Origin of the sequence: Actinoallomurus rhizosphaericola, assembly GCF_024055675.1 — a bacterium.
GTDB lineage: Bacteria > Actinomycetota > Actinomycetes > Streptosporangiales > Streptosporangiaceae > Actinoallomurus > Actinoallomurus soli.
In genome coordinates, this window is sequence record NZ_JAMXMW010000012.1 from 1 (window position 1) to 57671 (window position 57671).

General features: G+C 69.1%; 51 protein-coding genes, 1 tRNA gene, 3 pseudogenes and 1 CRISPR repeat array (1 of these 56 running past the window's edge). Of the genes and pseudogenes, 28 read left to right on the forward strand and 27 right to left on the reverse strand.

The genetic code is table 11. The features are described 5' to 3' along the window. The first annotated feature begins 556 nt into the window (after positions 1-556). The 9 genes and pseudogenes from NE234_RS25150 to NE234_RS25190 all read left to right on the forward strand — a co-directional run bounded on the left by NE234_RS25150 (position 557) and on the right by NE234_RS25190 (position 11159). Positions 557-1300, forward strand: coding sequence for a CRISPR-associated endoribonuclease Cas6 (locus NE234_RS25150; RefSeq protein ID WP_252783105.1), 744 nt, complete (start codon positions 557-559; stop codon positions 1298-1300). Then, a complete protein-coding gene (locus NE234_RS25155) occupies positions 1297-2721 on the forward strand; it encodes a hypothetical protein (RefSeq protein WP_252783106.1) in 1425 nt (474 codons plus the stop codon). Before NE234_RS25150 ends, NE234_RS25155 begins: the two co-directional genes overlap by 4 nt. Continuing rightward, the gene (gene cas7i, locus NE234_RS25160) at positions 2718-3743 is read left to right on the forward strand and encodes a type I-B CRISPR-associated protein Cas7/Cst2/DevR (protein ID WP_252783107.1); all 1026 of its coding nucleotides are present in this window, start codon (positions 2718-2720) and stop codon (positions 3741-3743) included. Before NE234_RS25155 ends, cas7i begins: the two co-directional genes overlap by 4 nt. After that, complete coding sequence (cas5, locus tag NE234_RS25165) at positions 3740-4399, forward strand: CRISPR-associated protein Cas5 (protein ID WP_252783108.1); 660 nt, start codon at positions 3740-3742, stop codon at positions 4397-4399. The genes cas7i and cas5 overlap by 4 nt, the downstream gene beginning before the upstream one ends. Before the next feature lie 5 nt (positions 4400-4404). Continuing rightward, positions 4405-6828, forward strand: a complete 2424-nt coding sequence (gene cas3, locus NE234_RS25170; RefSeq protein ID WP_252783109.1) for a CRISPR-associated helicase Cas3' — start codon at positions 4405-4407, stop codon at positions 6826-6828. Then, a pseudogene (locus NE234_RS25175) lies at positions 6828-7160 on the forward strand (Dna2/Cas4 domain-containing protein); the annotation flags it as partial. The gene cas3 and the pseudogene NE234_RS25175, both read left to right, overlap by 1 nt. A gap of 75 nt (positions 7161-7235) precedes the next feature. Then, positions 7236-7599: a CRISPR direct-repeat array (repeat unit 30 nt; unit sequence GTCCTCATCGCCCCTGCGAGGGGTCGCAAC). Positions 7600-7739: 140 nt separating this feature from the next. Beyond that, positions 7740-8420, forward strand: a pseudogene (locus NE234_RS25180) (IS256 family transposase); the annotation flags it as partial. A gap of 2 nt (positions 8421-8422) precedes the next feature. Further along, positions 8423-9172: a hypothetical protein gene (locus NE234_RS25185; RefSeq protein ID WP_252783110.1), complete on the forward strand. Its 750-nt coding sequence runs from the start codon at positions 8423-8425 to the stop codon at positions 9170-9172. A gap of 622 nt (positions 9173-9794) precedes the next feature. Beyond that, positions 9795-11159, forward strand: a complete 1365-nt coding sequence (locus tag NE234_RS25190; protein ID WP_252783111.1) for a hypothetical protein — start codon at positions 9795-9797, stop codon at positions 11157-11159. Between the two features lie 931 nt (positions 11160-12090). Here the strand turns inward: NE234_RS25190 and NE234_RS25195 are convergent. Then, a tRNA-Lys gene (locus NE234_RS25195) sits at positions 12091-12163 on the reverse strand. A gap of 435 nt (positions 12164-12598) precedes the next feature. After that, a complete protein-coding gene (locus tag NE234_RS25200) occupies positions 12599-16087 on the reverse strand; it encodes an alpha-N-acetylglucosaminidase TIM-barrel domain-containing protein (RefSeq protein ID WP_252783112.1) in 3489 nt (1162 codons plus the stop codon). Positions 16088-16266: 179 nt separating this feature from the next. Between NE234_RS25200 and NE234_RS25205 the strand changes: the two genes are divergently transcribed. The 6 genes from NE234_RS25205 to NE234_RS46055 all read left to right on the forward strand — a co-directional run bounded on the left by NE234_RS25205 (position 16267) and on the right by NE234_RS46055 (position 22857). Then, the gene (locus NE234_RS25205; protein WP_252783113.1) at positions 16267-17454 is read left to right on the forward strand and encodes an ROK family transcriptional regulator; all 1188 of its coding nucleotides are present in this window, start codon (positions 16267-16269) and stop codon (positions 17452-17454) included. A 759-nt stretch (positions 17455-18213) separates the two neighbouring features. After that, on the forward strand, positions 18214-19158 hold the full coding sequence (locus tag NE234_RS25210; protein WP_252783114.1) for an MFS transporter: 945 nt from the start codon (positions 18214-18216) through the stop codon (positions 19156-19158). Positions 19159-19162: 4 nt separating this feature from the next. After that, a complete protein-coding gene (locus NE234_RS25215) occupies positions 19163-20962 on the forward strand; it encodes a DEAD/DEAH box helicase (RefSeq protein ID WP_252783115.1) in 1800 nt (599 codons plus the stop codon). Positions 20963-20964: 2 nt separating this feature from the next. After that, complete coding sequence (locus tag NE234_RS25220) at positions 20965-21525, forward strand: hypothetical protein (protein ID WP_252783116.1); 561 nt, start codon at positions 20965-20967, stop codon at positions 21523-21525. A gap of 276 nt (positions 21526-21801) precedes the next feature. Continuing rightward, a complete protein-coding gene (locus NE234_RS25225) occupies positions 21802-22233 on the forward strand; it encodes a hypothetical protein (RefSeq protein WP_252783117.1) in 432 nt (143 codons plus the stop codon). 96 nt (positions 22234-22329) lie between these two features. After that, the gene (locus NE234_RS46055) at positions 22330-22857 is read left to right on the forward strand and encodes an erythromycin esterase family protein (protein WP_406567073.1); all 528 of its coding nucleotides are present in this window, start codon (positions 22330-22332) and stop codon (positions 22855-22857) included. 69 nt (positions 22858-22926) lie between these two features. Here the strand turns inward: NE234_RS46055 and NE234_RS25230 are convergent, their stop codons facing one another. The 3 genes from NE234_RS25230 to NE234_RS25240 form a co-directional block, all read right to left on the reverse strand. Then, positions 22927-24282, reverse strand: coding sequence for an acyltransferase family protein (locus NE234_RS25230; RefSeq protein ID WP_252783118.1), 1356 nt, complete (start codon positions 24280-24282; stop codon positions 22927-22929). Continuing rightward, complete coding sequence (locus tag NE234_RS25235; RefSeq protein ID WP_256529346.1) at positions 24279-25037, reverse strand: hydantoinase B/oxoprolinase family protein; 759 nt, start codon at positions 25035-25037, stop codon at positions 24279-24281. The genes NE234_RS25230 and NE234_RS25235 overlap by 4 nt, the downstream gene beginning before the upstream one ends. 632 nt (positions 25038-25669) lie before the next feature. Beyond that, positions 25670-25828: a hypothetical protein gene (locus NE234_RS25240; protein WP_252783120.1), complete on the reverse strand. Its 159-nt coding sequence runs from the start codon at positions 25826-25828 to the stop codon at positions 25670-25672. A gap of 20 nt (positions 25829-25848) precedes the next feature. Between NE234_RS25240 and NE234_RS25245 the strand changes: the two genes are divergently transcribed. From NE234_RS25245 to NE234_RS45475, 3 genes are all read left to right on the forward strand, one after another. Next, positions 25849-26004, forward strand: coding sequence for a hypothetical protein (locus NE234_RS25245; RefSeq protein ID WP_252783121.1), 156 nt, complete (start codon positions 25849-25851; stop codon positions 26002-26004). Between the two features lie 78 nt (positions 26005-26082). Next, the gene (locus NE234_RS25250; protein ID WP_252783122.1) at positions 26083-26937 is read left to right on the forward strand and encodes an LLM class flavin-dependent oxidoreductase; all 855 of its coding nucleotides are present in this window, start codon (positions 26083-26085) and stop codon (positions 26935-26937) included. 49 nt (positions 26938-26986) lie between these two features. Next, complete coding sequence (locus NE234_RS45475) at positions 26987-28570, forward strand: GMC family oxidoreductase (protein WP_252783123.1); 1584 nt, start codon at positions 26987-26989, stop codon at positions 28568-28570. A 582-nt stretch (positions 28571-29152) separates the two neighbouring features. Here NE234_RS45475 and NE234_RS25260 read toward each other — a convergent pair. The 3 genes from NE234_RS25260 to fxsT all read right to left on the reverse strand — a co-directional run bounded on the left by NE234_RS25260 (position 29153) and on the right by fxsT (position 34329). Next, positions 29153-30403: an HEXXH motif domain-containing protein gene (locus tag NE234_RS25260; RefSeq protein ID WP_252783124.1), complete on the reverse strand. Its 1251-nt coding sequence runs from the start codon at positions 30401-30403 to the stop codon at positions 29153-29155. A gap of 110 nt (positions 30404-30513) precedes the next feature. Further along, positions 30514-31737: an FxsB family cyclophane-forming radical SAM/SPASM peptide maturase gene (locus NE234_RS25265; RefSeq protein WP_252783125.1), complete on the reverse strand. Its 1224-nt coding sequence runs from the start codon at positions 31735-31737 to the stop codon at positions 30514-30516. Positions 31738-31797: 60 nt separating this feature from the next. Beyond that, positions 31798-34329: an FxSxx-COOH system tetratricopeptide repeat protein gene (fxsT, locus tag NE234_RS25270; protein WP_252783126.1), complete on the reverse strand. Its 2532-nt coding sequence runs from the start codon at positions 34327-34329 to the stop codon at positions 31798-31800. Positions 34330-34661: 332 nt separating this feature from the next. Here fxsT and fxsA point away from each other — a divergent pair, with 332 nt between their 5' ends. Both fxsA and NE234_RS25280 read left to right on the forward strand, forming a co-directional pair. Continuing rightward, the gene (gene fxsA / locus NE234_RS25275) at positions 34662-34826 is read left to right on the forward strand and encodes an FxSxx-COOH cyclophane-containing RiPP peptide (RefSeq protein WP_252783127.1); all 165 of its coding nucleotides are present in this window, start codon (positions 34662-34664) and stop codon (positions 34824-34826) included. Positions 34827-34990: 164 nt separating this feature from the next. Next, positions 34991-36889, forward strand: a complete 1899-nt coding sequence (locus NE234_RS25280; protein WP_406567074.1) for a tetratricopeptide repeat protein — start codon at positions 34991-34993, stop codon at positions 36887-36889. Here the strand turns inward: NE234_RS25280 and NE234_RS25285 are convergent. The 4 genes from NE234_RS25285 to NE234_RS25300 form a co-directional block, all read right to left on the reverse strand. Continuing rightward, on the reverse strand, positions 36847-37467 hold the full coding sequence (locus NE234_RS25285; RefSeq protein ID WP_252783129.1) for a hypothetical protein: 621 nt from the start codon (positions 37465-37467) through the stop codon (positions 36847-36849). The two genes, NE234_RS25280 and NE234_RS25285, sit on opposite strands and share 43 nt — an antisense overlap. A gap of 326 nt (positions 37468-37793) precedes the next feature. Then, positions 37794-38480, reverse strand: a complete 687-nt coding sequence (locus tag NE234_RS25290) for a class I SAM-dependent methyltransferase (RefSeq protein WP_252783130.1) — start codon at positions 38478-38480, stop codon at positions 37794-37796. Positions 38481-38738: 258 nt separating this feature from the next. Further along, the gene (locus tag NE234_RS25295) at positions 38739-40001 is read right to left on the reverse strand and encodes an MFS transporter (protein WP_252783131.1); all 1263 of its coding nucleotides are present in this window, start codon (positions 39999-40001) and stop codon (positions 38739-38741) included. After that, a complete protein-coding gene (locus NE234_RS25300) occupies positions 39998-40981 on the reverse strand; it encodes an NAD(P)/FAD-dependent oxidoreductase (RefSeq protein ID WP_252783132.1) in 984 nt (327 codons plus the stop codon). The genes NE234_RS25295 and NE234_RS25300 overlap by 4 nt, the downstream gene beginning before the upstream one ends. Before the next feature lie 91 nt (positions 40982-41072). On the opposite strand from NE234_RS25300, the gene NE234_RS25305 reads away from it, so the two are divergent. Continuing rightward, positions 41073-41693 (forward strand): helix-turn-helix domain-containing protein, encoded by a 621-nt coding sequence (locus NE234_RS25305; RefSeq protein ID WP_252783133.1) that lies wholly within the window; start codon positions 41073-41075, stop codon positions 41691-41693. A gap of 32 nt (positions 41694-41725) precedes the next feature. Here NE234_RS25305 and NE234_RS25310 read toward each other — a convergent pair whose 3' ends face one another. From NE234_RS25310 to rpmB, 7 genes are read right to left on the reverse strand one after another with little or no spacing between them, the layout of a single operon-like run. Further along, a complete protein-coding gene (locus NE234_RS25310; RefSeq protein WP_252783134.1) occupies positions 41726-42106 on the reverse strand; it encodes a hypothetical protein in 381 nt (126 codons plus the stop codon). After that, on the reverse strand, positions 42103-43113 hold the full coding sequence (locus NE234_RS25315) for a WD40 repeat domain-containing protein (protein WP_252783135.1): 1011 nt from the start codon (positions 43111-43113) through the stop codon (positions 42103-42105). The genes NE234_RS25310 and NE234_RS25315 overlap by 4 nt, the downstream gene beginning before the upstream one ends. Then, on the reverse strand, positions 43110-44114 hold the full coding sequence (locus NE234_RS25320; RefSeq protein ID WP_252783136.1) for a CobW family GTP-binding protein: 1005 nt from the start codon (positions 44112-44114) through the stop codon (positions 43110-43112). Before NE234_RS25320 ends, NE234_RS25315 begins: the two co-directional genes overlap by 4 nt. Before the next feature lie 55 nt (positions 44115-44169). Then, a complete protein-coding gene (locus tag NE234_RS25325) occupies positions 44170-44421 on the reverse strand; it encodes a type B 50S ribosomal protein L31 (RefSeq protein ID WP_252783137.1) in 252 nt (83 codons plus the stop codon). A gap of 12 nt (positions 44422-44433) precedes the next feature. Further along, positions 44434-45558 (reverse strand): GTP-binding protein, encoded by a 1125-nt coding sequence (locus NE234_RS25330; RefSeq protein WP_252783138.1) that lies wholly within the window; start codon positions 45556-45558, stop codon positions 44434-44436. A 25-nt stretch (positions 45559-45583) separates the two neighbouring features. After that, positions 45584-45889 carry a 30S ribosomal protein S14 gene (rpsN, locus tag NE234_RS25335; protein ID WP_252783139.1) on the reverse strand — a complete coding sequence of 102 codons (306 nt, stop codon included), beginning with the start codon at positions 45887-45889 and terminating at the stop codon, positions 45584-45586. Further along, positions 45889-46125, reverse strand: a complete 237-nt coding sequence (rpmB, locus tag NE234_RS25340; RefSeq protein ID WP_252783140.1) for a 50S ribosomal protein L28 — start codon at positions 46123-46125, stop codon at positions 45889-45891. Before rpmB ends, rpsN begins: the two co-directional genes overlap by 1 nt. A gap of 185 nt (positions 46126-46310) precedes the next feature. On the opposite strand from rpmB, the gene rpmF reads away from it, so the two are divergent. Next, a complete protein-coding gene (rpmF, locus tag NE234_RS25345) occupies positions 46311-46493 on the forward strand; it encodes a 50S ribosomal protein L32 (protein ID WP_252783141.1) in 183 nt (60 codons plus the stop codon). A 64-nt stretch (positions 46494-46557) separates the two neighbouring features. Here the strand turns inward: rpmF and NE234_RS25350 are convergent, their stop codons facing one another. The 6 genes from NE234_RS25350 to NE234_RS25375 form a co-directional block, all read right to left on the reverse strand. Beyond that, positions 46558-46944 (reverse strand): SCO5389 family protein, encoded by a 387-nt coding sequence (locus NE234_RS25350; protein ID WP_252783142.1) that lies wholly within the window; start codon positions 46942-46944, stop codon positions 46558-46560. A gap of 73 nt (positions 46945-47017) precedes the next feature. After that, complete coding sequence (locus tag NE234_RS25355; RefSeq protein WP_252783143.1) at positions 47018-47842, reverse strand: metal ABC transporter permease; 825 nt, start codon at positions 47840-47842, stop codon at positions 47018-47020. Then, on the reverse strand, positions 47839-48714 hold the full coding sequence (locus NE234_RS25360) for a metal ABC transporter permease (RefSeq protein ID WP_252783144.1): 876 nt from the start codon (positions 48712-48714) through the stop codon (positions 47839-47841). The genes NE234_RS25355 and NE234_RS25360 overlap by 4 nt, the downstream gene beginning before the upstream one ends. Next, positions 48711-49580, reverse strand: a complete 870-nt coding sequence (locus NE234_RS25365) for a metal ABC transporter permease (protein WP_252783145.1) — start codon at positions 49578-49580, stop codon at positions 48711-48713. The genes NE234_RS25360 and NE234_RS25365 overlap by 4 nt, the downstream gene beginning before the upstream one ends. A gap of 2 nt (positions 49581-49582) precedes the next feature. Further along, complete coding sequence (locus tag NE234_RS25370) at positions 49583-50362, reverse strand: metal ABC transporter ATP-binding protein (RefSeq protein ID WP_252783146.1); 780 nt, start codon at positions 50360-50362, stop codon at positions 49583-49585. A 3-nt stretch (positions 50363-50365) separates the two neighbouring features. Continuing rightward, a complete protein-coding gene (locus NE234_RS25375; protein WP_252783147.1) occupies positions 50366-51316 on the reverse strand; it encodes a metal ABC transporter substrate-binding protein in 951 nt (316 codons plus the stop codon). Positions 51317-51415: 99 nt separating this feature from the next. Here NE234_RS25375 and NE234_RS25380 point away from each other — a divergent pair, with 99 nt between their 5' ends. From NE234_RS25380 to NE234_RS25400, 5 genes and pseudogenes are all read left to right on the forward strand, one after another. Beyond that, positions 51416-51895 (forward strand): Fur family transcriptional regulator, encoded by a 480-nt coding sequence (locus NE234_RS25380; RefSeq protein WP_252783148.1) that lies wholly within the window; start codon positions 51416-51418, stop codon positions 51893-51895. A gap of 19 nt (positions 51896-51914) precedes the next feature. Further along, positions 51915-52400 (forward strand): Fur family transcriptional regulator, encoded by a 486-nt coding sequence (locus NE234_RS25385; RefSeq protein WP_308206927.1) that lies wholly within the window; start codon positions 51915-51917, stop codon positions 52398-52400. Between the two features lie 148 nt (positions 52401-52548). After that, a pseudogene (locus NE234_RS25390) lies at positions 52549-53525 on the forward strand (ATP-binding protein). A 30-nt stretch (positions 53526-53555) separates the two neighbouring features. Further along, positions 53556-54599 (forward strand): permease, encoded by a 1044-nt coding sequence (locus tag NE234_RS25395; protein WP_252783149.1) that lies wholly within the window; start codon positions 53556-53558, stop codon positions 54597-54599. Continuing rightward, complete coding sequence (locus NE234_RS25400; RefSeq protein WP_252783150.1) at positions 54596-55318, forward strand: TIGR03943 family putative permease subunit; 723 nt, start codon at positions 54596-54598, stop codon at positions 55316-55318. Before NE234_RS25395 ends, NE234_RS25400 begins: the two co-directional genes overlap by 4 nt. 88 nt (positions 55319-55406) lie before the next feature. Here the strand turns inward: NE234_RS25400 and NE234_RS25405 are convergent, their stop codons facing one another. Further along, positions 55407-55682 (reverse strand): hypothetical protein, encoded by a 276-nt coding sequence (locus NE234_RS25405; RefSeq protein ID WP_252783151.1) that lies wholly within the window; start codon positions 55680-55682, stop codon positions 55407-55409. 90 nt (positions 55683-55772) lie between these two features. On the opposite strand from NE234_RS25405, the gene NE234_RS25410 reads away from it, so the two are divergent. After that, positions 55773-56801 carry an LLM class flavin-dependent oxidoreductase gene (locus NE234_RS25410; RefSeq protein WP_252783152.1) on the forward strand — a complete coding sequence of 343 codons (1029 nt, stop codon included), beginning with the start codon at positions 55773-55775 and terminating at the stop codon, positions 56799-56801. Between the two features lie 368 nt (positions 56802-57169). Here NE234_RS25410 and NE234_RS25415 read toward each other — a convergent pair whose 3' ends face one another. Further along, on the reverse strand, positions 57170-57671 hold the final stretch of the coding sequence (locus NE234_RS25415) for a caspase, EACC1-associated type (protein WP_308206928.1). The gene runs 1346 nt beyond the window's last position; 502 of the gene's 1848 nt are visible here — the last part of the coding sequence; its start codon lies beyond the right edge, outside the window; its stop codon occupies positions 57170-57172.

Here is a 57671-nt window from a genome sequence, read left to right on the forward strand (position 1 = left end):
CCGATGCAGCCTGCGGATCTCCGCCCAGTCCTCCACGCTCAGCACCCCTCTCCACTAGCCCCAAAGGGCTCGAGGTGGGTCCGTTTTCACGCGTCGCCACTGGTCCAGTTTTCAGGCGTCGTCGTCAGTGTGGCGCTGAGATTCGAGGCTCTATGGAGCTGTCAAGTATCGGGTTCTTCTGGGTCATCGGCAGGTTCGCGGCCGGTGTGCATGCCGTTTGTGCGGGACGGCGCCGGTGCGGTGCCCCTCTGAGGGTCGATGACTATGAGGCTTGGAATCTCCTCAAGGAGAAGACCGGTCTGTTGCTACCCCCTTGGTCTATGCCTTCGGTGCGTAGATCAGGGCGGATGACGGGGTCATCGTAGCGGCCCTTGACGGCAGGCCTGTGTTGGCAGCTGCGGTGGATGGATCGAGACCAGTTTTTTCCTTTTGCGAGACGTGACCTTGGCTCTGTGGTTACGGTGCCGGACGTCGCCCAGTACGTGGGAGTGACGGTGCCATGCGCCACTGACATTTCCGGTGGCTGGTGGGTGGTCGTCGTAGAAGGAGGGCCGGGGTGCGGATACGGGTGGCTGTGCATACCGAGGCGCGGGAGCTGGCCTGGGGGTCGGTTGTCCGTCCGGGGCGGGCGCTGGTGTATTCGCTGCTTGAGCGCGTAGCCCCGGAGCTTGGGGCCGAGCTTCATTCGCAGGGCTGGAAGCCCTACGGCATGGTTCCGTTCGGATATTCGGCGCCGGTGTTCGCTGAAAGCCGGCGGAGGCGGGGCGTCTATGCGGTGGGCGGCGCCGGGGTGTGGGAACTGGGGAGCCCGGTACCACAGCTGGTCGAGGCTTTCGGGACGGCGCTTTCCGGTATTCCGGTCCTGGCGTGGGGGGCCACGGCGTTCATCGTGGATGCGGTCGAGGTGGTGGAGCCGCCGTCGTTTTCCGCTGGCCGCGGGCGTTTTCGGACGAGCACGCCGATCGTGTTGAAGGGTTCGGGCAGGGATGAGGCCGGGGTGCGGCATACCCGTCAGGCGTGGTTGCTTCCGGGCGAGCCGGAGTGGGATGTGGCTTTTGAGTACAACCTGCGCCGTAAGGCCGAGACCCTCGGCCTTGACCAGGACGTCGCGCTGGAGAGAGTCACCTGGATTGGCCCGAAGCGCTCTTTCGCGGTCGCCGGACGGGCGGGTGCGGGAGGCCATAAACCGGGGGCGTGTGTCGAGGTGGAGATCAGCGGCGCTCCGGAGGTTCTGCAAGCCGTGTGGAGTTGGGGGCTGGGCCAGGCCAACAGCACCGGCTTCGGGTGGGTGATCGCATGACGGCCGACTCGGTCGACCTTCTCGAGCAGTCCCGTCTGGTGTTGACCGCGCACCCGCTGCAGCGGATCGGCGCATATGCGACTGCGGCGCTGGCCGGCGATACCGGTCCCGAAGAGTTGCCGGCTGAGGATTTCGAGCGCGCGGTGCAGTTGATGACGCGCCAAGCGATCAACGCGGCGTTGGTACGGGACAGCAAGGCCGCGCATGGGTTCTGGTTGAAGACGAGTTACTCGATCAACCCGAACTCTCCGATGAACCATCCGAGCAACGGCAAGAAGAGTGCGGACAGCATCCGGACGGCGATCGAACAGTGGCGCAGCCTGCCAGATCCGCGGACCTGGCCGGGCGTCGACTGCGTGCTGTGCGGGCGAGCGGCGGTCGGGTTCTTCGGAAAACTCGATGTTCCGTTGGCCGAGAGTGACGCCTACCGCAACAGCACGCCCCGCGGGCATGCGGGGCTGGCGTTGTGCCGGCCGTGTTTGGTGAGCTTCCACGCGCTCGCCTACGGCAGTCACCTGACCGGTGGTTCGTGCTATGCGCTGCACAGCTGGGATGGGCGTTTCATGCGCCGGACCGTGGAACGCCAGGTCGATCGCAACAAGATGATCGCGGAGACCGGCAAGGTCAGCGACAGCTATGCAGCGGCCCGTGAGGTGGTGGCGTTCAGGGCGCTGCGCCGGTACGGCGAGCGGCTGACGGCCGGTGTGGAGCTGCTGGTCTTCAACAACAACAATCGCGGCCAGTCGCTGGAGATCCACGCGTTGGACCAGCCGCTGGCCGAATGGCTGCGGCGGACACTCAGACCCGCGAACAGGCCGGGGTTCAAGGTTCTGGTCCAAGCTCACGCCTCCGCGCGGCTGCCCGGTGTGGTGGCCCTGGCCAGGAATGCCTTCACCGAGCCGTCGCGGATCGTTGGTGCCGTGGCAGCCCACCTGGGCCGGCTCGTCGCCCTTACCGATCGCGACCGTGAGCAGGTGTCCTCTGCGGTGGGCCTGCTCTATTCCTTCGTCACAGAGGTGATGCAGATGGACGCCAAGGACCTGGCCGAACTCCAGTCGACCGCGCGCAAGGTCGCCGGGCTGCTTTCGGTTGAGGAATCCGGCGGCAAGTTGAATGCCCTTCGCGCGTGCATGCGGGATCCCAGGAAACTGCGGGCCTGGCTGACCCGGCACGGGGTGCGGTGGGCGATGAACCGCCCGGACAAGGCCGATGGCCCGTTGGTCAGTGAGCGGGCTTTCGTCCTGTTGTTCGATCCGGCCCAGGACAACCCGGGCTGGTTCCACCGGGATGTGTTCTTGATCGGGGTGCTGGAGGAGCTGACCCGGCTCGGTTGGCGGTCCAAGACCGCCGAGGAGGACCTGCAAGAGCTCGACGACAGCACCGATAAGGAGTTCACCGAGAAGATGGAGGAAGAGCAGTGAGTTTCCTGGCCGGGAAGATCGTCCTGGACGTGGTCGCGGGCGCGCCCAACAACGGTGAGGGCGAAGACAACATCGGCAAGGTCAAAAAGCTGCGGGTAGGGCGCGAGGAGTTCCCCTACGTCTCGGCGCAAGCGGTGCGCCGGTGGTTGCGTGACTCGCTGCCCCATGACGAGCCCCGCTCCGGAGTGACCCGCTCGGGCACCGGAAAGAAGCAACAGGCCTACACCGAAGGCCGCCCCGACCGGTACCTCGATGATGACCTGTTCGGGTACATGGTCGCGGTCAAAAACGACAGCTACCAGCGGGACACCGTCCTGGCTACCGGCACCTTCGTGTCCTTGACCCCGCAACGCGCCACCGCCGATTACGGCACGATGAGCCGGGACTTCCCACTCGGGGAACACCCCGTGCTCCACCAGCATGAGCTCTACAGCGCGGTGCTGGCCGCCGACGTGCTGTTGGACCTGCCGCGGGTGGGGGTGTTCGAGACCGACGGCAGCGGACTTCGGGTGGCGCTCAGCCCGGCCGCCGCCGAGGAGGCCCAAGCCAACGGGGCCGAGCCTGTGACGCTGCGGGGAACCAGCGCACTTCGGCTCGCCCAAGCCGAACGCCGCCGGCGTGTCGCGGTGGTGCTGAACACTCTCGCCAAACTGCGGGGCGGAGCCAAGCAGGCCCTGCATTACGGAGACCGCACCCCCGCCTTCGTTCTCCTCGCGCCGATGAAGGGCGGCGTGAACCCCTTCACCCGGGTGGTCGGTGCCAGGGACGGCAAACCGGCCTTCCAGCCGAGCGTGCTGCGCGAAGAGCTCTCCGCCTGGGCCGACGAACTGGACGGGCAGGTCCTCCTGGGATGGGCGCCGGGATTCCTCGGCGACCAGCGGGACCATGCCGAACGTGAGCTCAAAGACCTGATCGAGGACGGCACGGTCAGCATCCAGCACCCCCGCGTCATGCTGACCGGACTCGCCGCACAGATCGAACAGGGTATCCATGACGACTGGTTCGAGGACCCGTCGGCGTGACCGGCACCATCGCGCTGGAAGCGACGTTCACCACGCCCGTCACGTCCTTCCGTAACCCGCTGTATGCCGGCGTGCAGGTCACACTGCCGTGTCCACCGCCGGCCACCGTCGGCGGTCTGCTCGCCGCCGCGGCCGGAGGCTGGGACCAGGTGGACACAGGGCTGCGGTTCGCGATGGCCTTCCACGCCGGGGGAAGGGGCGTGGACTACGAGACGTACCACCCCTTGGACGCTTCGGGGAAGAAAGCCTCACCCACCCCGCGCAACCGTGAGTTCCTGGCCGCGACCGTGCTGACGGTCTGGCTGCTGGACGATGTCGAGCAGTGGTGGCGGCGGTTGCGCCGCCCGGTGTGGCCGTTGCGGCTGGGCCGCAGCCAAGACCTCGTGGGCATCTCGCTGCAGCGGGTGCCGCTGACATCTGCTCCGGGGGTGCTGGGCTCTGCGATCGTTCCCGGCGATGCGGCCATCACCGGGGGAACCCCCCTACGGCTGCCCACGGCCATCGCCCCAGGACGGGACAGGACCCGGTGGGGCACCTACCGCTTCGACGCCACCGGGCGTAGTCAAGCCCGCGTTCCCGACAGCGCATCGACCCCGGACGGGCGGGCCGTGATGCTGCTGCCCGGCTGTCACCCCGATGCCGCCGCCTGGCGGTGAAACCGATGCCAGAGGCACTGTCGGCCTTCTACGCCAAAAGCAGCCGGTCCGGGCGACCTGCCGAACCCCTCACCGACCATCTGGCGGCGGCGCTGGCCGCCGCCGGCTGGCTCCGGCAGCGGGTGGGCGCGATCGCAGCAGTCGACGCCAGCCTCCGACGGTTGTTCTGGAGCGCCGTTGAACTCGCCGCGCTGACCCACGACGCAGGCAAGATCGCAGACGGCTTCCAGGACATGGTCACCGGAGCGCACCGAACCTGGGGAGAACGACACGAAGTGCTGTCCCTAGGATTCCTGCCCTCCCTCATCCACGACCCCGAACTGCTGCTGTGGGTGGCCACAGCGGTGGCCACCCACCACCGCCCCCTCGGCAACCAGCCCGGCCGCGACCTGGACTCCCTCTACCACCCCTACGACCTGGACGAGCTGCGCGAACGCTTCGGGAAGATCTCCCCTGCGGCCGTGCACGCGTTGCACCGATGGCTCGGTGCCACAGCCCGGCGTGCCGGGCTACCCGTCCCGGACCCCACGCATGCTCCGATACACGCCGAAGATCTGCCGGCCACCGCGCACCAGATGCTCGACACCCTGCTGGAACACTGGGCGGACCGCGCCACACCCGGCCGCGGCCTCACCGCCATCCTGCTCCAGGGCGCCGTCATCTTGGCCGATCACCTATCCTCCGCCCACAAGCAGCTGTCTTTCCACCAACCCCTGGACGGTTCCTTCCCCACGCTTTTGGACAAGCGCTTCGCCGACGACGGCAAGGTCCTGCGCCCTCACCAACGCCGTGCTGCGGCATCCTCAGGGCATCTGCTGCTGCGGGCTCCGACCGGCAGCGGCAAGACCGAAGCCGTCCTGCTGTGGTCCGCGAACCAGGTCACCGCCCTGCAACAGCAGACCGGCGGGGTGCCGCGGGTCTTCATCGTCCTTCCGTACCTGTCGTCCATCAACGCGATGGCCGACCGGCTCAAGAACCTCCTCGGCACCCCGGACACCGTCGGGGTCGCGCACTCCAAGGCCGCCTCCTACCACCTCGCGGCCGCCATCACACCCGAGGACAGCGCAGAAAACGACGACCCGAACACTTCTCCTCACCGTATCGACGCCGCGACCAAAGCCGTCGCCCGCGCCGCGGCCACCAAGCTGTTCCACGAATCCGTCCGCGTCACCACCCCGTACCAGCTGTTGCGAGGAGCCCTGGCCGGCAACGCCCACTCCGCCATCCTCATCGACGCCGCCAACTCGGTGTTCGTCCTAGACGAACTCCACGTCTACGACCCACGCAGACTCGGCTACCTGCTCGCCACCGCCCAACTGTGGGAACGGCTCGGCGGCCGGATCGCCGTCGTTTCCGCCACCCTCCCTGACCTCCTCGCACGCCTGTTCACCCAGACACTCAACACACCGTCCGTCTGGGTGAAGGCTGATGACCTGCACATCCCGCCCCGGCACCGGCTGAGCATCCGCAACCACCACCTCACCGACGCCGCCGCGCTCGCAGAGATCCGCCACCGCCTGAAACAGCACGAATCCGTGCTCGTCGTGGCGAACAACGTCGCCCAGGCACTCGAACTGTTCGAAGAACTCGCCCCCGAAGTGCAAGACCAGCACGGACAAGACGCAGCGCTGCTGCTGCATTCACGCTTTCGACGCCGCGACCGCAGCCTGATCGAAACGAAGATCACACAACGATTCGGCGCGGCCTCCCGTCGGGAGACACGGCAGCCCGGTCTCCTGATAGCCACCCAATGCGTCGAGGTGAGCCTGGACCTGGACTTCGACGTGCTCCTGACGGCGGCCGCTCCACTGGAGGCACTCCTTCAGCGCTTCGGAAGAGTCAACCGCCTCGCCGAACGTCCCCCCGCAGACGTGATCGTCCACCAGCCGAACTGGACGACCAGAGGGACCGAGCCCGGCGAGTTCGCCGACGGGATCTACCCACGAGAGCCGGTCGAGGAGGCCTGGCAGATCCTCCTGAACAATGATGGCCGCCCCATCGACGAAACCGACGCCACCACCTGGCTCAACACGATCTACGCCACCACCTGGGGCAGCCAGTGGCACGCAGAAGTCCTGGAACGACAAGAAACCTTCACCCGCGACTTCCTGACCTTCCGCCGCCCCTTCGACGACCGCTCGACACTCACCGAAGCCTTCGACGCGCTCTTCGACGGCAGCGAAGCCGTCTTGACCCAAGACCGCGACGTCTACGCTGCCGCCCTCAACCAGGGCCCCAACAACATGAAGGCTGGGCGCCTTCTCGCCGACGAATACCTGATCCCCATGCCCCACTGGGCCGGACCACTCAGCGGCTACGACAAAGAACTGAAAATCCGGCTCATCGACGGCGACTACGACCCGACCCTTGGACTACGGTCCATCCACGGCCCTGCCCAGTCCACCTACCAGCCAGGAGAAGTTCTGTGATGGAGGAAGAGGACGTCGGCGGGACCCACATCAGGTACCTCTACCACTGCCGTCGCCAACTGCGGCTGTTCATCAAAGGAATCCGCCCCGAGCACCTGAGCGCCACAGTTCAGATGGGCGAAGCCGTTCACGATACCGCCTACACCCGTAACACGCCGGTGGATCTCGGTGCTGCCCGGCTGGATTTCCTTGACGGCCAGCGCTGGGTCCATGAAGGCAAATCATCGACCCGCCCTACCCTCGCTGACGAGGCACAAGCCCGGCACTACTGCCATCGTCTTCACCGCATCGGTGTCGATGCCCAAGGCGTGATCCTGCACTTTCCAAAAACCCGCCGCACCAAACGCATACTTTACACACAGCGGGACGCAGACCTAGCGCAAGCGGACATCAGGCTTTACCGTCGGGTCCTCATCGCCCCTGCGAGGGGTCGCAACATCGGCGACAGCCGCACCACGCCGGAGACCGGCCCGGTGTCCTCATCGCTCCTGTGAGGGGTCGCAACACAGCACCGGGACCGTTCGCCGCCTTCAAGCCTTGGGTCCTCATCGCCCCTGCGAGGGGTCGCAACGCCATGAACGCGCCGTTGCAGGAGTAGAAGGTGTTGTGTCCTCATCGCCCCTGCGAGGGGTCGCAACCCGACGTCGACCAGCGTGTGTCGGAGACTGCCCACCGTCCTCATCGCCCCTGCGAGGGGTCGCAACAAGATGACCGCGCCACCAGAGTCCAGGGACGTGACGGGTCCTTATCGCCCCTGCGAGGGGTTGCAACATCCATTCGATCTCTCGGCGGGACTGTCTGAAAGATCGTGGGCGGGCTGGTGATCCGGCAGGCTGGAGCTGACGCTCTGGCTGGGAAGGATCACTGTGACCGACGCTGAAGACAACATCGAGCAGGCATCGGCTGCGGGGCTGGATGTGCAGCTGGCCGCTGAGCTGATCGAGCGGGCCAAGTCCCAGGGAGTGTCGCTGGTCGGGCCGGACGGGTTGTTGGCCGGGATCACCAAGACGGTGCTGCAGGCCGCCCTGGATGCGGAGATGACCGAACATCTGGGCTATGAGAAGGGCGAACGCCCTGCTCAGCCCGGTGGCAATCATCGCAACGGCCGCTCGCCCAAAACCGTGCTGACTGAGGTCGGCGCGGTCCCGCTGCAGGTCCCACGCGATCGGGCGGGTGAGTTCGAACCGAAGATCGTGCCCAAGCACGCCCGCCGGATCGAAGGGGTCGATGAGGCGATCGTCAGTCTGTATGCCAAGGGCCTGACCACCGGAGAGATCCGTGCCCATCTGGCGGAGATCTATGACGTGGAGGTCTCGCGTGATCTGATCTCCCGGGTGACCGACCGGGTCGCCGAGGAACTGGCGGCGTGGCAGTCCCGCCCGCTTGATGCGGTCTACCCGGTCGTGCTGATCGACGCGATCCACGTGAAGATCCGCGATGGTCAGGTCGCCAACCGGCCGATCTACGTCGCCGTGGGCATCAACTGCCACGGCGAACGCGACGTGCTGGGCCTGTGGGTGGGCACCGGCGGCGAAGGCGCCAAGCACTGGATGGGCGTGCTGGCCGAGCTGAAGAACCGCGGCATCGCCGATGTGTGCATCGCCTGCTGACGTATCTGGAGTGGGCCACGGAGTCCGCGCGGATGCTGCGCCCCCAGATCAGCGATCGGGACCTCGACCAGCTCGTGTTCACCGACCGCTACCGGGTGCTGCTGGGCAGCTGCGGCACGCTCGCCGGGACCGCCCAGCAGCGCCTTGTGAACGGCCTCGTGCAACTTGAGGTCGCCGAACGGATTGAGGCGTTCGAGGCGGCCGTGGCCGCGTTGGATACGCGGATCGGCGGGTGGAGCCAGCGGGAAGTGTTCGTTGTGGCCGACTCGAGCTTCTACATCCAGAATGAGGTGAAGCTGGCCGACGTCGACCTGCACGAGGTGCTCGACGTGCCGCGCTGGCAGTTCGTGCGCCTGCTGTTCCCGATCGTGGTGGTCGACGAGCTGGACGACCTCAAAGACGCCAGCAAGCAGCGTGCTCGCTGGCGGGCCGCCCACACGCTTGGTCTCCTCGACGGGGTTCTCAATGGCGGCACCCACGGGGTCCTGCATGAGGGTAGCGCGAGCGCCAGCGCGAGGACGGGACGGCGACCGATCGCGTCGGACAGTGAACCGGCCATGAGCAACGTGCCGACGACTCCGACACCGTTCAGGACGGTGAGACTCGCGGCAGGGTCAACCTGGAGATCGTCCTCGATCCCCCCGGCCACGTGCGCTTGGACCGCCCCGATGTCGAGATCATCGACCGGACGGTGGCCATCCAGAGCCTGGCCGGGCGCGACGTTCGGTTGCTGACGTGCGATACGAGTCAGCACACCCGGGGCCGGGCTGCCGGGCTGCACGTGACCAAGGTGGTGACGAAGGACCCCGGGGACGAGCCGGACTGGTCCGCCCCGGGCAGGTCTGGCACTGGCGTACGCGCACAGCGGCGCGCCCGGCAGGCCGAAGCGGAGGCTCCGACGACCAGTTGAGAAACGAGGACCGTGGCAGTGACACTGCGCTACGTGCCACCTGGCCGGTAGCTGTACGAGAACCAGGCCGTCGGGACTGTCTTCGCGTCGGTGACCTGCAGAAAAGGAAATTCCCTCCCTGTTCCGCGCGCGATGCGACAAACTGATCGCCGAAATACCAGGCTGACGCGTCCGATCGCTCGCCACAGCCCGCCCCCAACCGGCCCGGGACAACGTTGGGCTCCGGGGTGATCCGGAAGCTACGGCGGACGTCGGAACGATCGCCCGGACTGCGCCGCAGAAGCCGACGTTAGAGCTCCACGCCGCGAGGCGAGGAAGAACAACTCTCATCGGAGAAAGAACAAATGAGTCCCCAGGACGTTCCCGAAAACCTACCAGTTCCCGCAGCGCAGCCTTCGGTCCAGGTCCAGGCCGCTCGCGCGGATCTGGAGGCATTCGAAGATCTGATGTTCCAGGTACTGGAGGCCTGGGGGCTGCCCACGGACAACATCATCGTCGCGGCCAAGCAGCGTGAGACCCTCCTCAGGAACACTCCCGACGTCATCGAGGAACTCACCGCCGAGGAGCGGGCGGACGCGCCCTACATCGCCAAGATGATCATGGCGGGCTCGGTCGGGTTGTTCGACGCCGCGCTGAACTACCTCTGGAACGAGACGATCAACCGGTTGCGGGACCACGTCGCCGCCTTCGACGTCGACTACTTCTTCGACCTCGCCGAGACCGACCCCGCCCGCCGCAAGAACCTCAAAACCCGCGACGACCTCTCCCAGATCGACGACTACAAGCTGCTGGAAGCTGCTAACAAGATCAAGCTCGTCAGCGACATCGGCTTCAAGCAGCTCATCCACATCAACTACATGCGCAACCACGCGAGTGCCGCGCATCCGAACATCGAGGAGCTGACCGGCCTCAAGCTGGCCGAGTGGCTGGAGACCTGCATCAAGGAGGTCTTCCGGATCCAGCCTCGCAACGTCGTCGCCGCGATCGGCAAGCTCCTCACCAACATCAAGTCCAAGCGGCTGCCGAAGGACGAGCTGAAGAAGATCGCAGCGTTCTTCGACGGGCTAGAGCAGGACCAGGCCGACAACCTCGCCGCCGGCCTCTTCGGTATCTACACCCCCGCCGACGCGACCCCAGAGATCCTCGACAACGTCCGCTCGCTCTGGCCCGACCTCTGGCCGCTGGTCAGCGAGGACGCCCGCAACGAGGTCGGCATCAAACTCGCCCGGTTCACCGCCAACGCCGACACCGACCGGGCGATCCGCGCCAGGGAACTGCTGGACCTGGTCGGTGGGTCCTCCTACCTCCCCGAGCCCGAGCGCGTCGCTGAGATTCAGCAGGCCCTGGACGACCTCAAGCGGGCCCACGAGGCGCACATGCGCAACTATGCCGAGGAGCCACCCGCCGCGCAGCGACTCAAGGACGTCGTCGGCCGCCACGGAGACATCCCCGAGCAGGCCATCCGCAGCTACGTCGTCCACCTGGTCAATGTCTTCCTGACGAACGGCTACGGGGTCGCCTGGAACGCGGAGCCGATCTACAAGGAGCTCATCGGCCGGTTCGACGGTTACCAGGCAGCGATCGCCCTTCGAGCCTTCGCGAACTCGCAGATCCGGCTCAAGCTCCAGGACGAATGGCCGCGCAAGAAGTGGCAGGAACTGCTCGACCTGATCGACCCGAAACTCACCGGCCGCAGCGACCGCGCCTTCCTCGAAACCGTCCGTAACTTCAAGGGCACCCCCGACCGGCTCTACCAGGACACGAAGATCAAGGCACTCACCAAGACCTGGATGGAGCGAAACCTGACCTGACCTCCGGCAATATCGACGCTGCAGGACGGGTGTTGAGCCCGGGGCAGCCCGCCGCCATACTGCCGCGCGGCACGACAGTATGCGGCCACAGATGCAGGAAAGGCGGCTGTCGCGGCCTCGGCGGTCACAGCCGTGGTGTCGCTGGCGGCACCGCCAGCGACCGCGTTGGTGCAGAGAAGATCGAGCGCGTAGGCATCGGCCCCGCACACGCGGGGATGACCCGCGGCGGAGACCGTCGCGGTGGCGTACGCGAACGTCGGCCCCGCGCACGCGGGGATGGCCCCCCGGGCTGATACACCACGACGATGGCGCCACCGTCGGCCCCGCGCCTGCGGGGATGGCCCTCGATATCGGCCAGACGGAGCGACCACAGCCGGGCGTCCCGACCAAGCCGACCGGAACCTGGGTCGCCCAGCAGGCCAGGAACCTGCTCACAGACCTGGGGGGAGCGGGCCGAGCCCATTAGGTTCCTCATCCGTGACCGCGACACCAAGTACACCAGCGTCTTCGATGAAGTGTTCACCTCACTCGGTGCGCGGGTCATCAAGACGCCGGTCCGGGCCCCAAAGGCGAACGCGATCGCCGAACGCCGTCGGTGCCTCTGTAGCGACCGTCTGCGTCGACTGAAGCGTCCTTCTGGGTGTGGGTCCTGAGGGGCGGCTTGGTGAGGACGGGGCCATCCGGTCATGTCCGAGGGTGGGGACGTGCTGGGGTCGCCTGCCGGCCTCGGATGGCATGTGTGTGATCCGTTGCCGGTTCGCTGGAGGGGCCGTCGGTCGTGGTGTCGCCCGCCGCTCGGACGGTGTCCGGGGTGTGGACTTAGCAAGGTCGCGGCACGCGAGCAACCATGGAGCAACCACGGTCGCCAAACCGCCCCAAAACAGACGCTGGGCGCTCCCGGTGGAACCGAGAACGCCCAGGTCGGGACGGGTGCGCCGCCAGGGACTTGAACCCCGAACCCGCGGATTAAGAGTCCGCTGCTCTGCCAATTGAGCTAGCGGCGCTTGCGACGTCCGTAACTTTAGCAGTCCTCCGGCCTCGACCGTGCTCCCCTCGATTCGGCCGTCGACACCGAGGTGACCATGGGGGCCGCTGCTTCTCAGCGCGCTGTGCGGCCGGCGATTTCGTCCACGATGTCGGCGAAGGCGCGGACCCGTGCAATCCCGATGCCGCGGTCGGGTCCCTCACCCCACAGGTCCCGCCTGCCGGGTCATCCCTCTGCCGTTGCTCAGGGAAGCGGGCCCGATGAGTCACCGCTCCTCTGCACGCGGGCGACCGCATGTTTCCACGAGGCCCACCTGGCCCACAGCGCGGCGCCGAACCTCACCGGCGACCCGGCGATGGGGTGGCCTGGCCTCGCGGGTGCGAATTGGACTCGGGGCGGGTACCGGCTGAAGCGGTATGCCGGAGGCGGCCACGGCCGGTACCCGCCGGGCGGGCTAGGACGTCGGGGTGCCGTAGACGCTGACTTCGGTGAGGTGGAAGGTGGCGTTGGCGGTGTTGCCGAGGCCGGTCACCCGGACGTACCGGGCCTCGGCCTCGGTGTTCATCGTGTCGCCCGCGTCGGTGGCGGGGGCGGGCCCGTTCCGGCCGCCGAGGGTGAACCAGTGGGTGCCGTCGGCGCTGCCCTCCAGCCGGTAGGTGTAGTAACGGGTGCCGTCGACATAGTTGCGGACGTTGACGCGGGACACGTCATCGACCGCGCCGAGGTCGACCTGCCACCAGGTCTGGCCGTACGTCATCGGCCCGCCCCAGTACGGGGAGTTGGCGCGGCTGCCGTCGTTGGCGGCCCCGGCCGGGTGGCCGGACTCCGACGACAGTGCCGTCACCGGCTTGTGGAGGCTCTGCAGGACGTCGCCGGACCCGTCGCGGGAGGTGTCGGGCGCGTCGGCGATGCCGCCGGCGAAGAGCGCGATCGCCTCCTGTGCGGTCTGGGCGTTGACCGCGCTGACGAACATGCCGACGTCCTGCGTGGCCGACGCACCGGCGACCGAGCCGGATCCGATCACGGTCCAGTTCTTGTCGTCGGAGCTGCAGGAGCCGGTCACGCGGCCGCCGTCCGTGCGCAGTCGCACGTGGACCTCGCCTGCGGTGAACCCGCCGACCTCGGTCATGTGATCGAGGCTGCCGTCGCCGTCGGCGTCATAGGAGAAGACGCAGCCGTGCTCGGGGGTGACGGCGATGTCGGCGTACCCGGCGGACCCGGTCTTGGACAGGTCGTTGCTGACGACCAGGCCGGCGCGGGTCCACGGGGATGCCCCGTCCAGCCTGGTCACCCTCGTGGACACCGCGTGACCCGAGGTGAGCCCGCCGCCCTCGTAGACGGTCGCGAGTTCGTTGGTGGCACCCTCCATGTCCTTGCCGCCGGCGGCGATGCCCGTCGTATCGCCCGTTCGCGCGAACTCGGCCGGTGCGGAGGCCGCCGCCTTGTACGGCGCCGCGACCGTACTCCCGCCGACCATGAGGAGGGAGTGCGCGGTCGCCCGTCCGGAGGCGCCTGCGGCGGTACGCCAGGAGGCCGTGGCGTTCAGGTCGGGCAGGGAACCGGCGGCGGCGTCGGCCGGGGCGGTCACCGTCCAGGTCGCGGTCGCCGTCTTGCCGGGATCGACGTCGTTTCCGGGGCCGGTGGCGGCGGTCACGGGGCGGACGGCGTAGCCGTGTGGCGCGGTCAACTCGAAGCCCACCTTGTGTGCGGTGCTCAGCGCCGAGTCGCTCGTGAAGGTCGCAGTGACGTGGACGGTACCGCCCGGGGTGACACCCTTCCGGTCGGAGGCGAGGGTCAGCACACCGGACGCCTCGTAGGCCGCCTTCGTGGCCAGCCGGTAGGCGTCGCCGTGCGGCACGGCCGCGTAGCGGGTGCCCGCGTGCGCCCAGCTTTCGGCGACCGCGCGCCAGTCGATCGGCTGCGGCTCGTCACCGGTCCGCAGCGAGTCCTTCAGCAGGCCGAAGAACATCTTCCAGCGTTCGGCGTAGTAGCCGCCGACCAGGCCGTTGAAGTCCCGGCGCGCGTAGTCCTGAATCCCGGGGCTCTCGGTCTGCCACAGTGTCACCAGCGACTTCAAGTCGTAATCAAGGGTCGCGGCCTCCTTCGGGTTCGCGGCCTGGCGGGCGGCCTCCTGCTGCCACGTGCCGAGCAGGAAGTGCGGATCGGCGCCGAGCACGTCGTCCATCAGCTTCATCTCGGCCATCCACCGGTCGGTGAGTCGCCCGAAGGCGGCGCTGTCGCGGTCGCGATAGGCGGCGAGAATCCGCGGTAGGAGTGCTCTGCTGCGGTTGGCGAGCACCTGACGAGTGACATCGACGAGGTCGTAGCGGTACGCGTCGGAGTGGCGCAGCCGCGGATCCACCTGAAGCAGCTCGTGCAGCGCCTTCTCGAACTCGGCGGGGTCGTACTGCAGCGCCGCCTGCCCGGTGTCGGTGAGGCTCGGCTGGTCATCGAACAGGGCGGTCACGTGCCGGGTGTCCTTGCCCGCAGGCCAGGAGTACGCCGTGCGTTCGATGATCTGCCAGGCCGCCACGGCATGCGGGTCGGCGGCACCGTAGCGGGCGGTGGCGTACTCGGCGAACCAGGCGTCCATGTCGACCGGGCCGTTCTCCCACGGCATGTCGGCGAAGAACTCCACCGCGGCCGGATTGTTGTCGATGGCCTCGGGCATCAGCGCGATGCCGTTCATGGCGTTGCCCGGTTTGGCGCGCCAGGCGTTGAACTTCTGGTTCCACACGGTGAGGCCGGCGCCGAAGTTCTGGTGGCCGCCGAAGTTCCAGATCGTGCCGAAGGCGTACTGAGTGCCGAGGAAGTCCTTGTCGCGGTCGGTGATGCTCGGCTGTTCGCTGAGGCCGTCCACGACGAACATCTTCGACCGGTCGACCGCCTGGAGCGTCGCCGGAAGGGGATTGCTCTGCCAGCCGAGGATGACCCAGATCGCACCCGGGTGGGCGGCCTCGAGCGCGTCCTGGACGGCCTTCGACGCCGGGCCCACCGGTACCGACCCGGCGGTGCCGCCCTCGTGCAGCAGGTCCATCTTGTACATCGTGGAGGTGCCGAAGAGCTCGGTCTGTGCCTGGTAGAACGCCGCCGCGACCTTGCCGAACTGCGGGCCGGTCGGGTCGAGCCAGTCGGGGCGCTGCAGGCCGTTCCAGGTGCCCTGCGGGACGGTGTTCGCCCCCGGGTTCCGCGTGGCGAAGTCGGTCGGGACGGTGCCGTAGTAGCCGGGCAGCACCGGCGTCATGCCCAGTTCGCGTAGCCGGTCGATGATGCGCCGGGCGAGCACGACGCGACGGTCGATCAGTTGCTGGGAGATCGGTGAGCCGGTGCAGCACATGTTCTGCAGCAGCCACCACGCCTGGTGGGCCGGCTCGGGGATCCACTTCCGCATGTCCGCCGCGCTGTAGCCGAACTGCTGGAAGGCCTGCTCGTAGACGGCCTCCTGCCCCTCGTAGACCAGCACCTGGTTGATGCCGAGAAGTGCGAGCACGTCGATGCGATGTTCCCACTCCTGCCAGCTCAGGTACGCGCCGCCGTATCCCTCATTGGTGTCGTTGAGCGCGAACCGGTTGGCGACCGACGCGTCCTGCGCGATCGGTGCGGACGGCAGCGGCAACCGCGCGGGAAGGTCGAGCTGCGAACCGCCGATCGAGACGTTGGCGTGCGCGACCTTGCGCAGGTACCAGCCGAACCCGGTGAGCTGCACGGCCGGGGAGGTCCCTGCGACCACCAGGTGCCCGCCCGCGGCGGAGACCTGGAAACGGTCAGCGCCCGTGCCCTTGTCGATCGTCCGGAACGTGACCTGGTCGGCCCGGCTCTTACCGAGAATCCGCTCCAGCGCCTGGGCGGCCGGTCCGTTGTCACGCGCGGCGGCCGTCGCGCGTGTGGGTTTCGCCGTCGCCGGTGGCGCCACGGCCAGCGGCACGGCCAGCGCCGCCGCCATGGCGGCGATGAGTGTACGAGATCGGCGCCTGATGCTCGATCGTCTTCCTAGTCGTCGGCCCAACACGCTGGCGCACCTCCACCGAAGGGAGTTTATTAAGGTCTTTACAAAACCTCGCATTAATAATGTGCATGCTGGACTCTGCGGTCAAGGGGCCAGTGGATCTTTCGGAGGGAACAATGGGAGACGAGCGTGCGGTCGGCACTCCCGTTCTGCGCCGCCTCAACACCGCTTCCGTGCTGCGTGCGGTGCGCGACTGCGCACCCGACCCCGTACGGCTGGCCGAACTGGTCAAGCTGACCGGCCTCACCCGTCCGACCGTGGGCCAGGCGGTGGAGGACCTGGTCGAGGCGGGCTGGGTCCAGCATCACCACCCGGCCGCCGCCTCCCGGAAGGGCGGCCGTCCGGCCGTCCGCGTCTCCCTCCGGGGCCGCGCCGCGCCCGTGCTGGGCCTCGACGTCGGCCCGCACACGGTCAGCGCGGGCATCGACGACCTGGCCGGCCGCCGCCTGGCCGCGGTGCGCCGATCGGTCGACCACAACAGGGCCAGCCGCGTCCTGACCGTGGTCGACGCGGTCATCGCACGCGCCCTCGAGGAGGCCGGCCTCGATGCGGACGAGATCGCCGCGGTGGTCGTCGCCACCCCCGGGATCGTCGACTCCGGCTCAGGCCGGATCCTCCTGGCGCCCAGCGTGTCGGGATGGACCTCGGTGAACCTCTCCGATCATCTTCGCGACCGGTTCCGCTGCCCGGTGCGGGTGGAGAACGACGCCAACCTCGCCGCCCTGGCCGTCGCGGGGGAGCGGGCCGGGCCCGGCACTCTGCTGGCCGTCCAGTGGGGAGAGCGGCTCGGCGCCGGCGTCGTGATCGACGGACGTCTCCACCGGGGTACCGGAGCGGCGGGCGAGATCGGCTTCATCCGGCCACCCGGTCGTGTCCCCGACACCGATGACGGCCGGGGCCCCCTCGAACGCGCCATCGGCGCCGAGGCCATCACCGAACAGGCCCGTCGGGCCGCCCACGCGCACCCCGAATCGGTCCTGGGCGATGGTCCGATCGACGCCGCCGCCGTCTTCGCCGCGGCCGCCGCCGGGGACGCGGTGGCCGAGCGGGTCGTGGACGACGTCGCCAGGACCTTCGCCCAGGCCATCGCGCCGGCCGTCCTGGTCCTGGCCCCCGACGCGGTCGTGATCGGCGGCGGGGTGGCCCGCGCCGGAACCGTCCTGCTCGCGGCCATCACCCGGCATCTGGCCGATCTGACCCTCACCCCACCCGACGTGGGGATCTCCGGGCTGGCCGAGGACACGATCCTGACCGGCGCCCTGCGCATGGCCCTGGACGATGTCTGGCACCAGCTCCCCGCCTGACGACCGCTGATCCGAGCCCGAGGCGCGACTCGGGGGAACTGCGGGCAGGCAGGCCGGCCCGAGACCGCCGGACAGCTTGAGGGCGCCTGGCTGCTCGTGCCGTGGTCTGTGCTCTGCCTCCTGCTTCGTCGGATCCTTTGGGCCGGCGTGACGGTGCCGCCCGGTACGGTGCGCGACATCCTCGAACGCGCCGGCCTCGGACTTCGGCGAGGCCGCCAACCGCCCCCGAACCATGGCACCCACCCGACTGAATGCGCAGGTGAGAGCCTTGCCGCTGACCGCGCGTAAGTCTCGCGAGTTGCGGGGAAACGGATAGACGACTTGACCTACGCGGGTACGGGGCTGATCGCCGACAGGCAGCGTGAACTAAGCGAGCTATCGGACTTAATTGACGGAGAATTCTCGACGGCCCGAACTTCCGTTATCGTGTACGACAGAGGCAGAACACGGGGTGGGGCACGAAATTCGCGCGAGGTCAAACAACAGGATCAGGGATTGACAGGGTGCTTGGCGGCATGCCCGCGGAAGCGCACTGAACTCGCCGGTCCGCTCACATCTCAAGAATTGACAGAGTGCTTGGCGGTATGCCCTCGGGAGCGCCGAATAATCGCCGACAGTTATCGACCACCCGGGAATTGACACGCGCCCGATGGTTGCCTACAGTCCGCTTGTCAGTTTTCCAGACCGCACCCAAAGGTATTCATGACTGCATCCACGTTGCCGAAGCCCAGGCAGCAGTTGATTCTTACTGTTCTTATGATGTGTTCGCTGCTGATCTGGCTGGACAACACCGTCTTGAGTACCACCCTGGAGACCCTCGCTGACCCGGTCCGTGGGCTGAACGCCGGCCCGGCCGAGCTGCAATGGGCCACCGGCTCGTACCCGCTCGCCTTCGCCACCTTGATCCTCACCGCTGGTGCGCTGCCGGCGCGATCGACCGCGATCGCCGTCTTCTCGACCTCCGCCGGTGTCGGCATGACCGTGGGCCCGGTGCTCGCCGGTGTGCTGCTCGACCACTTCTGGTGGGGCTCGGTCTTCCTGGTCGACGTCCCGGTCGTGGTCCTCGCGCTGATCGGCCTCGCCCTGCTGGTCCCGAACTTCCGCAGCCCCGCCGTGCGACCGCTGGGCCCGGCCGCGATGCTGCTGTCCATCACCGGTCTCGCGGCGCCGGCCTACGGACTGATCCGCGCGGGTCAGGTGGCGGCCTGGGGCCGTACGGACGTCTGGGCGCCCATCGTCGTCGGACCGATTCCGCTGGCCGTGTTCGTCCGCGTCGAACTGCGCAGCAAGATGCCGAGCTTCGATCCCCGGCTGCTCGCCCAGCGCGCGTTCGGTGGCGGCAACGCGGCGCTCGGCCTGCTCCTGTTCGCCGTGTCCGCGGTCACCTTCTACAACGCGTTCTACCTGCAGGGCGTGCGCGGCTACTCGCCGATCGAGGCGGGCCTGGCCGGCCTCCCGACCGCCCTCGGCGCGATCTTCGGCGCGCCCCACGCCATGCATGTCGGCGCGGTCTGGATCATGTTCGTCGCGCTCTTCGGCGCGGCCGTGCTGCTGCTCGCCCTGCGTTCGGTCCGCAAGCCCGCGGCTGCCGGGGGCGTGCCCGAGCCCGCGCGGGACGGCGGCCCGACCGCGGACCAGGCGGCCCCCCGGGCCGGTGCCGAGAACCTGACCGCCCGCGAGGGCGCCGGCGTGGGGAGCCGCTGACGCCATGGGAACCAGACAGAAACTCCCCGAGGCGCGGTCGGACACTCAGGCCACGTACCTGCCCGACCGGCACATGTTCGCCCTGTGGACCTGGGTCGACGGCGCGGTGGGGGCGGCCCCGCCGGTCGGTGACGTCGAGACCGTCCCCCTGGTCGTTCCGACGCCGGACCTCGGCAGGCTCAAGGTGGCCGACGTCGACTGCGTACTCATCGAGCCGGACCGGCTCGTGGCCGTGGCCCTCGACTCGCCCGGCAGGTCGGTGGACGTCTGGCGGTCGTGGATCGCGGGCGGCGAGCCGGCTCTGCCGATCGCCGCGCACGCGGTCCCCGACGCCACGGGTGTCGCCGTCACGACGGCGGAACACGCGAGCGGCGTCTTCCGCCGCACCACCTCGGTGGGGGCCGAGATGCGCACGGCGCTCACCGCCAAGCTGCGCCCGTATCAGGTGCGCGGGGTGAGCTGGCTGCGCGAGACCATCGACACGCACGGCGGCGCGGTGCTGGCCGACGAGATGGGACTCGGCAAGACCCTGCAGACCATCGGCTGTGTCGCCGGACGCGCCGAGAAGGGGCCGCAACTGGTGGTCTGTCCCACGTCGTTGGTGGGGAACTGGGCACACGAGATCGCGCGGTTCGCACCCGACCTCCGGGCGACGATCTGGCGCGGCGGGCCGCTGCCCGCGGTGGACGGCGGCACGGTGGTGCTCACCGGCTACCCCACGCTGCGCACGCACGGCCCGGCCCTGGCGGGGATCCAGTGGAGCACCGCGGTCTTCGACGAGGCGCAGGTCCTGAAGAACCCCCGTACGCAGGTGTCGAAGGCCGCGCGCACCATCGCGGCCGACGCGCGGATCGCCCTGACCGGGACGCCCGTCGAGAATCACCTCGACGAGCTGTGGGCCCTGCTCAATCTGGTCGCACCGCACCTGTTCGGGAGCCGGACGCAGTTCCGCCGTCGTTTCGTGCGGCCGCTCTCGGACGGCTCCCCGGCCGCTTCCGCCCGGCTGCGCGGGGCCATCGAGCCGGTCGTGCTGATGCGGAAGAAGTCCCAGGTCGCGGGGGCGCTTCCGCCCAAGATCCACGCCGATCTCCTATGCGACCTCACCGAGGTGCAGGAGCGGCTGTACGACCGGCTGCTGGAGCAGGTCATCGACGACGGCTTCGGCAGCGGCGCCCAGCGGCAGACCAAGGTGCTCGCCGTCCTGACCTCGCTCAAGCAGGTCTGCAACCATCCGGGCCTGATCACGGACGACCTCGGGGAGCTGCCGGGCAGGTCGGGCAAGCTCGACCTGTGCACCGACATCGTGGCCAACAACCTGGAGAACGACTCTCCGACCCTCGTCTTCACCCAGTACCGGCAGACCGGTGAGCTGCTCGTCCGGCACTTCGCCGAACAGCTCCGGGTGAGTACGCCGTTCTTCCACGGCGGCCTGAACCAGGAGCAACGGGCCGACATCGTCCGCCGGTTCCAGTCCGACGACGGTCCGAAGGTGCTCGTCCTCAGCCTGAAGGCCGGGGGCACCGGGCTCACGCTCACGCGCGCGGCCGACGTCATCCACTTCGACCGGTGGTGGAACCCGGCCGTGGAGGCCCAGGCGTCCGACCGGGTCCACCGGATCGGTCAGACCCGTACGGTCACCGTCACCACCCTGACCACCGGGACCACCGTCGAGGAGCACATCGCGGCCATGCACAACCGCAAGTCCGCGCTGTCGGACATCGCCGACATGTCCAGCGTCGCCGAGCTGGCCCGCCTGGACGACGACCGCCTCATCGAGGTCCTGCGCCGGAAGCGAGTCAACTGACCATGGCCGACCACGACTACGGTTACACGAAGTGGGGCAAGGACTGGGTCCGGTTCGCCGAGTCGTTGCGCCAGACCCGTCCCGATCCCCAGCTGCCGAGCGCGCGGCGCCTGGCGCGCGACGGGAAGGTGCACATCACGTTCGACGGCCGGACCGTGCGCGCCGTCGTGCACCGAGGTCGCGGCACCTCAGTGGTCACGATCGAGGTCGCGCCGATGTCCGCGGGGGCGACGGCCGCGATCTCCCGTCGGCTGAGCGGCATTCAGCCCCTGCTCACCGACGATCTGTACCGCGCGATCGCCGACGCGGGCCATCCGCTCGCGCCGGTCCTCGACAGCGTCGACTGCTCCTGCCCGGCCGACACCCCGCGGTGCGTCCATGCGCTGGCCGTCTACTACGACATGGCGCGGCGCATCGACGACGACCCCCGCATCGCTCTCGAGGTGCAGGGCTTCTTTCGCCCTTCGGCGGGCGGCGGCCAAGCGCCCGCCGAAGCGAGGGCGCAGCGCTGGATCGCGTTCAACTCCCTTGATCCGGCCGCTTACTTCACCGCGGCCGAGTGACACGGCCGGCCTGAGGGGGAGCGGTGCGTGCCCGCCCGGCTGGCACGCACCCTCACCACCCGCTGAGCCCGCGGACGCCCCCGCATCCTCCGGCTGTGACTGCCCCGCGCGCCCGCTCCGCCGGCGCCGTGGCGTCGATCGGAAGCCCTTCGAGAAAGGACGTGATCTCGCCGTAGACCTGCTCGGCCTGTTGCGAGGATCGCAACGGGGTCACATCGATCAGTACGCGACTCATCCCCATGCGGGATCCTCGGCGAGCTTGTCGCTGCTCCTGTGATGGAAGCTCTTGCGCCGCAGTACTTGCTCGATGTCCGTGACGACCCGGCTGCGCGGATAAGGGATTTCCGCCTCGAGGTCAGCGATCGTCGCCTCCGTGGCGCGCCATTCCGCGGCCAGTCATCCCGCGATACGCCCCACGACGACGACCTGCGGACTGACTACGACGTCGTCGTGTCCGCGCCGGCCGGTGAAACGATCTCAGACCGGGCGATCGCGGAGATCGAGCGGGTGCTCCGCGGCGAAGCCGACCCCGACCAGCCCGACGGGAAGGGGCATCGGGCCGACTTCTTCGTGCCCAAGACCCACGAGCCCGCCGTCGCCGTCCCAGCCTTGGCGGCGGTTCTTCGGCAACTGGGGCTTCCCCCGGCCACGCAGGTGTACTGGACCGGCTGCGATGGCGACATGCCACTGGCGGAGCTGGATCAGTAGGCGGCGGATCCGGGTGATTCACGCCCCGGTGTTCGCTGTGATCGGACGCAACGCGCATGTCTGTTTTCGATGACGCGTCGCTGGATGGGCGCGCGCATGGCTGCGGCGCCCACCGGTGATCGCCTTCACTACACCGGCACGGTCACCGCCGCCGACAACTGGGACGTTCCCGCCGACCGCAAGGTCGTGCGGCCGGCCGGACAGCGTGGAAGAGCTGTACCATCAGGCAGGCGGCAATTCCTCCTCTGGTTCGGCCTGACTCCGCCCGCGACCGCGGCGTTGCGCTCAGCCCGACTGGAGCGAGCCCTCGGCGTGATCTACCAGCCGCAGACGGAACGCGAGAGCCACTACTTCCGAGCGCGTGGCCGACCAGGTCGATGCCGTGATCCATATCGACGAGACACGTGCGCTCGAACCGCCCGAACGTACCGCCCGATGGAAACGGGGCGAGGCCCCGGAGACCTATCCCTTCGCCGACGTCGAACGTTTCGGTCGGCAACGCCCTCGATTCACCTGCACAGGGCCGCGCGGATGAGCCCCGTCTGTGCCCTGCATGAAGCTTCCTCGGCGCCGTCCGTCTGGTCGCCATATGAGGCTGTAATCGATTCGGCCGCAGACGCGTGAGTACCGTATGAGTCAACGTCCTCGCCGAACAGATCCGTATGGAGCCAGGCCCGCCCTGTCGCCTGGGGGTCAGTTCTCACGTGTCGTCGGCAGCATTCTCCCGTCCGGCCGGGTGCGCATTCTTCCTGCCGTGATGAGCAGGAATACCCCTGCGGTGTAGACGGCGAGTACGGGAAGGAGGGGCCGGCCGCTCGGGGCGAACCCCTGTGCCGAGATCCTGGCCAAGGCGAAGCCGACCGCCGCGACCCCGGTCGCGAGCAAGGGCCACGACTTCCGGCGGAGTGAGCCGATGTCCGCGCCTCGCCGCGTGGAGGTCAGGCGCTCCGCGGGGCGCAGTGCCATGGCCATCGGAATGAACAGGACCGTGAGCGCGAACATCCAGATCAGGCGCTGACGAAGCCAGGCCGATGACCCGATCGGTGTTGATGGAAGCAGGCCGGTGGGGTACAGGGCGACCGCCGCGAGGATCACTGGGGCCATGTGCCACAGGTACAGCGTCATGGCCATTCGGTTAGTCCGCGCCACCGCCCGCCACAGATGCGGCCGGCGCAACAGGCGCGTCATGGCCGGTTCGGCGGCGAGCAGCAGTCCCACCTGGCCGATGGCGAACGCGAGGAGAGCGACCGAAGGCGGTGCAGAGTTCTTGATCCGTGCGCCGGGAACCCCGACCATGCTCACCGGGAAGGGGCCAAGCCACACCAGGCCCACCAGGACGGTGATTCCCATGGCGGCCAGTGTCAGCGGCCGCTGCCTGGTGCGGGTGAGCGCGCCGTGATGCCACGCGAAGCCCAATTGGTATATAACTCCCCACACCAGCAGGTAATCCGCCCATCCCAGCAGTGGGGGGTGGGACAACAGGACGGCCGTGTTCACCCCCGCGGCGCCGACGGCGAGCACGGCCGGCACCCCAAGGCCCCACCGCCGATGGGCGGCGTGCAACCCCGGCGTCACGGCCAGCAGGCCAAGGTATATCGGCAGGAACCACAGATGGAGGGCCACCGCCCACCCCGCCCGTCTGAGCACGGCTGGGTCGACCTTGGCGGCACGGCAGACGGCGACGACGGCGACGGCCACCAGGACGTACGCCGTGGTAGGGCCCACGAGCCGGATGGCCCGCCCGTACAGCCAACAGCCCCAACCCTCGCCGCGAGTACGGTGAGAGGTCCAAGACGCCGCATTGGCGAAGCCTCCCACCAGGAAGAAGACCGGCATCACCTGGAACGGCAGGGAAAGCCACTCAGTCCACGGCAGTCGTGCCATCACGTCCTGTCCCTCCAGATGACCGCCGTGGTACGTGATCGATATCGCCAGCCAGTGCCCGAGTACCACCAGGACCACCGCGATGACACGCAGGAGGTCGACGTACCGGTTACGGGACCGCCCGAGGCTGCGGTTCTTATGCGGGCCTTCCATGCTCGGCTTCACGGCGGGTCCGGGCCGTAGCCGCCGTCGTCCGGTGTCTCGATGACGAAGATGCCCCCGGCATCGACCGGTAGACAGTCGCAACCCCGCGTCGTGGTCACGGAGCCGTCCGCGTGTTCCACCCATTGCCGACCGACTCCGCCGGGTCCGCCGCCGGCCGTACCGTACGGTGCGACGCGTTCGTGACCGGGGGGCGTGATGACGGTCATCGGCTGCAGGAAGCGGATACCTCGCCTGCCGCCGTCTCCTCCTGGCCGGTGCCCGGCGTCACCGCTGCCATGGCGAATCCCGAGGGTCTCCAGACGTACGGGGTAGCGCCAACCCGGGACCTTGGGATCGGTGAGCCCGGAGTCGGTCATCTGAGTCTGCACGACGGAAGTGCCGTCGAAACCGCCCCCGGCGCCGGAACCACCGGCCACCATCTCGTAGTACTGGTGGTGGTCGTCGCCGAACATCACATTGTTCATGGTTCCGCAGTGTTCGGCCACGACGCCGAGCGCGGCGTAGACCGCCCCGGTGACCGCCTGTGAGGTATCCACGTTGCCCGCCGCAACGGCGGCCGGGTACTCGGACGAGAGGATCGTGCCGACGGGACGCCGAGCAGATCCCTGGTCCCGGCGACGTTCGCGTCCCGGTACCGTTCGGCATCGTCCGAGAGCAACTTGCGCACGACGAGGATTCCGCCGGGCCGCCCGCCTGCCGACCACATCGATGAACGTGCGGTTGCGATCGATCCAGAATTTCCAGTCCCGTGTCATCTCAGCCCCTCGTCTCACCGCTCGTCACGATCGGTGGACACCGCGGCCTCAACACCACGTTCGGCGACAGACGGGCTGCCGGGAAGGGGCGAAGGTCCACATCCGGTCCATACCGCCTGATGCCGCCGTTGATCACGTCCACGCGAGTGGTAGATGAGAAGATTTTTCGGATGACGAGGTTCTGTAAGGCTTCCTCCTGGATGACGAGGCGGAAATCGCTTCGCGCGATTTGACCGGCCGGTTCGGACGGTAGTACGAGGGGCAGGCCCAGCCCGGCGGAACGTCATCGGAGTCCCTGAAAAGGGGATTGGTTTCGTTGGGGCTCTACGGCGAACGCCGTCACGTTCCGTCGCGGGCGATACGCCGATCGGCGGGCCGGCCTGGACAATGGAGGCCGGTCCACGCCCGGGCCTCGGCCGGTGACGATGTCGATGACGGTGAGACCCGAAGAGGGACGTTGCAGGATTATGGGGCGCCAACGTAGAACGGACATCGACGTTCGCTCGATGGCGACACGAAGAAAAGGAATCTCGAATATGACAGTCCGCGTCAAGTCGCTGGTCGCCGCGCTTGGATCGCCCAGGCGATGCTGCGCTCGTCGAGCGGCATGATCGGCATATCCGGGTACTCCTTCAGATCGCGATGCTCTTCGGCACGGTCTGCGGCCTCCTGCGCACTCGGCGGTGGCCCGGTCGATCGGCCTGTCCGAGCACGTCGTGCGGTCGCTGGCCGCCGGGCGGATGCCCGGTGAGCTGTCCGCCGTCGAGAAGGCCGCCTGGCGGTTCACCCATGAGCTGACCTCCCGGCGGCGGTGGAACAGCCGGCATACGACGAGGCCCACGCGATCTTCGGGACACAAGGCCTCACCGACATGCTGACGCTCATCGACGCCTATCAGACCGTCTGCGGCATCCTCAACGCCTTCGAGGCTCCCCCGCCGCAAACGGACCAGGGCCAGGCCGGTTGATCGCGGGCGGTCCCCCCGGGCCGTCCCGGTCACGGATGCCATCGCCGTGACGACGACATCGCTGAAGGAATCAAGATAATGAAGATCGGTATCGGGTTGCCGAACCAGGTGCGCGGGACACGGCCCACGGTCATCCCGGCCTGGGCGTCACGGGCCGAGCAGGCGGGGTTCTCGACACTGGGCACGGTCGGCCGCGTGGCCTACCCGGGGGTGATGGACACCGTGGCCCTGGCGGCCGCGGCGGCCACCACGACCTCCATTGGGCTGTTGAGCGGCATCATGCTCGGCCCGGTGTGGCCGCCCGTACTGCTGGCCACGGAGACGGCCGCGATCGACGCGGTCTCCGGCGGCCGCCTCACCCTCGGAATGGGCGTGGGAGTCCGGCCGGACGACTTCGTCGTGGACGGTCTGGGCATGGCCGCCCGCGGGCGGCGATTCGACCAGGACCTCGATGTCTACCGCGACGTCTGGCGGGGCGAGCCGGTCGGCGGCGGTCCGAACCCGGCCGTGCCCCCGGAAGCGCGGGAGATTCCGCTGTTGTTCGGGGGAGCGGTACCGGCCTCGTTCGAACGGGTGGCCCGCCGGGGTGCCGGCTACATCGGCGGCTCGGTGCCGGCGCCCATGGTCGCGCCGGCCTTCGACGCGGTCCGTGCCGCGTGGGCGACGGCCGGGCGCGAGGGCTCGCCCCACCTGGTCGCGCTCGCCTACTTCGCGCTGGGCGACACCGAGCAGGGCCACGCCAACGTCTGGGACTACTACCAGAGCACGGGCGATGAGGTGGCACGCCTCATCACCGACGGCATGGCCTCCGGGCCGGGACGGGTCAAGGACGCCGTGGCCGCGTTCGCCGACATCGGAGCCGACGAACTCATCCTCAACCCCGCGGTCGGGGACCCGGACGAGATCGACCGCCTCGCCGACATCGTGCTCTGACCGAGCCGGACCATGCCCGCGTCGCGGGCCCTGATGAGGAGCGAACAACGTGGACAAGCGTCAGCGGCACACCGAAGCCGGATTCACCACCGACCCGGCGCGCGCCGCCGAAGAGGAGTTCGACGTCATCGTGTGCGGTGCGGGCTCGGCGGGGTCGACGCTCGCCGGGACGCTCGCGGCCGACGAGGACCTGCGGGTGCTGCTCGTGGAGGCGGGTCCCGACGACGTCGACGCCCGGGTGTCCGATCCCGACCGGTGGTTCGAGAACCTCGGCAGCGAACGCGACTGGGGCTTCGTCACGGCGCCCGGTGCCCACGTCGACGGCCGGCGGCTGCCGTACTCGATGGGCAAGGGCCTCGGCGGCGGGTCGAGCATCAACGTCGGCGTGTGGTCGCGCGGTCACCGACGCGACTGGGACGACATGGCGGCGAGCTGCTCGGACCCGCGCTGGGACTATCGTTCGGCGCTCGGCGCCTACCGCGAGCTCGAGACATGGCACGGCGAGCCCGACCCCGACCGGCGGGGGACCAAGGGCCCGATCCACGTCCGTCCGGCACAGCCGCTGCACCCGTTCTTCGCCTCGATGCTCGCCGGCGCCGAGTCCGCGGGCCTCGACCACTACGACGGCCCGAACGGGGAACTCGCCGAGCGGGGCACCGGCTGCGCCGTCCGGGACGAGATCGTCGAGGACGGCGTGCGGTGCTCGCCCTACCGCGCGCTGGTCGCTCCCCGGCGCCGGCAGCCCAACCTGACGGTGCTGACGGAGACCCTGGTCACCCGGGTTGTTTTCGAGGGCGGGCGGGCGGTCGGCGTCGAGGCCCTGTCGGAGGGCCGGACCGTCCGTTTCCGCGCGGCGCGTGAGGTCGTGCTCAGCCTCGGGGCGGTGCAGACGCCCACGATCCTCATGCGGTCGGGCATCGGGCCCGCCGGGCACCTGGAGTCGCACGGGATCGGCGTCCTGGCGGACCTGCCCGGTGTGGGCGCGGGCCTCGACGACCACCTGATGTTCGGCTGCGTGTGGGAGGCCGGCGCGGCGGAACTGCCCCCGCCGCCGCGGGCCCAGGCGGTGTGCTTCTGGGGCAGTGACGGACGTGTGGCGTCGCCGAAGTTCGTCATGTACTCCGGCGCGAGCGCGTTCATGAGCCCCGAGGCGGCGGCGCGGTACGGCATGCCGGAGTCCGCCTTCACCTTCCTGCTCGGCATGCGCCTGCGGTCGCGCGGGTCGGTGCGGCTCGCCGGCGCGGATCCAGCGAGCGCTCCGGTGATCGAGACCGGCTACTTCGACGAGCCCGAGGACCTGCGGGACGCGGTCGAGGCGTACCGGTTCGCCCAAGAGATCGCCAACGCGCCGGCGATGCGCCCCTACCGGGGCTCCCGCGCGATCCCCGGGAACGTGTCCGACGCCGAGGTCGCCGCCTACATCCGTACGGCGGCCGGCACCTTCTGGCACCAGTGCGGGACGGCCCGGATCGGTGCGGGCGGCGACGCCGTCGTCGACTCCGAGCTTCGCGTCAGGGGCGTGGCCGGCCTGCGCGTCGCCGACGCGTCGGTGCTGCCTCGGGTGACCTCCGGGAACACCATGGCCCCGTGCGTGGTCATCGGCCATCGGGCGGCCGGCCTCATCCGCGGCTGAGCCACCGGTTCGGGATGGTGGACGGGAAGCCGCTGAAGAGGGGTTGGGATCGCATATCGTTCGCCAGGCTATTCAAAGAACTATGGGGACCTGGGTGAAGGACTCACCAAGGACGCTGGTCGTCCGACGATCGAAGAAGAGATACCAGAGATGCGCAACAGAAGCGATATCTCGCAGGGGGTGCTCGGTACTGATGAACGCCCCACGGAGTCTCTCAAGGGAGTTTCAGGGGGCAGGCCTGGCTTCCGATTCCGCCGGGGACCCGGTGCAGGTGACGGTGAAGGTGAATCCGATACCGTACCGTGGGAGTTGCTCCCCTGGGCGTACGTATGCGAGAAGAGTCCGGCTGATTGCCCGCTTGGCGTGCTCGCCATATGCGTGAGCTACAATATGTCACTGACGGGAGTCTCTTCCAGTTCCTTCGGAATTGGTACGGCGAACCTGGCGATGAAAGCATCGAATTCCCCTCCGGGGCCCCTCTGATGCCCGATTTGCTTAGCGGTCCCGGAACCGCATCGCCGCTGGTCACCGGTCCCGAGCCCCTGAGGACCATCCGGCGAAGAATCGTCGTGTCAGGCGTGATCAGCGATCGTCTTCGTCGTCGAATGCCCTTTCGACCTCGCCCAGGCACTGTCCCAACGGGCGGTTGCGCGACAGCCAATGCTCATGATGCCGCCGCGCCTCCTTCTCTGCGATCATTCGTGCGGCGGAAGGGACGGGCTCGGCACTCCATCGGTCGAGGGTACCGAGCATGCCCTCGACGAAGAGGTGTCCGGTCGCTGTCAGGCATCCGCTACCTTGCAGCAGCCTCGCGACCGCCCGGGTCGCCGCCGTCCAACGCACGAATTCGGCGTGCGCGAAGATCGCACGCCGCCCGGTCTCCACGTGACGCTGACGCCGCCAGAACCCGCTGACGCCCAGGTGTGCGTATGCCCCCTGTAGGAGGCCGGCCGCTGGGCGGGGATCGTCGCGCCACGGGGCGTAGAAGCGACGGCCGTCATCCGGCAGAGTCAGCGTGACGAACTCCAGGAGCCCGCTGAGCTTGGTGTGCTGGATCTCGTGAGCGAGCGTGAGTGCGAGGGTTCGGCCGTCGCGAGGTGGAGACATGGCTGTGCAGCCGAACACAGCCGTCGACGTGGCGCTGTGCTGGTGCGAGCCGTTCATGGCAAGCGGTGTCAGCACTCTGATCGCCGACTGGACCTCGGCGGCCGTCGTCCAGTGGTGTTCGACCAGGATGTCCCATGCTGCGCGGAACACCGACTGCCAGTGCTCGGCCTGCGCCCTCGTGAGCCGGCGACCTGGCTTGACCGGGAATCGGTGGGGATCGAGGTCGTCGATGAGAAGGTCGATCTCGAGGCCGTCGTGGTTAGCCGTCAGCCGCCGGAGGCCCAGCCAGCCCGGTCCCTCCAGTTCTGGATGTGCCGGGATCACGACCCGAGACCGCGGGCCGATCACCTCGGCCCGTCCCGGTGCGGACCGGACCAGCGCCCGCCCACTCTGACCGGGCAGGGATGCCTGGCCGAGCGACGGCAGTGTCGCGGTCTCCGCGATGATCGGCACTTCGAGCGTGGCCGGATGGCCGGCGCGCACGGCCGCCGCTGCCGCGACTCCCCCGAGCGATTCCGGGTTGGCCTCGCGGCCGGCGCCGGTCTCGCTGCTGACCAAGGCGTTCAGTGCCCAGGCACCGACGGCCGGGTGGCCGATCACGGCCGCGACCACGTCCGGGCGTGTGCGCTGAACGTCCGCCAGCACACGGTAGGCGGGGCGGACGGCTCGGGCCGTCTCTCCGCCGGCCTCACGGGCGGTGTCGGCGACGCCTCTCACCAGCAGCACGTGCTTGCTGTACTCGGCTCTCGCGAGTTCCCTGACAACCTCCGCTCCGCCGCTTCCGGCGGCCAGCGCTCGTGTGGCGTGATCAGTGAGCCGATGCCTGCGAAGACGCATCAACACCTCACGTGCTGGATGTCGGACTTCATCCGCGCTCTGATGTGCTGTATAAGACGCAGGAGATCGGGACAGTACACGGACGGATTGGCGAAGCCGCTTCCTGCACGGTAGCGATGGGCGTACTGACCGCCACCGCAGATCATCCGAACGGAACACGCTGAGCAGGCATTCGAAAGCGCACCCACGCCCAGTTGTCGTGCCACGAAATGCGGCAGCGTCAGAACTTCGTCGAACGTATTGTGCGCAAGGCTGAAGCCGGTATGCGTAGCCCCTGGATAGGCGGACTTGAGAATGTCGGACTGCTCGATCGAACCGTCGGTCTCGATGACCAGAACGGCCACCGGAGACAGGCCGATCGCCTCGCTGCGGGACGCGCCTCCGAGAAGAAGATCGAGAATCTCTCGAAAGATGAGAATGGAGGTTTTCTCCACGGGCGCGGTGTACCAGTGCTCAAAAAGGGCAATGAGCCAGTCGGCGTACGGAGTCTCCGTTCCGCCCGGAGGGCGGCCTGGTGGCGGCGCGTCCCAGTTGCCGTGTGGCAGCAGGAAGTCCACGGCCGGTGGATGCCACCGCAGCAGACTCTCGTAGGTCTCAATCGGATCGTTCGCCAGGTCGATCGTGCAGAGGAGACCGGAGAAAAGCCTGCGGTAGGGCGCTCGGACTAACTGCCGGAGAGCCGATGCGACCTCGGCGTAGCTGCCCCGGCCGTCCGCGTGACGCCGATGCCGATCATGTGCGAGGGCGCCGCCGTCCATGCTGACGCCGATGGATACGTCGAGTTCGTCGAACAACGCCAGGTGTTCGGGTCCGAGTGTCACGGCGTTGGTCTGGATCCCGAAATCAACGCGTGTCGACGTCTCGGTGATGTCACGCACCGTCTCACGTATGCCTTCCACGGCATAGCGAAGACGATCCACTCCGGCCAGCAGGGGCTCTCCTCCATGAAGAACAATTTTCACGGAATCGAGTTCGTGGGAAACGGCATGCTCGGCAATGCGCGCGGCGAGTTGGTCGATCACGACCTTCGACATCCGGCGCGGCTGCTCACGCCAGCCCTGATCGGCCATCTGGTAGACGTAACAATAGTCACACAAAAGATCACACCGGGCGTGGATCTTTACGATGAACTCCTGGAAAGGAGTGGGTCGCCAGCCATCGGCTAGGAGGCTGGTGACGTCCAGCAGAGCCGGCCACTCCCCGCCTTCGATCACCTCGCCCACCTCCACCCGAGCGCGACATAGAGGTACTTAACCCATTATCTTTACGTCCGGACAAGATTGCTAGATGGGTGAGGGGTCGAAGTCGAAGTCGAGCCTTTTGCGGTCCCGGGCGACCCGGGCGTCGGGGTGGTCGATGCCGAGAGTGCGGACGTACTGGTCGAGCGTCTCCGCGAACAGCGCCTCGGCATCTTCCTCCTCGCCGGTGGCCGCGAGGTCAAGTGAGAGGTTGGCGGCGCATCCGAGCGTGACCGGGTGGCACTTGCCGAGCACCTGCACCAGATCTTTGTGCGTTTCCTTCCCCAAGGCGCAGGCTTCAGCATGCTCTCCAAGCGCCGCCAAGTCGCTCGCGAGGTTGATCGCCACGGTCAGCGAATAGTGGTGGCTCCGGCCCAGGCGTGCGTCGAGTCCGGCGAGTGCGCGTTCGTCGTACTCTCGCGCACCGATAACGTCGCCGCGCACCCGGCGCAGCAGCGCAAGGTTGCCCAGGCACCCGTAGTTGTACGGGTGTTCTGGTCCGTACACCGTCGGATAGCGGTCCACTGTGTCCTGCGCGAGGTGGAAGGCCTCGTCGATGTGCCCAGCCGTCCGGAGGATGTTGGCGAGGCTCATAGCCGCCGCAAGCGTGTCCGGGTGGTTTTCGCCGGACATGCGCTTGAACCGCTCGAACACGTCTTTCGCGAGGTCCAGGGCATCGTCATAAGCGCCGGCCCGCCGGAGTGCGATGCTCAGGTCCTTCGCACTGAGCAGGGTCAGGGAGTGATCGTTGCTGAGTTCCTGCTGGCCGTACTCGTACGCCTCCTCGCCGAGGAAGCGGGCCTGGGTGTAGTCGCCGCAGAGGCGTACCGTCCGCGCCAGGCCGTCCCACGAACCCAGGACGTCGGACCTGCTCACGCCCTCCGTCGCTTCGCTCTGTTCCACGAAGGTACGCTGATGGAGTTCCCGTGCGCCCTCGTAGTCACTGTTGAGGGCGTAGTCCAACGCCAGGTTGTTGAGCATGTTCAGCGTGCGTGGGTCATCCTCGCCGAACGCCTCCTTGTGCCGGTCGTACAGATCCTGATCATGCGTCTTGGCCCCGGCGAAGTCGCCGGTCGACCGAAGGTCCGCCCCGAAGCTGTTGCCGACGAGCAGCGTCTCCTCGTGCTCGGGACCGAGGACCTGGATGCTTCGCTGCAGGATGTTCTGGTTGAGCTCGTACGCTTCTCGGTAGTGGCCGAGACCGCGCATGATGTTGCCGAGTTCCCGCTCGGCCGCCAGCACGTCGGGGTGGTCAGAACCCGAATCCTGCCGCCAGCGACTCAGGAACTCCTCAGTGAAGGTCTGCGCCGACTTGTTGTTACCCGAACGATGGAGGTATCGCACGATGTCGCGGGCGAAGGAGCGTACCTTCGGGTCCCGGCATTCGGCCACCCGGGCCGGACCGATGTGGGGAACGAGTTCGGCGTAGCGCGGCCACGTGGTCTCGGTGTCCGGCGGCCCAGGGGCCGCCGACGCGAGCAGCAGGTGCACCTCGTGGCGGAACTCCGCTTGCTCGTCCGGTGTCAGGGAATCCCGGAGCAGCGCCTGGACCAGACGATGCACCAGAATCGTGCGGCTGACCGGATCGATGCGGCCCAGAGCGAACCGCCCGAGCATGCGGGTGGCGTGGGTGCGGGTCATAGGGTTGGCGACGATCGGGCGCATACGCGGGCCCGCGCCGCGGGACCCGAGCCGCAAGACGTCCACCGGAATGGGATCGGGGCCGAAGAACGCGCAGCAGCGGAGGACCTCGAGAGCCTCAGGAAGCTTGGAACTGAGCGTGGAGACCGACAGGTGCCAGGCGGCGGTCATCGGCGCCGGATACTCGGACGGCGCGTTGTCCCCAAGGACTTCGGACGGTTGCTTGCTGAGAAGGTCAAGGTACTCGTCGACCTGCTCGCCGGTCTCCACCAGGAGCGCCGCAGCCTGCTCGAGGGCCAGTGGAAGGTCGCCGAGCCTCTCGGCCATCCGGTCGGCGTCGGCCTTGTCGATCGCGTCGGCCATCCGCTTGCTGAGGAAGCTCACGCTCTCGGCGCGGTCGAACACGTCGACCGCGACCGTGTCGACGACGCTTTCCCAACGTTGGTTACGCGAGGTGATCAGCACGTGCCCGGGGCCGCGGGGGATCATTCCGTTGATCTCATCTGGATCATCGGCGTTGTCGAAGATCAGCAGCCAGCGTTCGTACGGCTGACCCTGGCGCAGCCTCTCGCGGACCGCCGCTGCCGCCTCCTCGATGCCGGTCGCCTTCAGCGACGGCAGGCCCAGTGGCTCCGCGAGTGCCGCCAAAGCGGCAGGAACCAGGCGCGGCTGGTCAGCAGAAATCCACCATATGAGGTCATACTCGGACTGGTAACGGTGGGCATATTCAATGGCCAGCTGCGTCTTACCGACGCCGCCCATACCATGTAGCGCGTGCGGCACGACCGCGGTGACTTCGCCGGCGATACCGGCTCGCAGCCGGGACAAGAGCTCCGATCGACCCGTGAAGTTCTTGTTCTGGGGCGGAACCCCTCCCCAGACGTCGGGCGACCTGCGCAGCTGCCGTCCCGAGCTCGGCGAATCTGAAACCGTCACGCGTAGCCTCCGCGTCCATTCGCCCTCATCGGGCCTTCACCTCATCATCCTAGGCGCGCACGTAGGTGACCGCACAAGTCACCTGGCAGATCCCCGGGCGAGGGGGTGACAAAAACCATGGACAATACCAAGATTTGGACATGGCCGGAATATGGCCTGCGCGCTTGTCCCCCCGATGTCAAAGTTCGACAAGCCCAACCGTAGCGGTGTATCTATATGCAGGTGGGAGTGGCCATCCACCTCGTACCCCTGGTTCTTCCGAGGCTTTCTCGGGTAGTGGAGGACTGGGCGGTCGAAGTAGTGGCTGAGTAGACCGACCACGAGGAGTCTACGTGCACGACTATGACCAGACGGCCGAGGAAGGACCCCTCGACCTCAGCGAGGTCAGCCTGTCCGACCTGAACAAGATCGAGCCGTCAGCACTCAGGTCGGCGATGCGGCGCCAGCTTGACAGAGCACGATGTGAAGCCATCGCCGGTCACCAGTCCAGTATCTGACCGAGGTTCATCGCAGCCGAGACGAAAAAGCTCATGATGGTACCCAAGGACGATGCAGCCGCTTATTGGCAGAAACTACACCAAACCATGACTCCCAGTCGCCTGATGCAGCTCGGGTGACAGATCGGCTCGCGTTCATGACAGTCCCATCCATGGTCCACAACATGCGCCGCCGACCATTTGTTGGCGTGCGAGCGTTTCGGTCTACGGATGGTGCCATGTATTTCGGTCGCGAAAGCGAATCGCTGGAACTATCGCGGCTCTGGCGATCGAATCGGCTGACCGTACTATACGGTCCCACAGGTGTCGGCCGCACCTCCCTGCTCGCCGCCGGTGTGATACCGCTCCTTGACACCGCGGACGCCGACGTATTTCCGGTCGGTGGGCTCCTCCATGGCTCCGCGTTTCCCGCCGCCACGTTGTTCGAGCACAATCCCTTCACATTCGCCCTGCTCTCGTCCTGGTTCCCCGCCGAATCGCCGACGTTGCTGTCCGGCACGACGATCACGGCTTACCTCAAGCGCCGCCCACGCCGCACCGACCGCCGAGGACGCCCGTTGCCGCTGTTGGCGTCCGTGGACGGGCTGGACGAGTTGTTCGGCGAGCGGGCCGGCCAGGACCGCCACCGCGAGCCGTTTCTCCGCGACCTCGCCACCGCCCTCGACGAGCATCCCGAGCTTCGTCTGCTTCTCTCGCTCCGGGAGGTCCACCTTGCCGCGCTCTCCGGGTGGCACCCCTTTCGTTCGGCCGCCCGCTTCAGACTTGAGCGCCTGGATCGCGAGGCGGCCACCGAGGCCGTCCGGGACCCGTTCGCCTCGGCCTACCGATTTCCCGAGCCGGAGCTGGTCGACCGCGTGCTCGCCGAGGTGGAGAGCGAAGGGCCGTCGTACGAGCCAACACTCCTGCAGATCACCTGCTCCCGGCTCTGGGACGACTTTCCGGCGGACTCGCAGAACCTGACACTCAACGACGTCGACCCGGCCACGACGGTCAACCGGGCGCTGGCCGACTTCGTGGCCTCGACCCTGAGCGAGGTCGCCAGCGATCACGAACTCCGTCCAGCCGAGCTCGCGACGGCCCTCCACCGGGCATTCGCCGATGGGGCGACGACCGCTCGGCCGCCGGCCATTCCGGCCGCGGCCCTGAGCGCGCTGGAGGACCGGCACCTGATCAGAACGCGGGTCGCTGACCACGAGTTCGAGCTCCTGCACCCTCGTCTCGCGGCGCTGCTCGCGTTTGCTACGGTCTCCGCCCCGCAGGATCCCGAGCCGGTGGACGCCATGCGCGCGGCCAAGAAGGCCCTGGCCAACGGGGAGTTCGCCCTCGCACGACGGCGGGCGGCCGCCACGGTCCGCGGCATACCCGAGACCGACCTGCGACTGCGCGCCGAGGCCGAGTCGCTGCTCGGCAACATCGCATACGCGGACGGCCGGCCGCAGGAGGCCGAACGCCTCTACCACGCCGCGATGACCTTGTTCGAGGCGATGCAGGACAGCACCGCCGTCGGCCAGCTCTTGGGCGCGATCGGCCAGGTCCGGCTGTCGCAGGGACGGTACGCCGACGCCGTCGCCGAGCTGAGCGCTGCCGTGCAACGAGCACCGACCGACCTCTTCCTTAAGACGTGGCTGGCCAAGGCCCTCTCACAGACCGGCGACCGGCAAGCGGCGATCTCCGTTCTCAACTGGGTGCTGAAGGCCGACCGTGACGTTCCCGAGGCCCTACGTACGCGCGGGGAACTCTTGGCCGTCATGGGCGACGCCCACGGCGCCCTGCACGATCTGGAGCGGTCAGGCGAGCTTCGCGAACCGACGGTCCGCGCGGCTCATGCTCTGGCGCTCGCGATGCTGTCCGACGCTGAGGCCGCGCGGGAGGAGATCGCCGACGTGCTGGCCGAGGTCCCGGCCAACGGTCCGGCCCTGTTCTACGCGGCCCGCATCCAGTTGATCACCGGTGACCGTACCGGCGCGGTCGATCTCGCCACCCGTGCCCTGGCCGCGACGGCTCCCCCTCTGATGCCGCATCAGCGTGAGGAAGCCGATCGCCTCGTCAGCCACAACCTGTAGCGCGGCGCTCGGCGTACTCCTATGTCCGGAGGCACCATCCCGGCCACCGCGTAGAACTCATCCAGCCTGGCGTCGAATTCGGTGAATCCCGGAGCGCGAGTGATCTGTCCGCTGGACATGACCCCATTCTCGGCGTTTCCGCGACCCATTTCAGTGTGCCTTGCCACGTACGCTGCAAGTTGGCTCGCGGCCAGGCCCAGGGCTCGTGCGCGGTCGCCTTCGGCCGCCGACGCACCGAGAGCAACCTTGGACGCGGCGACGCCGACCGCGATGGCCTGGTCCTGGATGGCGAGGATCCGCCCATCCATGTCCGGCCAGTGCCGCTGGTACGCCACCTCGATGAGGACCCTGAGTCTGGTCGCCGCACCGACCAACTCGCCATGGTCGTTCTTGCGGGTCTGCTCCTGCAGCTCCCTCCTGGCGCGTTCGGCCTGTTCGGCCTCGCGTCGTAAGGTCCCCCGATGCGTCAGGGCCACGCCGCCCAGGCCGGCAAGAACCACTCCACCCGTCGAGATCGCGGTGCTCAGGATCGCGCTAACGGACACCGAACCGCCTTTCACCCCGAGCAAGTCGTTCATTGGTGAGACCCCACGACAGCCCGTTTGGTTCCTGTGCCGCTCGAATATTGGGTCACGCGGTCTGAGCTGCGGCTATGCGGCATAGTGGTATTCACTGATCACGCCCGTCACGACGCGTCTTCGCCGGATGCTCTGCAGGTCGGTGAGGTCGGCCGGCTACGGCAGCGCGTAACGCCGCCCGACCCCGCCGCGGCTGCCGACGGGCTATCACGCGTCACCGCACCCGCAGCGTGACGCAGAGCCCGGCGGCGCCGACTCGATCGTCCTCGAACGCGGCCCATGAGGGCGGGAGGGGTCAGGAGCTCGTGCCGGTAGCGGACCACACCTCACGCGAGGCGGTGAACTCGCAGGACGGTGTCGTCGCGGGTCCCTGTCTCTCCCGCCGGACCGGTCAGCTCGCGGGTGATCACCTCGTCGGTGTCCACCGTCCATTCTCCGGGACCGGCCGCCACCACGTCGAGGGCGTCGGAGTTCGCCGGCAACCGGAAGTCCATCGGCGGCTCATCGAACCACGACGGCCACCCGGCGTGGCCGATGACCAGCAGCGTTCCGCCCGGCCCGACGGCGGCGGCCGCCGAGGCGAGGATCGCCTCCCACTCGCCCGCCCCGGCCACCGGCGAGTGCAGGAACTGCGCCGACACCAGGTCGAAGACCCCATCGGGGAACGATCGGGACAGATCGTGCTGCTGCCATGTGATCCGGTCGGCCACGCCGGCCTCGGCCGCGGCGGCGGCCGCCCTGCGCAGCACCGTCTCCGACACGTCGACCGCGGTGACCCGCCACCCCCGTTCCGCGAGCCAGATCGCGTCCCCGCCCGTCCCGCACCCCAGGTCGAGCGCCGTTCCGGCCGGCAGTGCGGCGGCCTCCCGGGCGAACAGGGGGTTGGCCCGGGCGACCCAGTCGGCAGGTGGCTGCCAGCCTCGGTAGAACCCTTCCCAGTAGGTCTGTGCGGTATCGGTCGGAGCCGGGACGGGCATCGTCCACCGCGGTGTCCTCGCAGCGCTATCGGTCATGGAGCAATGGTCACCGGACTAGCTCGTGACAAGCAAATGAAGTTGCCGGAATGGCAAGGCCGGGGGCTCGTGGCGAGCGGCGCCTGACCGCCGGAGGGGTGTGGGCTTTTCCTCGGGCATCTACTGAGGAGAGAAAATCGTCGTCTCAGGAGACGCCCGCCGAAAAGACACCCCACCCCTGCGGCCCGATTCCCGCCCTACGGGGTGGAATGGTTGCCGCGGTCGGAGATGAAGCGCCGGAGCAGGTGTCCACATAGGTCATGCCTTGGATGGGGTTGCGCTTGACGCGCCGACGTTCGGGCACGAGTCCTCCTCCTCTTCCTGGTCGGGGGAAACCGGTGCGATCGTCCGGTCGAGAAGGACGATCGGCACGAGGGCCGCCGCCAGACCGGCGCCGATCCATGCGACGGAGGTGATGCCCGCGCCGGCGTTCAGGGTGACCCCGACGAGTGCGGGGACGAGGCTGATGCCGAGCTGGAACGCGGAGACGGTGGTGGACCCGGCCAGCGTCGGCGCCTCGGATGCGATGGCGAACACCCGCGCGTAGATGGCCGGGTTCAGCACGAATCCAGCGATCCCAAGAAGGAGGACGAGGGGAACGACGGCCGGCGCATGGCGGGCCAGGATCGCGAGCAGGACGGAACTGGCCGATATCCCGAGCGCTCCGGCCAAGAGCGCGTGCACGGGCCGCCGATCGGCGATCCGGCCACCGACGGACAGGCCGATGAAGGCACCGACACCGAACAGCGCGAGAACCGCGGGGACCCAGACGCCCGGGATACCGGTGACGTCGGTCAGGAACGCGGCGAGATAGTTGAACGAGACCATGTACGCGGTGGTGCTCAGGACGGTGACGGTGTAGACGATCCACAGTCGCGGTCGCCTCATGGTGCGGAGCTCGCGCCGTACGCTGGGTTCCTGGCCCGCGCTCGTCGCCGGCATCGCGACCAGGCTCAGGACTGCACCGGTGGTGGTGAGGGCCACCACTCCCCAGAATCCACCCCGCCATCCGGTGAAGTGACTGAGCAGCGCGCCTGCCGGGCCGCCGGCGATCATCGCGAGGCTGAGGCCGCTGACGACGACTCCGGAGGCGCGTGCGGTGCGGTCGGGTGTGACGAGGCTGATCGCGGTGACCGCCGCGACCGCCCAGTACCCCGCATAGGCGAGGCCACAGAGGAAGCGGGTGGCCAGGAGCACCGCGTAACTTCCGGTCAGAAGGCCGATCGTCACAGAGGCGGCGAAGACGGCCTGAGTGGTCACCAGCGTGGTCCGCCAGGGCCAGCGCAGCGTCATGATGGCGAAGGGAGGACCGCCGATCACGACGCCGATGGCGAATGCGGAGATCAGCGCGCTGGCGGAGGACAGACTGATCTTCAGGTCGTCGGCGATTCCCACCAGGACCCCGGCCAGCAGGAACTCAGCGCTGCCCATCGCGAACAGGCTGAAGGCGAGCAGGTAGACGCCGAGCGGCAGTCTTTCGCGAGAGACCGGCACGTCCTGCCGCGCGGTTTCGGCGCTCACCGGTCTCGGCCCCGTGCCGCGGCGCGACGCCGTTCAACGGCGTGGTCGACGTCCTCCTCGAGCAGGTCGGTGTTGATGGCGAAGGCCGCGGTGGACCCCATGCCGGCGGCAGTGATGACCTGGGCGCGCGGGTCGATGACGTTACCGGCGGCCCAGACGCTGGCGACGCTGGTGCGGCCGGTGCGGTCGGTGGTGACCCAGCCGTTGTCGTCCTTGGCGCAGCCCAGATGGGTCAGCAGTTCGTCGCGCGGGACCATGCGCGGGAACAGGAAGGCGGCGGCGCGGGGGATGGCACGGCCGTCGGTGAGTTCGACGCCGCGCAGTCGGCCGCCGACGATGGCCAGATGCTCGATCTCGCCTTCGACGATCCGCAGGCCGCGCGCCTCGAGCCTTTCCCGATCCTGCGCCGTCAGTTCAAGGGTGTGCGCGAAGAAGATGACGTCGTCGCTCCAGTCGCGCAACAGCAGGGCCTGGTGCACCGCGCCCGGGTGGGTGCCGAGGACGGCGAGCGGCCGGTCGCGGACCTCGTGGGCGTGGCAGTAGGGGCAGTGCAGAAGGTCCTTGCCCCATCGTTCGCGCACGCCGGGGATGTCGGGCAGTTCGTCGCGCAGCCCGGTCGCGACCAGGACCCGACGGGCCTTGAGCACCGGGCCGCCGACCAGGCGGACGTCGTAGCCGTGGTCGATCTGTTCCACCCGGCCCTGGATGAGCCGGACGCCGTACCGGGCGATCTCGGCGCGGCCGAGTTCCAGCAAGGTCGCGGGGGACAGGCCGTCGCGGGACAAGAAGCCGTGCACATGCGCGGCGGGGGCGTTACGCGGCTCACCGGCGTCTATCACCGCCACCGTGCGGCGGGCGCGTCCAAGAAGCAGGGCGGCGTTCAGTCCGGCCGCTCCGGCGCCGACCACCACCACGTCGTAGGTCCCGTCGCCGGCGGCGCGCGGTGCGCTGCCGTTCGGGTCGTTCGTCGCCTTGATCATGGCGATCACCTCCGCGCCGATGGTGTGGGCCCCGGTGGCGGACCGGCAACTTCTGTTGCTGATTCGGGGACGGAGGAGGTGGAATGAGGAGATGGACGAGCAATCTCCGATCGCCGCCACGCTGGCCCAGGTCGGCTCACGCCTCAAGCGCATCCGCACTCGGCGCGGCGTGACCCTGGCGCAGCTGGCCGAGGCCACCGGCATATCCAAGAGCACACTGTCGAGGCTGGAGGCCGGCCAGCGCCGTCCGAGCCTGGAACTCCTGCTGCCCATCGCCCAGGCCCACCAGGTGCCCCTGGACGAGCTGGTCGGGGCACCGGAGGTCGGCGATCCACGGATTCGCTGCAAACCCCGCGTCCGCAACGGCCGTACGGTGATCCCCCTCACCGCCCACCCGGGACCCCTCCAGGCATGGAAGTCGGTCATCCCGGCCGAGCAGAACCGCCCCGAACCGTGCACCCACGAGGGCTACGAGTGGCTGTACGTCCTGTCCGGCCGCCTGCGGCTCATCGTGGCCGACCACGACCTGGTGCTGGGACCGGGGGAGGCCGCCGAGTTCGACACCCGTCTGCCGCACTGGTTCGGCCCGACCGGTGAGTCTCCCGCAGAGGTCCTCAACCTGTTCGGCCGCCAAGGGGAACGCATGCACGTCCGTGCCCGGCCCCGCCCCCGGCAGGAGACGGCGTCCCGGTTCCGCGGACGAGCGGGTTGAGCGAGGGGGCGGTCGTCGAAGCGAGGTCGTGGTCAGGCGCGCGCACGTCTCCCCGGCGCGGTGATGCGGTGGAGTTCGAGCGTGGGCGGCATGGGGGCGATGCCGGGACCGCCCGCGGCGAGCCAGGCGGTGACCTCGGCGATCGCCTGGTCGTCGTTGACGAACCCGAACCAGGTCGGCCGGGCGCCGCGTCGCCGGCCCGACGCGGAGGGGTGGACGACGACGATGTTGCCTTCGGCGCAGGGGCCGAGGCAGCCGGAGACCAGGACCGGCACGGTACGGCCCGCGTGGTCGCGGGTTCGCCGCAGGGCCGTGAGGTGGGCGTCGTGGTCCGTATGGGGGTGGCGGTGCGGTGTGCCGCAGCAGCAGCCGCGGCACACCACGATCCGGCCGGCGTCCCGGCGGGTGCTCATGTCCCCGGCGCCAGGCAGCGGACGGCCCCGTCACTGGTGGCCGCCAGGAGTCTGTCGCGACCGCCCCAGGTGAGCGCGGTGACCTGGTCGTCCAACTCCCACCGCGTGCGGGTGGTGCGGGAACGTCCGGGCGTGCCGGCCGTGGCGTCCCAGACCGCGAGCGTCCCTTCGGCGCCGCCGGTGGCCAGGGTGGCCGTCGCCCCGGGCCGCCAGGCGAGCGCGGTCACGCCGTCGTGGGCGCGCAGCATGCGCGGGCTGGAGCCGCGGGGGCCTTTTCCGGCGAAGTCCCAGACGGTGACCTCGGGTGCGCCGTCGGCGGCGAGCCAGCGTCCGGTGTCGTCGAAGGCCAGCCGGGACACCTTGCCGGGGTAGCCGGACATGGTGAGTTCGGTGGCGTCGCGGGTGCGCCAGATGTGGATCGAGGCGTCCTGATTGCCGGTGCAGAGCCAGCGGCCGTTGGGCGATGCGGCGATGGCCAGATGCGAGCCGGTGTAGGTGTACGCGGCGACCGGGTCGGGCCGGTGGCGTTCGTGGCACCGTACGCCGTTGTAGGCGGTCAGGGCGAGGCGACGGCCGTCGCGTAGCCAGACCAGGTCGGTGACGGTGCTCGGTGCGGGTGCCGTGCGCCACAGTTCGCGGCCGTCCACGCCGAGGACGGCGACGGTGCGGCCGTCGGCGACCGCGACCCGGTCGGGCGCCGCCCAGCGTGCGCGTGCCGACCAGCGCGTTGTTTCGACGACCAGGGTGTGACCGGTGGCGGCGGTCCACAGCGCGTACCCCAGGGGACCGGTCAGGGCCAGGTGCACGCCGTCGGGGGAGAACGCGAGGTCGAGCAGCCCGCCGGGCAGTGTGAGGGTGGCGGTGGGGCGACCGTCGGAGGCGTCCAGGACCCAGGCGGTCCCGCCCGCGCCGCCGATGGCCACCAGCCCGCCGGCGGCGGCCATCGCGACGGGCGCGTCATCGATCCGGCTGTGCCAGATCGTGCCGGTGAGCGTCGTGCCGGTCACGCGGGGACTCCGGCGAGGCAGGCGGTGAAACCGCGTTCAAGCTCGGCGCGGTCGAGGTTGCGGCCGATGAAGACCATCCGGTTGGTCCGGGGCTCGTCGTCGCGCCAGGGCCGGCCGTCGTCGCCGTCGAAGAGCATGTGGACGCCCTGGAAGACGTACTGCCGGTCGGAGCCGGCCAGGGCGAGGATGCCTTTGGAGCGGAAGATGTCGGTGCCTTTGGCGGACAGCAGTTCGCCGAGCCAGTCGTTGAGCCGCTCGACGTCGATGTCGCCGGGCAGTTCGATGCCGACCGAGGTGACGCTCTGGTCGTGCTGGTGGTCGGTGTCGATCAGGAACTGCGGGTCGTCGCTCAGGACGCGGGCGAGGTCGAACGCTCCGACGTCGAGGATGCGGCCGAGGTCCAGACCGGCGTGGGCGGTGGGGATGATCTCGGCGACCGCGTTGATCGTACGGAGGCGGTCGCGGACGGCCTGCAGATGGGGCTCGTCGACGAGGTCGGTCTTGTTGAGGATGATGCGGTCGGCGAAGGCGACCTGTTCGACGGCCTCGTTCTCCACGCCGTCCGGTTTGACCTCATCGAGGTGGGTCAGTACGTGCGCGGCGTCGACGAGCGTGACGATCGCGTCGAGCCGGAGCCGGGAGCCGATCTCCTCGTCGACGAAGAACGTCTGTGCCACGGGGGCGGGGTCGGCCAGGCCGGTGGTCTCGATGATGATCCGGTCGAACGAGTCGCGGCGGCGCATGAGGGCTCCGAGGATGCGGATGAGGTCGCCGCGGACCGTGCAGCAGATGCATCCGTTGTTCATCTCGAAGATCTCTTCTTCGGAGTCCAGGACGAGGGCGTCGTCCACGCCGACCTCGCCGAACTCGTTCTCGATCACGGCGATGCGCCGGCCGTGCTCCTCGGTGAGGATCCGGTTCAGCAGCGTCGTCTTGCCCGATCCCAGGAACCCGGTCAGCACGGTGACGGGTACGCGTGGGTCGCGATCGGGGGTGCTCATCGTTCTCCTGTCGTCTTCGGCGGTCCCGGCCGCCCGGCCGGAAGGTGGTGCGGGCTCACGCGCGGCCTGTGCCGTAGCGGCGCCGGAACTGCTCGACCCGGCCGGCGGTGTCCAGGACGCGGCTGCGGCCGGTGTAGAAGGGGTGGCTCGCCGAGGAGACGTCCACGTCGATGACCGGATAGGTGTTCCCGTCGGTCCACTCGATGGTGGTGTCACTGGTGGCGGTCGAACGGGTGAGGAACGCGAAGCCGGCCGAGCGGTCGCGGAACACGACGGGCCGGTAGTCGGGGTGGATACCCGGTTTCATGAGAGCTCCTGATCAGGAGGCGCGGGCGATGGGCCCGAGCCAGGGGGTGAAGGGATCGGCCAGCCGGGCCCAGGCCCGTTCGCCGACGGCCATTTCGGGCCCGGTCAACAGTGCTTCGTCCAGTACCGAGCACAGCTCGCGGTCGAGCAGGTCGGTCCCGGTGAAGCGGATCTCGCTGCGGCGGTCCCCGTGCTCGGGGTGCCAGTCCAGGCACGCCGCGGTACGGCGGATGGGGGAGGCGCGCTGCCACTCGTCGGGTCCGGCGGTGTGCAGCCATTGCCCCGCCGGCTCGATCGACAGCGTCGCCCCGGCGATCTGCCACGACAGCAGGGTCAGCGGGCGGCTGGCGAGCCACAGGTGGCCGCGGGCGCGCCGTACGCCGGTGTCCATCACCCGGTCGAGGGCGGCGTACAACCGTTCGGGGTGGAAGGGGCGGCGGCTGCGCCAGATCAGCGTGCTCACCCGGCCGAACGCCGCCGGGCAGCCGGGGAGTGCGCCACCGGGCTGTGTGCGTTCCAGGACGGCTTGCAGATCGAACGCCTTTCCCGCGTCCACGCCGATGCGGTCGGCGGCGGCGTCGATGTCCGTGAAGCCCGCCCCTGGGGACAGGTGGGTCAGCAGCGCCCGGCCGAGCCCGACCTGGTCGGGATCCGTGTCCGGCCCGGTCCAGGTCAGGAACACATCCGCCGTCTCGGCCTGGCGCGCCAGCAGGCCGGCGAGCGTACGGTGGTCGGTCACGCCGGCGGCCAGGCCGCGCTCGGCGAGCGTGTCGGCGCCGGCCAGCGCGTCCGCGACCGACCCCAGGTCGACGATCATCGCGACGGTCTCCACCACGGCACCCGCCCCCTCGGACGTGATCGCGACATCCAGGGGATCGGCCGTCTCGGGAAGCACGAGCATCAGCCGGCCACCGGGCAGGCCGGTGAGGAAGTCCGGCAGGTCGGCGCGGAGCGCGCAGCTCGCGCAATGGTCCACCGGTACCGAGGTCCGTTCGCCGTCATGGCTGCGCAGCAGGGCGCCGTCCTCGTACCGGTAGCGGGCGACAGGGACGCCGAGCGCGCGCATCCGGACGCACAGCAGATCCGACAGCGCGGCGGACGTCCCGGTGACGATGGTGACACGCAGCGGTTCGCGCACCCCCGCCTCCTTTCCGTTACGTGGCCTACCAGCTGGACTTACGGACGCCGGGCAACTCGCCGCGGTGGGCCATCTCCCGGAACCGGATGCGCGACAGCCCGAACGCCCGCAGGTGACCGCGAGGCCGCCCGTCGATCACGTCCCGGTTGCGCAGCCGCGTCGCGCTGGCGTCCCGGGGCTGACGGCTCAGCTCGCGCACCGCCTCGGCCCTGGTCGCGGCGTCGGTGTCCGGCGACTTGATGATCTGTTTCAGCTCGGCGCGCCGGTCGGCGTACCGGGCGACCACGGCCCGGCGACGTTCGTTCTTGACGATCTTGCTCTTCTTGGCCATCAGACCTTCTCCCCCCGCGCCCGGATCTCGGCGACGACCGCCTCGATGCCGCGCTTGTCGATCGTCTTGATGCCCTTGGCGCTCACCGTGAGCCGGACGTACCGCCGCTCGCTGGGCAGCCAGTACCGCTTCGTCTGGATGTTGGGATCGAAGCGGCGGCGCGTGCGCCGGTGCGAGTGGGAGACCTTGTTCCCGAACGTGGGCTCACGCCCGGTGACCTGACAGCGGCGAGACATCGCGCTCCTTCCAGTAGGGGTCGCCGCCGAGCTTACTGGAAACGATTTTCGTTTTCGACCCATCCCGACGCAGTAGACAATGAAAATCATTGTCGATAAGTTGGTGTCGATCTGGAAGCCTGCCGGTTCGATCCCCGGCTCGGCGCCTCTCCTGTCGCCCCTCAATCCCGTGAAAGGAAACGCTCATGGCCGTGCCCAAACGGCGTACATCCCGGGCGAACACCCGATCCCGGCGTTCCCAGTGGAAGGCCCGGCGACCCGACCTGGTCCCCATCGTCATCGGCGGGCGACGTCATCTCGTCCCCCGCCGGCTCGTACGCGCCTACGCCACCGGCCTCCTCACGCCCGAGGACGACGCACGCCGGTGATCGATCTGTGAGGACGTGTCATGGGACGGGCCACCCGCCGTTCGGCGGGCGGCCCGTCGTGGTCTCAGCAGTCGACGAGTTCGGGCTTCTGGTTGAGGATCTGGGCGCGAGGAGTGATGAACTGCCGGTAGGCGCGGTCGGCGCCGGGGCGGAAGACGGCGACGCGGTGGCAGTTCTGGAACGCCAGCCGCACGCCGAAGTGGTTCTCCAGGGCGGCGCGCATGGCGTCGCTGGCCATCATCCGCAGGAGCTGGCCGCGGGCGGTCTCGTCGGGCGGCGGCGTCTGGTTGTCGGCGAACTCGCCGCCGTTGTCCCGCAGCTGGTCGACGAGGCCGGTGACGACCTGCCAGCCGTAGGGCAGGGAGGTGCGGATGCAGTCGACGAACGCGGCGTCGTCGACGTCGCCGCGCTGGGCGTCCTGGAGGAGTTCGGGGGACACGGTCAGCGACATGGGTTCTCCTGTCGGATCGATGGGTCGCCTGGACGGTAGATCGATTGGACGGTCGGGTCAGGTAGCGGTGGCGTCACAGACCTGTGGCCGGTCTGTGAGGTCTGGTGTGCCGTGCGCGGCCGGCGAGGGTGGTGGTGGCCGCGACGATGAACAGGGCACCGCAGATGACGGCGGTGCCGGCGGCGGTCGCGACGCGGTAGTGCAGGGACATGGCCAGCCCGGCCGCGCCGCCGGCCGCGCCGAGCACGCCGCCGATGAGCGTGGCGGGGATGATGCGGCGGGTCCACAGCAGGGCCGAGGCGGCGGGGCCGACCAGCAGCGCCAGGGGGAGCGTCGCGCCGACGGCCGGTACGGCGGTCACCACGGTCACCGCGAGGAGGGCCAGCAGGCCGCCGTCGATCAGCCGGGTGGGGTACCCGAGCGCCCGCGTCACGGCGGGGTCGAACGCGGCGAGCACCAGTTCCTTGTGCGCGAGCGTGAGCGTGACGGCGACGAGGACGGCGGTGATCGCCGCCACGGTGATGTCGCCGGTTCCGGCGGTGAGGGGGGATCCGACGAGGGCGGCGCTCAGGTCCTTGCCGAAGCCGGGACGGGTCGAGATCAGCACGACGCCGAGCGCGAGCGCGCCGCTGATCATGACACCGGAGCGCTGGTGATGCGATCGGGACGCGACGCCGCCGCGGCCCATCACCGCGACCGCGCCCATCGCCGCGATCCCGGCGCCGATCGTGATGTCGGTCCCCGCGACGGTGGCTGCGACGACGCCGAGGAAGGTGACGTGGCCGAGGGTCTCGGTGAAGAACGCCAGGCGCCGCAGCACGACCTGGACGCCGAGGACGCCGCAGATCCCTCCGGTGAGGAGGAGTTCGGCCAGCGCCCGCTCGGTGAGTGCGCTCATCCGGCCTCCTCGAGGTGCGACGGCCCGGTGGCGGCCGGAACGGGTTGATCCGCCACCGGCCGGCGGCCGCGTCGTGAGCCGGCGACGGCGGTCCAGGTCGTGGTCGCCGCCAGGGACAGCGCGAAGAGGGTTCCGGTGACGACGGTGATGGTGCCTCCGGTGGCGACGTCGTACCGGGTGGAGATCAGGACACCGGCCAGCCCGCTGCCGATGCCCGAGGCCACGGCGATGGCGGTCATCGCGGTGACGTCGTGGGTCCACAGGCGGGCGATGGCGGCCGGGGCGACGAGTACGGCGACGGCGAGGATCGCGCCCACGGCGGGTACGGCGACGATGATGACGGCCTCGACGGTGAGCAGGAGTGCCATGTCGATGACGGCCGGCCGGTATCCGGCGGCGGCGTAGCCGCCGGGGTCGAACGCCCGGAACGTGAGCTGCCGGCCCGCGACGGACAGGAGCGCCACGACGATGACGCCGACCACCGCGACGGCGGTCAGGTCACCGGTCCCGACGGTGAGGATCTGGCCGACCGTGTAGGCGGTCAGGTCCTTGGAGAACCCGTCGCGCGCCGACAGCAGGACGACGCCGAGCGCGAACCCGGCCGACAGCACGATCCCGATCGCCGTGGTCGTGCCCTGCTCCGGGCGGCGGGACAACGCCAGGACGCCCAGCACGACGAGCACGCCGAACAGCCCGCCGCCGGCGTACAGATCGACTCCGGTGATGGCGGCCAGCACGACGCCCGGGAAGGTCGCGTGCGTCATGGCGAGGGTGAAGAACGGCAGTCGCCGCAGCAGGATCTGCACGCTGATCAGGCCGCCGACCGTGCCGAGGAGCACGGCTTCGAGGATCGCGCGGTCGACGGCGGTCATGCCGCTCTCCGCACCGGGCGCGGCCGTCGCCGGATCACCGCGGCCGCCGCGAGCGCGACCAGGTGGAAGGCGACGAGGACGAGGACGACCGTGCCGCCGGAGGCCAGCCGCAGCCCGTGGTGGATGGAGGCGTCGTAGCTGACGGCGAGTCCGGCCCAGCCGGCGAAGGCGCCGAGGACGGCGGCGATCGGAACGATGAGCGCGAGCCGGTCCGACACCACGCGGGCCGCGGCGGCGGGCACGATGAGCAGCGCGATGACCAGGACGGTCCCGACGGCGCGTACGGAGGCGACGACGACCAGGGCGACGATCGTATTGGTGGCGAGGTCGAGCAGACCGATCCGGTATCCGCTCGCCCGTGCGCCCTCCGGGTCGAACGACCAGGCGAGCAACGGCCGTCGCAGGACCACCATCGCGGCGATGACCAGGGCGGTCACGGCGAGGGTCTGGGTCAGCTGGGCGGGGGTGACCGTGAGGATCCGGCCGAACAGGAACGCCGTCAGGTCCGCCGTGTAGCCGGACTCCCGTGAGACGAGGACGACGCCGACGGCGAAGAAGGTGGTCAGCAGGACCGCGAGCGCGGCGTCTTCGGTGACGGCGCGGTGCCGGGTGAGGAGGGTCAGCAGCACCGCGGTCGCGGCGCCGGCGATGAGCGCGCCCCAGAAGATGCCCCCCTCGCCGCTCAGCAGGTAGCCGATGACGACGCCGGGGAAGACGGTGTGGGTGAGGGCGTCGGTCATGAAGGCCAGGCGGCGCAGCAGGATCAGCACGCCGACGGTCCCGGCCAGCGCCCCGAGGATCATCAGCTCGGCGAGCGCCCGGGCCATGAAGGGGAACCGGAACGGTTCGATGAAGATCTGGTACATGGCTAGGAGTGGGCGACGATGACGCGGTCGCCGCGCAGTTCGAGGGCGTGTCCGCCGTAGGTGGCGCGGAGCCGGTCGGGGGTGAGCGTGGCCTGGGTCGGGCCGAAGCCGTACTGCCGGCGGTTGAGCAGGCAGACCTCCTCACAGGCCAGGTGGGCCAGCGCCAGGTCGTGGGTGGAGACCACCACCGCGGCGCCGTCCTGTTTCAACAGCGCGATGGCGTCCAGCAGCGCCTGCTCGCTGACCGCGTCGACGCCGTTGAACGGCTCGTCGAGCAGCAGCAGCCGGGGCTCGGCGGCGATGGCGCGGGCCAGCAGCACGCGCTGGCGCTGCCCGCCCGACAGGGTGCCGAACCGGTGGCGGGCGCGGTCGGCCAGGCCGACCTGCTCCAGGGCCCGGCGGGCGGCCTCCTTGTCGGCGGCCTTCGCCCGGCGCAGCCACCCGATCCGCCGGTAGCGGCCCATCAGCACGACCTGCCCCACCGAGATCGGGAACTCCGGATCGAGGGTGTCGGCCTGGGGCACGTACGCGACGTCGCGCCGCGCCGCGGCCGGGGACCGGCCGAGGACGCTGATCCGTCCTCCGGCGAGCGGGACCAGGCCGAGAATCGCCTTGATGAGGGTGGACTTGCCGGCGCCGTTCGGGCCGATCAGGGCGACGGCCTCGCCGGGGGCGACCATGCCGTCGATGTTCTCCAGCGCGAGGGCGGGCCCGTAGGCGACGGTGACCTCGTCCAGGTCCAGCGCCGGGGACGGGACCTCCGGTTCGGGAGTCGTCTCCATTACTCAGCCCTTCAGCGCGGTGACGATGGTGGTGGTGTTGTGCCGTTCCATGTCGAGGTAGGTGGCTCCGGCCGAGCCGGGGGGTCCGAGCGTGTCGCCGTACAGGGAGTCCTCGCCGGCCTCGACCTTCACCCCGGCCTGCTTGCCGATGGCCTCGGCGGTCTTGGGCGGCAGCGAGGACTCCGAGAAGATCGCCTTGACACCGGTCGCCCTGATCTTGGAGATCAGGGAGTTGAGCTGCTTGCCGGACAGCTCGGCGGAGGTGTCGAAGCTCGGGATGATCGAGCCGACGAACGTCAGGTGGTAGCGGTCGATGTAGTAGCCGAACGCGTCGTGGTTGGTGACCAGCTTGCGCTGGTCCGCCGGCAGTGTGTTGACCTGCTGGGTGATCCAGGAGTCCAACTGGTCGAGCTTGGTGGTGTAGGAGGTGAGGTTCGCCTCGAAGGCCGCCTTGTCGGCGGAGTCCTTGGCCTCGAACGCCGTCGCGATGTTGCGGCTCATGATCTCGGCGTTCTTCGGGTTGTGCCAGATGTGCGGGTCTCCGGCGGCCTCCTCGTCGGATCCGTTGCCCTTGCGGACGGCCACGCCCTTGCTCGTGTCGACCAGCGTGCCGTGGAAGCCCGCGGACTTGATCGTCTGGTCCAGCCACCTCTCCAGGCCGACACCGTTCTCCACGACCACGTCGGCCTGCGCGATGGCCTGGATGTCGGCGGGGGAGGGCTCGTAGTCGTGCGGGTCGACGTTGGGCTTGAGGATCTGGGAGACCTTGACCTTGTCGCCGCCGACGTTGCGGGCGAAGTCGGCGACCTGCGTGGTCGTGGCGACCACGTTCAGCTTCTTGCCGCCGCTCGCCGAGGCGCCGGCGTCGTTCGCGGAACTCGAACCGCAGGCCGCGGTGGCGAGCAGGCAGCCCGCGACGACCGGGACGGCCGGCCGGGGGAATCGGGTGCGCAACGTATCTCCTTGAGGGATGCCATGCGAATGAAAACCGATCCCATGTTCGTCTTAACGGTAATGGTTGTCAATATCGACAGATGTCCGTACGCTCGGTGCATGCGCTCCCACCCCGCCACCGCCGGCCGTTCCGGCGGTGCAGGCGTCGATGAGCCGTCCGCACGGCTCCGCGCCGCGGGCCTGTCGCCGACCCGGCGCAGACGTCAGGTGCTGGAAGCGCTCGACGGCCGGCGGCGCCCGATCGGCGCGCACGAGCTGTACGTCGAACTCGCCGGCCAGGGGCATCGGGTCGGGATGTCGACGGTCTACCGGACGCTGGCGGCGCTCGCCGACGCCGGGCTCCTGCACGTCTTCATTCACGACGGTGAGACCCGGTACCGGCCGTGCGCTCCCGGCCGTCACTACCACCTGGTGTGCCGCCGCTGCGGCGACGTCCAGGAGCACCCGGCCGCCGACGACGGCGCCTGGCTGGACGCCATCGCGGCCGAGACCGACTTCGAGCCCGACCCGCGCCAGGCGGAGGTGTACGGCGTCTGCGGCTCGTGCCTGCGAACCGGACCCGACAGCCTCGGGGGTTGATACGGTCGAGAGGCGACCGATGACCAGACCTCGACCGGCCGGAGCACCGACGATGACCTCGCACTCGACCTCCCGACCCGCGCAGCGGGCCGCCGCCACCGGCCGGGGGACACGTGTGCGGGGCACACGGCAGGCCGAGGCGTTGAGTCACGTCCTGGCGGACCTGCCGGGATTCAGCAGCGCTCAGGACATCCACGCCGAGTTGCGCCGCCGGGGCGAGCGCATCGGGCTGACCACGGTCTACCGTCATCTCCAGGTCCTCAGCGAGGACGGCGCCGTCGACACCCTCCGCGACGAGACCGGCGAGACGCTCTACCGCCGCTGCGAGACCAGCGCCCACCACCATCACGTCACCTGCCGGTCGTGCGGGCGCAGCGTCGAGGTCGAAGGGCGTGCGGTCGAGCGCTGGGCCGAACGCGTCGCGACCGAGGCGGGCTTCACCGACGTCGACCACACCGTGGAGATCTTCGGCCTGTGCCCCGACTGTGCGCGCGAGCGCAGCTGACTTACCGGGAAGCCACTGAAAACCGTTTTCGGTGCCGATAAGCTCTCCGTGCGCGCCAGTGCGCTGCGCCAGTGATCTCGATGTAACATTCGGTACGCACCTGTTCACTCTGTGTCACTTCCCGCCGGCATGAGCACGAGAGGGATTCATGAAGATCGCGTTCGTCGGTAAGGGCGGAAGCGGAAAGACGACGCTGTCATCGCTGTTCGTCCGGTATCTGGCGGCTTCCGGTGCCCCCGTGGTGGCCGTCGACGCCGATATCAACCAGCATCTGGGGGTGGCGCTCGGGCTGGAAGAGTTCGAGGCCGTTGCGATCCCGGCGATGGGGGAGCGCCTGCCCGAGATCAAGGAATACCTGCGTGGCGCTAATCCGCGGATCTCCTCTGCCGCGGCGATGGTCAAGACCACCCCACCCGGCCACGGCTCCCGGCTCCTGCGCATCGGTGGTGACGATCCGATCCACGAAGGTCTGACGGTGGAGGCGTCCGGGGCCCGGCTCATGGTCACCGGCCCGTTCACCGACGACGACCTCGGCGTGGCGTGCTACCACTCCAAGACCGGCGCGGTCGAGCTCTACCTCAACCATCTGGTGGACGGGCCCGGGGAGTACGTCGTCGTCGACTGCACGGCCGGGGCCGAATCATTCGCCTCCGGCATGTTCACCCGGTTCGACCTGACGTTCCTGGTCGCCGAGCCCACCCGTAAGGGGTGAGCGTCTACCGGCAGTGGACCGACTACGCCGCCGACTACGACGTGGCCCTCAAGGTCATCGGAAACAAGGTCCACGGCCCCGAGGACGTCGCCTTCCTGCGCGAGCAGGTCGGTGACGCGTTGCTCGGCTGCGTGGGGGACTCCAGCGCCGTCCGCGCGATGGAACAGGGCCGGCCCTTCACCCTGACCGACCTCGCCGAAGCCGACCGGCGGATGCTCGCCGCGATGCGCGAGGCGGTCGACGCCCGCCCGAAGGACTGGCCGAAGTTCACCCGTCAGGCGATCGAGTTCCATCTCAAGAACGCCGACGCCTGGGCGAACGCGGCGACCGGTGAGGATCTGAAGGCTCAGATCGACCCGGGGTTCGTCCTCGGTCCCGAGGTCATGACGGCGGCGCTGCCGGCCGTCCGGTAACGGCGGGCGCAGGGCCGGAGGCCCGGGACGATGCCGAGTGCGCCCAGGTGGCGGGCCGTCGAGGCGGCGTGGCAGGAGGAGGCGGATCTCCCGCCCGCCGAGTGGGGCCGGCGACCACCGATGGCGGCAGGGCCCCGCGCGGTGCTCGGTGCCGTCGTGGTGGCCGGCGTGCTGGTGGCGGGCAGAGTGCTGGCCGCCCCGCACCTGCGTGAGGCCAGGATGCAGGGGTGGGCGACGGTCTTCGTGGCGATCTGCGTGCAGGCGTTGCCGTTCCTGGCGTTCGGTGCCGCCGTCTCCGCCGCGATCTCGACGTTGGTGCCCGAGGCGTTCTGGCGGCGGGTGTTGCCGCGTCGCGGGGTTCTCGCGGTGCCGGTAGCCGGTGCGGCCGGCGCCGTACTGCCGGGATGCGAGTGCGCCTCGGTCCCGGTCGCGGGCGGTCTGATGGCCCGTGGCATCACACCCGCCGCCGCGCTGGCCTTCCTGCTGTCGTCCCCGGCCATCAACCCCGTGGTGCTCGTGGCCACGGCCGTGGCCTTCCGCGGTCATCCGGAGATGGTCACCGCCCGCTTCACGGCGTCCCTGCTGGTCTCGGTGGCGGCCGGGTGGCTGTGGCTGCGGTTCGGCCGTACCGAATGGCTGCGGATCCCCTCCCGCCCGCGCGCCGCCCACGGGGCGCGATGGCCGGAATTCGCCGCGGCGTTGCGGCACGACCTGCTGCACACCGGCGGCCTGCTGGTCGCCGGCGCGGCGATCGCGGCGACCCTCAACGTCACGGTGCCACCGGCCTGGACCGCGGCCGTGGCAGGCGTCCCGTGGCTGTCGGTCGCCGTGCTCGCCGCACTGGCCGTGGTGATGTCGATCTGCTCGGAGGCCGACGCGTTCGTCGCCACGAGCCTGACCCAGTTCTCCGCAACGGCCAAGCTGGCCTTCCTCGTCGTCGGCCCGATGGTGGACCTCAAACTCATCACGTTGCAGGTCGGCACCTTCGGACCGCGCTTCGCGGCCCGGTTCGTCCCCATGACCTTCGCCCTGGCGATCGTCGCAAGCGCCCTCATCGGCCGGGTGCTGCTGTGAGAAAGGCCGCCCAGAACGTCGTCCTGCTGGCGGCCGGCGAGACACTGCTGTGGATCACCTTGGCGGGCCACGAGTACCTCGACTACGTCCGCCCCGGCTTCCGGATCCCGCTGATCGCCACCGGAGCCCTCCTGTGCGCGCTCGGCGGACTCGGCATCGCCACCACCTGGCGCCGCGCCGCCACCGCGACATCCAACAGGCAGGCCGACGAGCACGACCACGATCACGGGCCACGAGCCACCTGGCTGCTCTTTCTCCCGCCCCTGGTGATCGCCATGATCGCGCCGTCGGCCCTGGGCTCCTTCACCGCCGAACGCGCCGTCGACCAGGCCCCACGCCCGCAAGCCGGACCTGCTCTGGCGGCGTTGTCCGCAGACGGCCCTGCGCGGATCTCGCTGACCGAGTTCACCGCCCGTGCGTTCCAGGCCAAGGCCGGGCACGACACCCTGACCGAGCGCCAGGTCATCCTGACCGGATTCGCCCGCCCGGCCGGCCGGAACCGGTGGATGCTGATCCGCCTGCGCATGACCTGCTGTGCGGCCGACGCCGTCCCGATGCGCGTCGTCATCAAGGACTCGCCGGCACCGCCCACCGGCACGTGGGTGCGGGTCACCGGCACCTGGTCGCCGGTGTGGGCGAGCATCGACGACATCGCCTTTCCCCAGCTCACGGCCACCGGCCTGGAGCACATCGCCCGACCCGCCGACCCCTACGAATGACGCGGTGACCCCCGCCCGTACGGGCGTCCGCGCAGTCGGCACTCTTCACCGGGGTCACCACCGGGAAAGGAGGGGACCGAGGGGGTATCTACTGATGACAGCGATGACAGAACACCGACAGCACACCGGCCACACCCATGCCCACGGGCAGGGATGCGGGCATGTCGCCGTGCCGCACGGCGACCATGTCGACTATGCCCACGACGGGCATCTGCACCGGCCGCACGGCGACCATGTCGACGAATGCGAACCCACCGGCCATGTCCAGCATGACGACCATCCACATCGGCACGGTGAGGACTGTGGCCACGTGAGCGTGCCGCACGGCGATCACGTCGACTATGTCCATGATGGATGCCGGCATGCCGCCCACGGAGATCATTGGGACGAGCACTGAACATCGCCTCTCCCGCTGAGGCATCCTGAGCCTGCCGATCTCCGGCAGAGTATGGGCATGCGGGTGGGGGTGTTCTTGCTGGCGGCGCGGTTCCCCGGTCAGAGCGACGGCGAGGTGCTGACCGCCACGGTCGAGGCGGCGGTCGCCGCCGAGCGGGCCGGGTTCGACGACGTGTGGTTCGCCGAGCACCATTTCATGTCGTACGGGATCTGCCCATCGGCGGTCACGCTCGCGTCCTACGTCCTGGGCCGTACGGAACGGATCGCGGTGGGGACGGCGGTGAGCGTGCTGTCCACCGCACACCCGGTCGCGCTGGCCGAGCAGACCGCGCTGTTGGACCAGGTGTCCGGAGGGCGGTTCCGGCTCGGTGTCGGGCGGGGCGGCCCGTGGGTGGACCTGGAGGTGTTCGGGACCGGGCTCGCGCGGTACGAGTCCGGTTTCGCCGAGAGTCTCGATCTGCTGCTCGCCGGACTGACCCGTCCCCGGCTTTCGGCGGCCGGGCCGATCTTCGCGTTCCGAGAGGTCCCGATGGTGCCGCGCCCGCGCACCCGCCCGTCTCCGCCGGTCGTGGTCGCCTGCACCTCGGCCGCCAGCGCCGCGCTGGCCGCCGAGCGGGGCCTGCCGATGCTGCTCGGCATGCACGTCGACGACGAGGGCAGGCGGCGGATGGTCGACGCGTACAGCGCCGCGGCCGGGAACACACCCGCGGAGCATGTGGCCGCCGTCATGGCCTACGTCGCCGACACCCGGGCCGAGGCCCAGGGGCTGCTGCGCGCGGAGCTGCCACGCTGGCTGCGGCCGGGGCTGTCCGGGTACGTGCCGGTCGACGACCGGCCCTACACCCCGCGCGACGCGGACGCGTACGCCGATCTGCTGTGCCGCATCCACCCGGTCGGCACCGCCGAGGACTGTGTGCAGACCATGGCGGCGACGGTCGAGCGCACCGGCGTCCGCCACCTGATCCTCATGGTGGAGGGCGGCGGATCCCCGCGCCGGACCCGGGAGAACATCGCCCGGCTCGGCGCCGAGGTCCTCCCTCGCCTCCGCGCCCGTTTCAGGGGCCGAGACCTAGGGTTGCCAATGTAACCTTCCGTCCGTCAGGAAATACTCTCCGTTCAGCAATTCCCCCCGATGACTGCACTAAGTAATCATTGGGTGCGAGGTATTCACTGACCGCAGTCACCCTTCTCTCGCCGGGAGTACCCGAACCCGGCGATGGAGGAAGGACTTTTACCCTCACGCCCCTGGGAGCGTTCCGTCATGACCAAAGGCAACAAACGTGCCAGTCTCACCGCATTCGCCACCGCCGTCGCCGGGATGCTGGTCGCCCCGGCCGAGGCTCACCGTAGTGACCGCGATCGCTGTTCTCGAGGATCTGCAGGTCACACGACATGGATGAGGTTTTCGGCACCCGCGGGCTCGCGGCGCGAGGCAGGATCAGCGTCACGGTCGAATCAGTCCAGGCGGCGCTGCCTGGGCGAGGTCCTGCCAACGCTTGGCTTCCGCCGTTTAGCCTCGGCTTCGAGGAGGATTTCCAACATTTGCATACCCGCGGCCTGGCCGGCTTCGGCGGAGGCGCGACATACCCGCGCGGCCTCGTCCCACTCGCCCCGAGTGATGAGCAACTTGCACAGGGCGACTACGCCGATCTCGACACCGGCCCTGATTCCTCTTCGGTACCAGTCCTCCGCGTTAGCGACGTCGCCGGACTCCTCATGCATTCTGCCCACCTCGACCATGGCATGCCCGTCGCCTTCCTGGACTGCCAGATGGAACCACCGCGCGGCTCCGGCCGTGTCGCCGGCGTCCCTCAACTCTTTTCCCAGACGGACCATCCCGTCGGTACTGCCTGCTTCCGCGGCCTCACGGAACCACCGGACTGCCTCCGCCCGCTCGTTCCGCTCTAGGTGCCGGACGCCGAGATTGATCATCGCGCGGGGCTCGCGGGCGGCAACC

Bases quoted from the DNA above. Each gene is read 5' to 3' on its own strand.
- NE234_RS25155 (WP_252783106.1), top strand. From the start codon at position 1,297: ATGACGGCCGACTCGGTCGACCTTCTCGAGCAGTCCCGTCTGGTGTTG.
- cas3 (WP_252783109.1), top strand. From the start codon at position 4,405: ATGCCAGAGGCACTGTCGGCCTTCTACGCCAAAAGCAGCCGGTCCGGG.
- NE234_RS25190 (WP_252783111.1), top strand. From the start codon at position 9,795: ATGTTCCAGGTACTGGAGGCCTGGGGGCTGCCCACGGACAACATCATC.
- NE234_RS25200 (WP_252783112.1), bottom strand. From the start codon at position 16,087: ATGGCGGCGGCGCTGGCCGTGCCGCTGGCCGTGGCGCCACCGGCGACG.
- NE234_RS25205 (WP_252783113.1), top strand. From the start codon at position 16,267: ATGGGAGACGAGCGTGCGGTCGGCACTCCCGTTCTGCGCCGCCTCAAC.
- NE234_RS25210 (WP_252783114.1), top strand. From the start codon at position 18,214: ATGTGTTCGCTGCTGATCTGGCTGGACAACACCGTCTTGAGTACCACC.
- NE234_RS25215 (WP_252783115.1), top strand. From the start codon at position 19,163: ATGGGAACCAGACAGAAACTCCCCGAGGCGCGGTCGGACACTCAGGCC.
- NE234_RS25220 (WP_252783116.1), top strand. From the start codon at position 20,965: ATGGCCGACCACGACTACGGTTACACGAAGTGGGGCAAGGACTGGGTC.
- NE234_RS25225 (WP_252783117.1), top strand. From the start codon at position 21,802: ATGGAAGCTCTTGCGCCGCAGTACTTGCTCGATGTCCGTGACGACCCG.
- NE234_RS46055 (WP_406567073.1), top strand. From the start codon at position 22,330: ATGGCTGCGGCGCCCACCGGTGATCGCCTTCACTACACCGGCACGGTC.
- NE234_RS25235 (WP_256529346.1), bottom strand. From the start codon at position 25,037: ATGACACGGGACTGGAAATTCTGGATCGATCGCAACCGCACGTTCATC.
- NE234_RS25240 (WP_252783120.1), bottom strand. From the start codon at position 25,828: ATGGGTGAACCGCCAGGCGGCCTTCTCGACGGCGGACAGCTCACCGGG.
- NE234_RS25250 (WP_252783122.1), top strand. From the start codon at position 26,083: ATGAAGATCGGTATCGGGTTGCCGAACCAGGTGCGCGGGACACGGCCC.
- NE234_RS25280 (WP_406567074.1), top strand. From the start codon at position 34,991: ATGCGCCGCCGACCATTTGTTGGCGTGCGAGCGTTTCGGTCTACGGAT.
- NE234_RS25285 (WP_252783129.1), bottom strand. From the start codon at position 37,467: ATGAACGACTTGCTCGGGGTGAAAGGCGGTTCGGTGTCCGTTAGCGCG.
- NE234_RS25290 (WP_252783130.1), bottom strand. From the start codon at position 38,480: ATGACCGATAGCGCTGCGAGGACACCGCGGTGGACGATGCCCGTCCCG.
- NE234_RS25300 (WP_252783132.1), bottom strand. From the start codon at position 40,981: ATGATCAAGGCGACGAACGACCCGAACGGCAGCGCACCGCGCGCCGCC.
- NE234_RS25305 (WP_252783133.1), top strand. From the start codon at position 41,073: ATGGACGAGCAATCTCCGATCGCCGCCACGCTGGCCCAGGTCGGCTCA.
- NE234_RS25310 (WP_252783134.1), bottom strand. From the start codon at position 42,106: ATGAGCACCCGCCGGGACGCCGGCCGGATCGTGGTGTGCCGCGGCTGC.
- NE234_RS25320 (WP_252783136.1), bottom strand. From the start codon at position 44,114: ATGAGCACCCCCGATCGCGACCCACGCGTACCCGTCACCGTGCTGACC.
- NE234_RS25325 (WP_252783137.1), bottom strand. From the start codon at position 44,421: ATGAAACCGGGTATCCACCCCGACTACCGGCCCGTCGTGTTCCGCGAC.
- rpsN (WP_252783139.1), bottom strand. From the start codon at position 45,889: ATGGCCAAGAAGAGCAAGATCGTCAAGAACGAACGTCGCCGGGCCGTG.
- rpmB (WP_252783140.1), bottom strand. From the start codon at position 46,125: ATGTCTCGCCGCTGTCAGGTCACCGGGCGTGAGCCCACGTTCGGGAAC.
- rpmF (WP_252783141.1), top strand. From the start codon at position 46,311: ATGGCCGTGCCCAAACGGCGTACATCCCGGGCGAACACCCGATCCCGG.
- NE234_RS25350 (WP_252783142.1), bottom strand. From the start codon at position 46,944: ATGTCGCTGACCGTGTCCCCCGAACTCCTCCAGGACGCCCAGCGCGGC.
- NE234_RS25355 (WP_252783143.1), bottom strand. From the start codon at position 47,842: ATGAGCGCACTCACCGAGCGGGCGCTGGCCGAACTCCTCCTCACCGGA.
- NE234_RS25360 (WP_252783144.1), bottom strand. From the start codon at position 48,714: ATGACCGCCGTCGACCGCGCGATCCTCGAAGCCGTGCTCCTCGGCACG.
- NE234_RS25365 (WP_252783145.1), bottom strand. From the start codon at position 49,580: ATGTACCAGATCTTCATCGAACCGTTCCGGTTCCCCTTCATGGCCCGG.
- NE234_RS25370 (WP_252783146.1), bottom strand. From the start codon at position 50,362: ATGGAGACGACTCCCGAACCGGAGGTCCCGTCCCCGGCGCTGGACCTG.
- NE234_RS25380 (WP_252783148.1), top strand. From the start codon at position 51,416: ATGCGCTCCCACCCCGCCACCGCCGGCCGTTCCGGCGGTGCAGGCGTC.
- NE234_RS25385 (WP_308206927.1), top strand. From the start codon at position 51,915: ATGACCAGACCTCGACCGGCCGGAGCACCGACGATGACCTCGCACTCG.
- NE234_RS25395 (WP_252783149.1), top strand. From the start codon at position 53,556: ATGCCGAGTGCGCCCAGGTGGCGGGCCGTCGAGGCGGCGTGGCAGGAG.
- NE234_RS25405 (WP_252783151.1), bottom strand. From the start codon at position 55,682: ATGCCGGCATCCATCATGGACATAGTCGACGTGATCGCCGTGCGGCAC.
- NE234_RS25410 (WP_252783152.1), top strand. From the start codon at position 55,773: ATGCGGGTGGGGGTGTTCTTGCTGGCGGCGCGGTTCCCCGGTCAGAGC.